This window comes from Runella zeae DSM 19591 (assembly GCF_000423565.1).
Taxonomy (GTDB): Bacteria; Bacteroidota; Bacteroidia; order Cytophagales; family Spirosomataceae; genus Runella; species Runella zeae.
Window position 1 is genome coordinate 115,343 of the sequence record NZ_AUIF01000017.1, and the last position, 56,393, is coordinate 171,735.

At 41.3% G+C, this 56,393-nt stretch carries 60 protein-coding genes (1 of these 60 cut by a window edge); 18 read left to right on the forward strand and 42 right to left on the reverse strand.

The window, feature by feature from the left end; all coding sequences use genetic code 11:
* The 3 genes in view from G563_RS0105510 to G563_RS0105520 are tightly spaced (at most 1 nt apart) and all read right to left on the reverse strand, a layout consistent with a single transcriptional unit that may run on beyond the window.
* Positions 1–455, reverse strand: the 5' portion of a protein-coding gene (locus tag G563_RS0105510; RefSeq protein ID WP_028664429.1) for a hypothetical protein. The gene continues 70 nt to the left of window position 1, outside the view; the window shows 455 of its 525 coding nt (coding positions 1–455); the start codon lies at positions 453–455; the stop codon falls past the left edge of the window.
* Positions 436–732: a hypothetical protein gene (locus G563_RS0105515; protein WP_028664430.1), complete on the reverse strand. Its 297-nt coding sequence runs from the start codon at positions 730–732 to the stop codon at positions 436–438. The genes G563_RS0105510 and G563_RS0105515 overlap by 20 nt, the downstream gene beginning before the upstream one ends.
* Before the next feature lies 1 nt (position 733).
* Positions 734–964, reverse strand: coding sequence for a hypothetical protein (locus G563_RS0105520; protein ID WP_028664431.1), 231 nt, complete (start codon positions 962–964; stop codon positions 734–736).
* 115 nt (positions 965–1,079) lie between these two features.
* Between G563_RS0105520 and G563_RS0105525 the strand changes: the two genes are divergently transcribed.
* Positions 1,080–1,430 carry a hypothetical protein gene (locus G563_RS0105525; protein ID WP_028664432.1) on the forward strand — a complete coding sequence of 117 codons (351 nt, stop codon included), beginning with the start codon at positions 1,080–1,082 and terminating at the stop codon, positions 1,428–1,430.
* On the opposite strand, the gene G563_RS0105530 is transcribed toward G563_RS0105525, so the two are convergent.
* The 19 genes from G563_RS0105530 to G563_RS0105630 all read right to left on the reverse strand — a co-directional run bounded on the left by G563_RS0105530 (position 1,425) and on the right by G563_RS0105630 (position 11,930).
* The gene (locus tag G563_RS0105530; RefSeq protein WP_028664433.1) at positions 1,425–1,802 is read right to left on the reverse strand and encodes a hypothetical protein; all 378 of its coding nucleotides are present in this window, start codon (positions 1,800–1,802) and stop codon (positions 1,425–1,427) included. The two genes, G563_RS0105525 and G563_RS0105530, sit on opposite strands and share 6 nt — an antisense overlap.
* 31 nt (positions 1,803–1,833) lie before the next feature.
* Positions 1,834–2,295, reverse strand: coding sequence for a hypothetical protein (locus G563_RS0105535; protein WP_169579720.1), 462 nt, complete (start codon positions 2,293–2,295; stop codon positions 1,834–1,836).
* Between the two features lie 20 nt (positions 2,296–2,315).
* A complete protein-coding gene (locus G563_RS0105540) occupies positions 2,316–2,732 on the reverse strand; it encodes a hypothetical protein (protein WP_157585100.1) in 417 nt (138 codons plus the stop codon).
* Positions 2,729–3,241, reverse strand: coding sequence for a hypothetical protein (locus G563_RS0105545; RefSeq protein WP_028664436.1), 513 nt, complete (start codon positions 3,239–3,241; stop codon positions 2,729–2,731). Before G563_RS0105545 ends, G563_RS0105540 begins: the two co-directional genes overlap by 4 nt.
* A complete protein-coding gene (locus G563_RS0105550; RefSeq protein ID WP_028664437.1) occupies positions 3,238–3,528 on the reverse strand; it encodes a hypothetical protein in 291 nt (96 codons plus the stop codon). The genes G563_RS0105545 and G563_RS0105550 overlap by 4 nt, the downstream gene beginning before the upstream one ends.
* A gap of 56 nt (positions 3,529–3,584) precedes the next feature.
* A complete protein-coding gene (locus G563_RS0105555; protein ID WP_028664438.1) occupies positions 3,585–4,004 on the reverse strand; it encodes a hypothetical protein in 420 nt (139 codons plus the stop codon).
* Between the two features lies 1 nt (position 4,005).
* Positions 4,006–4,449: a hypothetical protein gene (locus tag G563_RS0105560; protein WP_028664439.1), complete on the reverse strand. Its 444-nt coding sequence runs from the start codon at positions 4,447–4,449 to the stop codon at positions 4,006–4,008.
* Positions 4,450–4,646: 197 nt separating this feature from the next.
* Complete coding sequence (locus tag G563_RS0105570; RefSeq protein WP_028664440.1) at positions 4,647–5,393, reverse strand: hypothetical protein; 747 nt, start codon at positions 5,391–5,393, stop codon at positions 4,647–4,649.
* Entirely contained in the window at positions 5,383–6,600 is a 1,218-nt protein-coding gene (locus G563_RS0105575) for a hypothetical protein (protein ID WP_028664441.1), read from the reverse strand. Before G563_RS0105575 ends, G563_RS0105570 begins: the two co-directional genes overlap by 11 nt.
* Positions 6,601–6,791: 191 nt before the next feature.
* Positions 6,792–7,253 carry a hypothetical protein gene (locus tag G563_RS0105580; protein WP_028664442.1) on the reverse strand — a complete coding sequence of 154 codons (462 nt, stop codon included), beginning with the start codon at positions 7,251–7,253 and terminating at the stop codon, positions 6,792–6,794.
* A 90-nt stretch (positions 7,254–7,343) separates the two neighbouring features.
* The gene (locus G563_RS0105585) at positions 7,344–7,607 is read right to left on the reverse strand and encodes a hypothetical protein (protein ID WP_028664443.1); all 264 of its coding nucleotides are present in this window, start codon (positions 7,605–7,607) and stop codon (positions 7,344–7,346) included.
* On the reverse strand, positions 7,604–7,747 hold the full coding sequence (locus G563_RS37910) for a hypothetical protein (RefSeq protein WP_157585102.1): 144 nt from the start codon (positions 7,745–7,747) through the stop codon (positions 7,604–7,606). The genes G563_RS0105585 and G563_RS37910 overlap by 4 nt, the downstream gene beginning before the upstream one ends.
* Positions 7,744–7,995 (reverse strand): hypothetical protein, encoded by a 252-nt coding sequence (locus G563_RS0105595; RefSeq protein ID WP_157585104.1) that lies wholly within the window; start codon positions 7,993–7,995, stop codon positions 7,744–7,746. The genes G563_RS37910 and G563_RS0105595 overlap by 4 nt, the downstream gene beginning before the upstream one ends.
* 56 nt (positions 7,996–8,051) lie before the next feature.
* On the reverse strand, positions 8,052–8,870 hold the full coding sequence (locus G563_RS0105600) for a recombination directionality factor (protein ID WP_028664445.1): 819 nt from the start codon (positions 8,868–8,870) through the stop codon (positions 8,052–8,054).
* A gap of 2 nt (positions 8,871–8,872) precedes the next feature.
* The gene (locus G563_RS0105605; protein WP_028664446.1) at positions 8,873–9,169 is read right to left on the reverse strand and encodes a hypothetical protein; all 297 of its coding nucleotides are present in this window, start codon (positions 9,167–9,169) and stop codon (positions 8,873–8,875) included.
* Positions 9,159–9,980: a DNA methyltransferase family protein gene (locus G563_RS0105610; protein WP_028664447.1), complete on the reverse strand. Its 822-nt coding sequence runs from the start codon at positions 9,978–9,980 to the stop codon at positions 9,159–9,161. Before G563_RS0105610 ends, G563_RS0105605 begins: the two co-directional genes overlap by 11 nt.
* 138 nt (positions 9,981–10,118) lie before the next feature.
* Positions 10,119–11,033, reverse strand: coding sequence for a PD-(D/E)XK nuclease family protein (locus G563_RS0105615; RefSeq protein WP_028664448.1), 915 nt, complete (start codon positions 11,031–11,033; stop codon positions 10,119–10,121).
* 292 nt (positions 11,034–11,325) lie between these two features.
* Positions 11,326–11,685 carry a hypothetical protein gene (locus G563_RS0105625; RefSeq protein WP_157585106.1) on the reverse strand — a complete coding sequence of 120 codons (360 nt, stop codon included), beginning with the start codon at positions 11,683–11,685 and terminating at the stop codon, positions 11,326–11,328.
* Positions 11,661–11,930, reverse strand: coding sequence for a hypothetical protein (locus G563_RS0105630; RefSeq protein ID WP_028664451.1), 270 nt, complete (start codon positions 11,928–11,930; stop codon positions 11,661–11,663). Before G563_RS0105630 ends, G563_RS0105625 begins: the two co-directional genes overlap by 25 nt.
* Before the next feature lie 103 nt (positions 11,931–12,033).
* On the opposite strand from G563_RS0105630, the gene G563_RS0105635 reads away from it, so the two are divergent.
* The 5 genes from G563_RS0105635 to G563_RS0105655 all read left to right on the forward strand — a co-directional run bounded on the left by G563_RS0105635 (position 12,034) and on the right by G563_RS0105655 (position 16,916).
* Positions 12,034–12,987, forward strand: a complete 954-nt coding sequence (locus G563_RS0105635; protein WP_028664452.1) for a helix-turn-helix domain-containing protein — start codon at positions 12,034–12,036, stop codon at positions 12,985–12,987.
* A 6-nt stretch (positions 12,988–12,993) separates the two neighbouring features.
* Positions 12,994–14,331, forward strand: a complete 1,338-nt coding sequence (locus G563_RS0105640; protein WP_028664453.1) for a tyrosine-type recombinase/integrase — start codon at positions 12,994–12,996, stop codon at positions 14,329–14,331.
* A 192-nt stretch (positions 14,332–14,523) separates the two neighbouring features.
* A complete protein-coding gene (gene thiL / locus G563_RS0105645) occupies positions 14,524–15,555 on the forward strand; it encodes a thiamine-phosphate kinase (protein ID WP_028664454.1) in 1,032 nt (343 codons plus the stop codon).
* 43 nt (positions 15,556–15,598) lie between these two features.
* A complete protein-coding gene (locus G563_RS0105650; protein ID WP_028664455.1) occupies positions 15,599–16,012 on the forward strand; it encodes a hypothetical protein in 414 nt (137 codons plus the stop codon).
* A gap of 163 nt (positions 16,013–16,175) precedes the next feature.
* Positions 16,176–16,916 carry an outer membrane beta-barrel protein gene (locus tag G563_RS0105655; protein WP_028664456.1) on the forward strand — a complete coding sequence of 247 codons (741 nt, stop codon included), beginning with the start codon at positions 16,176–16,178 and terminating at the stop codon, positions 16,914–16,916.
* Between the two features lie 13 nt (positions 16,917–16,929).
* On the opposite strand, the gene G563_RS0105660 is transcribed toward G563_RS0105655, so the two are convergent.
* From G563_RS0105660 to G563_RS0105690, 7 genes are all read right to left on the reverse strand, one after another.
* Positions 16,930–17,520, reverse strand: coding sequence for a class I SAM-dependent methyltransferase (locus G563_RS0105660; protein ID WP_229598446.1), 591 nt, complete (start codon positions 17,518–17,520; stop codon positions 16,930–16,932).
* 5 nt (positions 17,521–17,525) lie between these two features.
* Positions 17,526–18,113: an imidazole glycerol phosphate synthase subunit HisH gene (hisH, locus tag G563_RS0105665; protein WP_028664458.1), complete on the reverse strand. Its 588-nt coding sequence runs from the start codon at positions 18,111–18,113 to the stop codon at positions 17,526–17,528.
* Between the two features lie 5 nt (positions 18,114–18,118).
* Complete coding sequence (ribH, locus tag G563_RS0105670) at positions 18,119–18,598, reverse strand: 6,7-dimethyl-8-ribityllumazine synthase (RefSeq protein WP_028664459.1); 480 nt, start codon at positions 18,596–18,598, stop codon at positions 18,119–18,121.
* Between the two features lie 140 nt (positions 18,599–18,738).
* A complete protein-coding gene (locus G563_RS0105675; RefSeq protein WP_063828384.1) occupies positions 18,739–19,803 on the reverse strand; it encodes a DUF3500 domain-containing protein in 1,065 nt (354 codons plus the stop codon).
* A gap of 123 nt (positions 19,804–19,926) precedes the next feature.
* The gene (locus G563_RS0105680; protein ID WP_028664461.1) at positions 19,927–20,514 is read right to left on the reverse strand and encodes a hypothetical protein; all 588 of its coding nucleotides are present in this window, start codon (positions 20,512–20,514) and stop codon (positions 19,927–19,929) included.
* Positions 20,515–20,559: 45 nt separating this feature from the next.
* Positions 20,560–22,314: a beta-helix domain-containing protein gene (locus tag G563_RS0105685; protein ID WP_229598447.1), complete on the reverse strand. Its 1,755-nt coding sequence runs from the start codon at positions 22,312–22,314 to the stop codon at positions 20,560–20,562.
* Between the two features lie 66 nt (positions 22,315–22,380).
* Positions 22,381–25,176, reverse strand: a complete 2,796-nt coding sequence (locus tag G563_RS0105690) for a TonB-dependent receptor (RefSeq protein ID WP_028664463.1) — start codon at positions 25,174–25,176, stop codon at positions 22,381–22,383.
* 289 nt (positions 25,177–25,465) lie between these two features.
* Between G563_RS0105690 and G563_RS0105695 the strand changes: the two genes are divergently transcribed.
* From G563_RS0105695 to kynU, 5 genes are all read left to right on the forward strand, one after another.
* A complete protein-coding gene (locus G563_RS0105695; RefSeq protein WP_028664464.1) occupies positions 25,466–28,432 on the forward strand; it encodes a serine hydrolase domain-containing protein in 2,967 nt (988 codons plus the stop codon).
* Positions 28,433–28,515: 83 nt separating this feature from the next.
* Complete coding sequence (locus tag G563_RS0105700) at positions 28,516–33,375, forward strand: beta strand repeat-containing protein (protein WP_028664465.1); 4,860 nt, start codon at positions 28,516–28,518, stop codon at positions 33,373–33,375.
* 60 nt (positions 33,376–33,435) lie between these two features.
* Entirely contained in the window at positions 33,436–35,172 is a 1,737-nt protein-coding gene (locus tag G563_RS33795; protein WP_051210780.1) for a LamG domain-containing protein, read from the forward strand.
* Between the two features lie 84 nt (positions 35,173–35,256).
* Entirely contained in the window at positions 35,257–35,709 is a 453-nt protein-coding gene (locus G563_RS0105710) for a thioredoxin family protein (protein ID WP_028664466.1), read from the forward strand.
* Positions 35,710–35,799: 90 nt separating this feature from the next.
* Entirely contained in the window at positions 35,800–37,101 is a 1,302-nt protein-coding gene (gene kynU / locus G563_RS0105715; RefSeq protein WP_028664467.1) for a kynureninase, read from the forward strand.
* Here the strand turns inward: kynU and G563_RS0105720 are convergent.
* From G563_RS0105720 to G563_RS0105730, 3 genes are all read right to left on the reverse strand, one after another.
* A complete protein-coding gene (locus G563_RS0105720; protein ID WP_028664468.1) occupies positions 37,094–37,708 on the reverse strand; it encodes a hypothetical protein in 615 nt (204 codons plus the stop codon). The two genes, kynU and G563_RS0105720, sit on opposite strands and share 8 nt — an antisense overlap.
* 108 nt (positions 37,709–37,816) lie before the next feature.
* Positions 37,817–38,680, reverse strand: a complete 864-nt coding sequence (gene lgt / locus G563_RS0105725; RefSeq protein WP_028664469.1) for a prolipoprotein diacylglyceryl transferase — start codon at positions 38,678–38,680, stop codon at positions 37,817–37,819.
* A 117-nt stretch (positions 38,681–38,797) separates the two neighbouring features.
* Positions 38,798–39,775, reverse strand: a complete 978-nt coding sequence (locus G563_RS0105730) for a bile acid:sodium symporter family protein (protein ID WP_028664470.1) — start codon at positions 39,773–39,775, stop codon at positions 38,798–38,800.
* 178 nt (positions 39,776–39,953) lie between these two features.
* Between G563_RS0105730 and G563_RS0105735 the strand changes: the two genes are divergently transcribed.
* Both G563_RS0105735 and G563_RS0105740 read left to right on the forward strand, forming a co-directional pair.
* Positions 39,954–41,333, forward strand: coding sequence for a glutamine synthetase family protein (locus tag G563_RS0105735; RefSeq protein WP_028664471.1), 1,380 nt, complete (start codon positions 39,954–39,956; stop codon positions 41,331–41,333).
* A gap of 250 nt (positions 41,334–41,583) precedes the next feature.
* A complete protein-coding gene (locus G563_RS0105740) occupies positions 41,584–42,261 on the forward strand; it encodes a superoxide dismutase (protein WP_028664472.1) in 678 nt (225 codons plus the stop codon).
* A 65-nt stretch (positions 42,262–42,326) separates the two neighbouring features.
* Here the strand turns inward: G563_RS0105740 and G563_RS0105745 are convergent, their stop codons facing one another.
* The 3 genes from G563_RS0105745 to cysS form a co-directional block, all read right to left on the reverse strand.
* Positions 42,327–44,702, reverse strand: coding sequence for a T9SS type B sorting domain-containing protein (locus G563_RS0105745; RefSeq protein WP_084650769.1), 2,376 nt, complete (start codon positions 44,700–44,702; stop codon positions 42,327–42,329).
* 68 nt (positions 44,703–44,770) lie between these two features.
* Positions 44,771–45,316, reverse strand: a complete 546-nt coding sequence (locus tag G563_RS0105750; RefSeq protein ID WP_028664474.1) for a DUF192 domain-containing protein — start codon at positions 45,314–45,316, stop codon at positions 44,771–44,773.
* Between the two features lie 27 nt (positions 45,317–45,343).
* On the reverse strand, positions 45,344–46,873 hold the full coding sequence (gene cysS, locus G563_RS0105755) for a cysteine--tRNA ligase (RefSeq protein ID WP_028664475.1): 1,530 nt from the start codon (positions 46,871–46,873) through the stop codon (positions 45,344–45,346).
* Positions 46,874–47,077: 204 nt separating this feature from the next.
* Between cysS and udk the strand changes: the two genes are divergently transcribed.
* A complete protein-coding gene (gene udk, locus G563_RS0105760; RefSeq protein WP_028664476.1) occupies positions 47,078–47,707 on the forward strand; it encodes a uridine kinase in 630 nt (209 codons plus the stop codon).
* 6 nt (positions 47,708–47,713) lie between these two features.
* Here the strand turns inward: udk and G563_RS0105765 are convergent, their stop codons facing one another.
* Positions 47,714–47,935: a PspC domain-containing protein gene (locus G563_RS0105765; protein ID WP_028664477.1), complete on the reverse strand. Its 222-nt coding sequence runs from the start codon at positions 47,933–47,935 to the stop codon at positions 47,714–47,716.
* A 296-nt stretch (positions 47,936–48,231) separates the two neighbouring features.
* On the opposite strand from G563_RS0105765, the gene G563_RS0105770 reads away from it, so the two are divergent.
* Positions 48,232–48,426 carry a cold-shock protein gene (locus tag G563_RS0105770; protein ID WP_028664478.1) on the forward strand — a complete coding sequence of 65 codons (195 nt, stop codon included), beginning with the start codon at positions 48,232–48,234 and terminating at the stop codon, positions 48,424–48,426.
* Between the two features lie 104 nt (positions 48,427–48,530).
* Here the strand turns inward: G563_RS0105770 and G563_RS0105775 are convergent, their stop codons facing one another.
* Positions 48,531–49,724: a Gfo/Idh/MocA family protein gene (locus tag G563_RS0105775; RefSeq protein ID WP_028664479.1), complete on the reverse strand. Its 1,194-nt coding sequence runs from the start codon at positions 49,722–49,724 to the stop codon at positions 48,531–48,533.
* A 110-nt stretch (positions 49,725–49,834) separates the two neighbouring features.
* Here G563_RS0105775 and G563_RS0105780 point away from each other — a divergent pair, with 110 nt between their 5' ends.
* A complete protein-coding gene (locus G563_RS0105780) occupies positions 49,835–50,380 on the forward strand; it encodes a heavy-metal-associated domain-containing protein (RefSeq protein WP_028664480.1) in 546 nt (181 codons plus the stop codon).
* Positions 50,381–50,399: 19 nt separating this feature from the next.
* Positions 50,400–50,891, forward strand: a complete 492-nt coding sequence (locus G563_RS0105785) for a hypothetical protein (protein ID WP_028664481.1) — start codon at positions 50,400–50,402, stop codon at positions 50,889–50,891.
* Between the two features lie 85 nt (positions 50,892–50,976).
* Here the strand turns inward: G563_RS0105785 and G563_RS0105790 are convergent, their stop codons facing one another.
* From G563_RS0105790 to G563_RS0105810, 5 genes are all read right to left on the reverse strand, one after another.
* Positions 50,977–51,948, reverse strand: coding sequence for an AAA family ATPase (locus tag G563_RS0105790; RefSeq protein ID WP_028664482.1), 972 nt, complete (start codon positions 51,946–51,948; stop codon positions 50,977–50,979).
* Positions 51,949–51,982: 34 nt separating this feature from the next.
* Positions 51,983–53,173 carry a DUF4350 domain-containing protein gene (locus G563_RS0105795; protein ID WP_028664483.1) on the reverse strand — a complete coding sequence of 397 codons (1,191 nt, stop codon included), beginning with the start codon at positions 53,171–53,173 and terminating at the stop codon, positions 51,983–51,985.
* 39 nt (positions 53,174–53,212) lie between these two features.
* Entirely contained in the window at positions 53,213–53,929 is a 717-nt protein-coding gene (locus G563_RS0105800; RefSeq protein WP_051210781.1) for a DUF4129 domain-containing protein, read from the reverse strand.
* A gap of 116 nt (positions 53,930–54,045) precedes the next feature.
* The gene (locus tag G563_RS0105805; protein WP_028664485.1) at positions 54,046–54,390 is read right to left on the reverse strand and encodes a c-type cytochrome; all 345 of its coding nucleotides are present in this window, start codon (positions 54,388–54,390) and stop codon (positions 54,046–54,048) included.
* 101 nt (positions 54,391–54,491) lie between these two features.
* Entirely contained in the window at positions 54,492–55,799 is a 1,308-nt protein-coding gene (locus G563_RS0105810) for an MFS transporter (protein WP_028664486.1), read from the reverse strand.
* A gap of 100 nt (positions 55,800–55,899) precedes the next feature.
* Here G563_RS0105810 and G563_RS0105815 point away from each other — a divergent pair, with 100 nt between their 5' ends.
* On the forward strand, positions 55,900–56,358 hold the full coding sequence (locus tag G563_RS0105815) for a regulatory protein RecX (RefSeq protein WP_028664487.1): 459 nt from the start codon (positions 55,900–55,902) through the stop codon (positions 56,356–56,358).
* Positions 56,359–56,393 lie beyond the last annotated feature (35 nt).

The window sequence follows — 56,393 nt, forward strand, 5'->3', positions numbered from 1 at the left end:
CCGTCGTTTTTCACAAGCTCCAGTGTTTGCGAGCCGCTTAAGGTTCCTGTGTCAGCAGTAATGATTCTTACGGCAAATTTATCAACCACAATAGGTGTTGTTTTTTCAACAGTTAATTCAGGGGCAAAAACTATCTGAAGAGAGTTGTATGGGCGTCCCGACCAGACGTATGGAGCAAACTTCATACCTTTACGATAACCGTCTCCCTCACGAATTGTATGGATTTTAGGGGTTTTGTTATTCACAAATTCACATAACTTCTCTTCTGACAAATCTCTTTCTTCTGATGTAAGGGTTTTCCAGTATGGTATAAGCCAGTGATAGACATTTTCCTTTAGGTCTGTATGTCCACGATTAAGTATGAGGTGCGCCCAGATTTTTTCTGGAAAAAATGTAAGCTCTCCTTTGCGTCGATGTGTAGCTGGAAAGCGTGCGCTAAATGGTCTTCTTATCATTGTTATTCGGGGGTTCTGTTGTCAAAAAAATTGTGCCTTTTGGATAAATGACAACAAACTCACTGGTATCATCCTCCGATTTGTCTGATTTTTCGTAAAGACCATATTCTCCATTGTCATCATCACTGTGCCCAAGGTCTTGGTTTAGTCTGTAAACAAAGAGAGGTTTAATTTCTCTTTCTGGGTCACAGAGTCTAACGGGTTGCTCTAAATCCTCATCAGACATCAATTCCCTCATCAATACGAATAGTTCTTTGTATGTTAGTATTATGTCCATTTTAAAAATTCAATGTTGATTGTTCGCCTTTTAAATTCCTCGTTCTTTTGTAATCCTCTAAAATCGCTTTCATGACAGCGAGACGTTTTGAGAGAGTCTCTGGCTTTTTCTTTGGAGCGAGGCCAGAACCCCACTCAGGAAAAACCTTTTCTCTCATTTTAACTTCATACTCTAACTCTTCGATTTTATCGTCGAGAGTTACCTTTTTATTGTAATCGGAAAGCTTTGCCATAGTGAGACATCAATAGGTCGAAAAAACTGTATTTTTTCATTAGATTTCAATTTGATTTTAACCCTGTATTACCTTTGAATTATTAATATTTATTAACCAAAAATTTACTACACCTATGAAAGGTACATTTTTAAAGATGCTTAGAAAAAGCCATGTAGCGGGCTCCGACATCCTTACATTTCACTTTAAAACAGAGGGCGCGAAAGATGTCTTATATCTTGATATTGTAATACCTTCAGACACCATTCCGGACGCCGAACCTGAATATTTCGCTGGCCTCCTTTGTCGTTTGCGGGCTGAGTTCTTAAAGAAAATAGAAACCCCACAATCTCCAGATATTCGGATAGTGTACCCTATAAATGGGTATATAATTTTATGGGGAAACCATTATTTTGATTCCTCTAAACCAAACATAGATTTAGAGCATTATACTGAACTCTTTTACGGAAACAAGGAAACTTTATGATTTCAAGCCCAATTGAAGGCTAGTGAAAGGGATTTTTAAAAATCGCTTCTCTTTAACTTTGATATAAATGTGACCAAATCCATTTTCCGAATGTGGTGCTACATCAACGTATAGAAACGGAATCGTTTTGAATCTTTTGTCTGATAACTGAATCCCTTTTGGAGTTCGAGCTATTCTAATTGCCGAATACTTGCTTCCAATTAATTCACAAAAACCTTTTACATCTTTTGTAAACTCCTCTCCTTTGATGCTATCTAATAGCCCGTAAAGTCGTTGGTTACTAGCTTGGTTTTTGGCAATAATTGGCTTTAGTATATATTCTTTGTAGTAAGAACGAGCCTGTTTTTCTAGGTATCTTTCTAAGGTTTGCATAGGGCTGCGGTTTGTTTAATTTCTGGTATCTCTAATTTATTAGACGGTTTAGTTTTTGTAGCTCCTCGTCAACAAGTGCCTTATATCGAAAAACCTCTGCTTGGGCAGTATTAAGCTTTTCGATAGCTCTTTTGTATTCGTCAGTATCTTCCAGTTGCTTTACAAACAAGGTCGGCATAAAGGCTGCTTTAGCGGACTCGATAGCGTTTTTAATTTTGGTAACTTGCCCTTTGGCGCTACTAAGCTTTACAAATGCAGATTTGTAACTTAAATCAATTCCCGTTTTTTTATCATAAAAACAATAGTGCGTACATACACTTTTGGTTGGATTGAAATATTGAAAACGAGCCGCTATCCAGTTGATACGTCTGGCGGTTTGAGGATAATTGTATTGATTTCTAGGCATATCAAATGACCAAACAGAAACTAAGGATTCTCTTCTCCCGTATTTTTGGACTCCAATTGAAACCTTAACAAACGAAACTACTTCCATAAATAGGTTAATTTGAAGTGTTAGTAAATGTATTTTTGACCCTCCCAGTAGTATTCTATACCACATCCTTTTGTGGGAACTGGCTTAAATACCCTATTTTTGCGGTAATCTTGTTCATTGAAGCCCCATCTAGCAGGTTCGGAAAATGAGGTGTCGTAAATCTCCATCTTAAACCACTCGTCTCTAATCCATCGCATTTCTGGATGAGCAGGGAAATGAACTACCGCATAGGTATCATCCATTGACAGAATTAATCCATATTGACCTCCATTATAACATCGATACTGTTCAGATATAAGGTCTAATCCACGCTGAAAAGAGCAGCTTACCAAACCCCCAACACGCGGTCGCCAGTTAAACCAAATCTCAGGAGTTTTTCTCGTTAGTTCTTGAGAAAATAAACTCAACTGCATAGGATCAGTACTCTTTCTCCTCATGGCCATGTAGGGTATGTATTGCTATTGCGCAATAAACCAATATAGTCGCGTCTTTGTCTTGAGGCTTCGCGACGACTGTCCAAAAGAGCCTCTACCGTGCCAACGGTCAAAACAAGCCCTCTTTCGTCTGGATTTGTACATACATCGGCAACCCTTGTCCAAATCATGCGCCCTAGAAATTTAACCCTGTACTTCATAATGTACATGGTTTTGGTTTTTCTACCCCTTGCCTCTATACGCACATTGCGATGAATATACCATACACCACACGATATAAGTTCAGACTTGATAGTAGTAAAATAGCTAGGGGTTAATGGTTGATGAAAGGTGTATAGTGATACCCATAATTTGCCTGTTATAAGTAACCTAATGCGCTCTAGTATAGACAACTTCCAACAGCTAACTACCTCACCCTCTTGATTGTCTTTTGCAAATACGGGCAATGGGGTATACTCGGGCTGATTTTCAGCATACACCTTGTTTACTTCTTGAAATCTAATCGGCTTCATGATAATTGTTTTTGGAATTTTTGGAGTAAATTGATCAAAGGTTGTACACTTTGTGCGTCAGGGAAATACAAAGCCACTAGATGCAAAGCCTCTAGTTTTTCCACACAAAGTCCGGCAGGGGTGGCAGGGGGTGTACTATCGGTTTTTACCGAAAGCAAAAGAGTGTTTCCGATCCCCGAATCATCGTTGTCCTCTACAATAGAGCCAATCATAATATTGCTACTCCCAAACTTTAAGACTGGGATAGGGTTTTGTTTGTCGTTTACTTTGATAAGATCAAGATTCATGGTTTTAAATGTTTGTTAGTTTCTGAAACTATCATTTGTAATGTAAAAAAAGGGAGCTACCCCTTAAAATCTGAGCTTTGAATCATAGACAAGTACTTTACAAGAAGTGCCGGATCTGTCAAGTCCTCAATTTCGCTATTCAAGGTGCCATTTTGAGGCAAAGATCGTTTTTTGAGTAGGGGGTTTAAGAGATACGAATACTTAAATGTTTTATAACTCTCATGAGGCAATATGCCGGTATCTATACTAAAACTACCAAAAGTTTCTCCTGTTTTTGAAAAAGACTCATACTGTTCTTTTGATAACTTTTTTACCTCACAACGAAAAGAGGTTTCGGTATCTTCTTGTGTGTCATACAAGGAGAGGTACAAGACAAATGCTCCTATAGGACGCCTTTTGAAGCTAAACCAGAAACGAAATGTATCTTTGTCGATTTTTGATGTTTTTAAGTGCTGAAGCTCAAGCAGTGGTGACATATTAAAGCTGGGTTATGTATTTATCAATCAGGGCCAATTTAGCGATTTTCGTCTGGCGCTCAATATCAGAAAATTCTCTGCCAGAGGTAGAGCGCAGGGATGTACGTTGCCCATTCCTAATGTACTCAAAGCCTATGCCTACGATTTTCACACTTTGACTCTTGCTCGAAAATTCAATCTGAAAACTTAGAGTGTCAGCCGCTTGTGGTTCATAAGGAAATCCATAGTGCTTCGCCAAGTAAATGGCTACACGATCAGCTTCTTTATAGGGGAGTTTTCTAGTTCCGGTATTTACAATCGGTTGAATATTGGTAATATCGAGTTCTCGCCCTAAAGCAGACAGGTTTACGTGCTTCATTTTACTCCGCATAAACTCGACAATCTTGACGGCTAATGCTCTTTTTTCTTCGATTCGCTTTTTCAGTTCTACCCGGTAATATCCCATAGTTGAAAAGATTTATTAGTTTTGCATCAACTTCAAAACACTTGCTGTTTTGATGTTTGACTTATTGATTTTACACCGCTTTGCTTTATGTAGGGCGGTGTTTTTGTTTTTAAAGTTGGCTTCATGTGCAAATACTTGTTTTGTGTTGGAATAATGTGATGCAATATTAATACCTGATACTATCATTTGCAAAAAAATTAATCATTATTTTGACTCCAAAGGCTATTAGCATCTATCCCGGCAAGTATCTGCTCATGAATAAGCCGATTGAGCGCAAAATTCTTTGCTTTTGGAATCCAAGTTGGGCGAATACCTGTCTCAGACTCTAAACCCTCCAGCACCTTACTTGCCGCCTTAAAAAAGATTGTATGCCTAACTTCGTTGATTTTTCTGTTTGCCTCCAGAATCTCTTCCTGTCTTGCTTGAGCAATGAATTCATGTTTTTCTTCAACAGAGAAATGGATAAGCTTTTTGGCATCCAAAGCGTCGTATAAAACATTTCCCCAGTCATTGTACATTTCCCCTGCCTCTATCGTAGAAAATGCCTTACGAAGCAAATCAATAAGATTTTTGTTGTGTTGTTCGGGCGTGGGTACTGGAACCTCTGGCAAAGAGAGTAATTTCTGCTCTCTATAAGCCTTTGCCATGTTTACGTGTCGATACTTAAGATAGGCGCCGATTATCTGAGAAACTTGTAGGGGATTTAACAATGGAAAAGCTTTGATAAAAGCGGACTCGCCATTGGAGGGGTAGCTTGGGTTTGGTAATTCGCCTTTGACGGCCATTTCGTAGGCTTGTTCAATTTCTTCTACAGTAACCCTAGGAAATGCTTTTTGCAAAAAAGATGTTAATGAAATTAGATTGTCTGAATGCAGTTCCCTAGACTCCTCATCTCTATCTATATCCGCTCGCATACCAATTAAAAATACAATCTTATTCCACATCTTCGTAAGACGCGTCAACGACGCCTGTCTCACTGGTGTACCCTCGTTTTGCAGCTTTAGCAGCAATTGCTGCTTCAAGGTCAACGAATGCGTATTCTTTTCCTCTGGATTTAAAGGTACTAGGTTTTGATTTGTCACTTCCATGGGGATGGTTTTTTAGGTAAATATTTTTGTAGGAAAAGGCCAAGCGGCGGCCTATGTCAAATGTTTTTTCCGTCTCAAACCTCATAAGGGTTTTATCGGTGAGTTGCTGACCCTTGGCCTCGTTTATGAGCGGACATGACCAGTATTCAACAAATTCTTTGTAATGAAGTTCAGGGTATTCGCACGGATTGGCTTGCTGATACTGAGTGATCAGTAAATGAAACTGTTCTTTTCGTTGGTCAAGTGGCTTATTGGTGTTGGGTTTGTTTTTAGCTCTCAACTTTTTCCAAGAGCTTAAATAGGCTTTTAATGCTTCGCGGCTTGGAAAATCCTGACCGTTATGTTCAACCATAAAGAGCGATTTATCATCTTGCGACAATCGCATATTTAGAGAGTCGGCATTAATCCATTCGACTTTATTTACCGTAACACCCGGATCTTTTTCACGCGTGTGTACGTGCGCGTTTGAGAGAGTATTATTAATTAATATATTATTACTAGAATTAATATTATTCTCTCTCTCTTTATTTTGTTGCAAATCTTGATAAAGTTGCTCGCTTTGTAAGTTGTTGATTTTTATGGTGTTTTCATGTTTTTGCTGTTCAAATGCGCCCCCTTTGCTGTTCAAATGCGCCCCCCCTTGCTGTTCAAATGCGCCCCCTTTGCTGTTCAAATGCGCCCCCCCTTGCTGTTCAAATGCGCCCCCCTTGCTGTTCAAATGCGCCCCAGAAATGTAATCAGAGATGTCTTTGTCTTTTGTGAGGAAGGATAATATTTGTTGACACTCTAAGTATAGTATTATTTTATATTTTTCCGAAACGGTAATTGACCTGTTGTTTAATCTATCTATGTGCCTTTCCCAGTACCCTATTTCTACCATTTTTTTTATATGCTCTTGAATTGTTCGTCTGGACAGACGAAATCTATCCATAAGCTGTTCAGTTGTCTCTTTGAATTCGCCATCTTTTAGGGCTACGCCTGATATGTATGAGGTTAAAGAGGTCATAACCCCCTCTGCTCGCTGATGGTGTAAATTCATTATTTCGGTTGGAAGGATATTCATAGCAAAGACTGTAATTCTCTTAGGCTCTGTTCGCTTGACTGGTAGTATTGAGTTGCTTACGCCAATTATTCAATAAAATGTAATGTTATGTAGTTTGATTGAGAAGGCTTTGTTTGATAGTTTCTAAAACTATCAAATTAAATAAGAAAATAGGTTTGTTCAAAAGCTTATCTCTAATTGTTGTATTGAGTCTAAAGCTTTTCGTAGGCTATTTTAAATCCTTCCATTATCTTTTTTGCCGAATCTTGGGTGATTATTGCCCTATCGGTAGGGCCAAACTTTATAAGACACTCTCCTTTTTCATTAAAATAAATACTTGAATTGCCGTCTGAGAGAATAAATAATGATGTCCGTTTTCCATTTTTTGTTTTACCTGTTTTTGAGTCAATAACGGCCTGTATTCCACTAATCCACTCTTTTACCTTCTCTTTTGGGTAATAAACAAATATGCCTCTAATTTCAACAGCCAAGCTTTTCGCGCCCCCGTTTGTGGTACATACAAAAAGTTCACAATTGTAAAAGGGTTCATTTACCTTTTCATAGTCAAATACAAAAAGACCTGTTTCTTCTTCTTTGGCTTCGTTCTGGCCAAAAGTTTCCAAAATTGACAAGGTGAAACATGCCAGTGCTAGAAAGAGAGTTTTTGCAATCATCGTTATTATGGTTTAAGTATGGGGCTTAAAAATAACGATGATTGTTTGAGTTAAGAAATGAATCTTAGCAAATAGCAAAAGAAGTGGCGTTTACTTTCTTTCAAATACCTCTGTGAGGCTAATATTAAAATAATCGCATATGTATCGCATGTCTACTGCAATATAATCCTCTTTCAATGTAATTTCTTGATCGTAATCTTGTAGATAATTGCCAAGCAGTTTTGTAAAGTCTTGTAGTGCGAGAAAATCAACAAAGAGTACTACGTTGTCTTGTTGCTCTCCTTCTGGAGATACAATGTAGTTGTATTCAAGTTGGTGGTTTTGCACGAACTTGAAAAGTTGCAATTCTGTCATTTCTTTGTTGCGCGTTTTTTTTGTTTTTTTATTAATTTATCAAAAGCTCGTTTGCCCCAATTTCTGGTTTTTTCATCAAGAGTGTTTCCATCTGGCACCTTCTCTGTGACAATTTTCTGAATTGATTTTTGATTGCTCATTGTTGTTTTAAATTTTTAGGTTTTGAATTTATGATAGCCAACTGACTTTCGATGGCTTTTTGGATTTCTGTTGGAGAAACCTCATATAGATTGAGAGATAGCATAAGTATGTTTAGTTCTGGATCGTTTAGTTCGGTAGCTCTTTGTGCTACCCTGGACAGAAGATTCCTAAAAACATTCAAAGGGGTTTTTAGCACTCCTGCGGTAATCGGAAGTCCGCAGTCTGCAATCTCGTGTAACAATTTCATTGTGTCGATCCTGAACCCTATTGATATTAATGCATCATTGTTGTTAGCGTGCATGCTCATAGCAGTAGTTTGTTATTACCTTCGTTGTTGAGATTATTCAAATCAATCAGCGCCAATTTCGCCTGATTGAAGTTGCCAGACTCTTGAATGTGGGCTGCTATCTTCAGTCCAGTTTCGATGCTTAATGCCGGAACTAGGTCTATGATAGGGTATTGTCTGGAGTCGCCCGGCTTGTTGCTTTTCACCTTTGTTGCGGTTAGCAAGAAAGGAAACCAGCGCACCGTCCCAAACAGTTCTAAACATTGATCAAACCTGTCTCTAAGGTTGGGTATACTGGTTTTTAGCCCTTTGGTAGTTAACTCCCAGTAGCCAATAACTGGGATGTCCTTAATAATAAACCGAAGGGTTAGGGCTTGGACCCATTTTATATTTTTAGCCTGTTCATTAGTTGCGCTTTCGTGCAGATGAGCGCGAACTTCGTCCATAATATTAGGGCGCTTCTCGGTAGTGATTCGAATAAAATCTTTTGTCTTTTCTGAGTATATCCCGAAGGTTTCGCCATCTCCAAAGGCAAACAATCGCCCAGCTTTGTCTCTAATTTCAAGCCTCTCTGAACAACAATCGTTAAAATCGTCTGAGTAAAATAATATGGGCAACTCAGTAGGCTTGTCTCCATATTTTGCCCTAACAAAAGCATCAAACTTAAATTTGGAGCTCGCCACAAAATGATCGGTACTTACCGGGTATTCGTGGCCGTTTTGACTGATGGCTTTTGTTCCTGTTTTAATAGAGCCAGCTTTAGACAGGGCTTGTTTTTTTTGTGGCTCAATAATATCTTCCTTTTGGGGTTGGTTTATTTTTATTCGTCCGTTCATGTTTATACGTTATTTAAGTTGTATCCAGCTTTAGGAAAGTTTCTGATTATGATTTTGGGTTTATCGGCCGTTTTACTGAATTTTATTTTTGATTGAGGTAGATAAAAATCGTATACCATTTTTTTGGGGTCGTATGGCAATACAAATGGTATTCCGTCTGTATCAAACTCTCCTGTTGCTATTCCGGCGGTGTAGGCCGTGGTACCAGCTGAGATACAATCAGCTACGTAAATTCGAATTGTGGAGCCCTTTTTTATAATTTGGGTGAGAGGTGGAAGTTCGGTGCTTTTAGGATACATCAGTGTATTTAACTTTATCGATTACAATTAATTTGGTGGCAATTTTGGTATACTCGAAGCTGTCAGCCTCTATGTCATAGATATTGGCGTCGACATCAATAAGCCATTCGCGAAACGCTTCACACTTTTTTTCTTTGGCAAAAGTCCAGTGAGTAGAAGAGATAGAAACTAGACGACCGCCGAGAGATAAGAGGCTATACATCTTTTTTATGTGATCTATATCTTGATTATTGGCGAACGGGGGGTTGGCGACTATCCTATCGTATAGAGTATTGACAGGCTCCCATTCTAAAAAATCCAAACACCCAATGGTTTTGAGTTTATCTCCTAGTGTGCTTTGTAGGATATTGGCGTTTACGTCCCAAAGCTCAATGGCGTCAAATCGAATGCTTGGTATTTTTTTTAGTGCCGCCTTGATAATGGCACCTCTGCCAGCACTTGGCTCCAAAGCACGATGATAGGGTTTTAGCTCTGCAAGTTCTATCATTCTATCGGCAACACTGGAGGGGGTTTCAAAAAATTGATATTTTTTTCTTGGATTTTCTTCTTCGTTTTTGATGATGGACTTCAAGGCAGTAAGTAGCGCGTCGTGAGAGAGGTTACTTGTGGTGCACTTGCTTTTTCGATCCCATTTGCAACCTATTGTTTCAAGCGCCGTATTTACACTTACGTACAGTTTTCTACCAAGTGGCTTGAATATTATTGTACCGGTTTCACTTATTTCGGCAAACAAAATGGCCTCCTGAAACTCCGTTGGATTCGATGGAGGGGTATAGTTTTCTCTTTCAATTAGCGCATCTGAGATAGTCATTGGAAAGTGATATTGAGGGTTGTTCAACAATGATATGATTTTGTTTTAGGCGCTTACAAAGCCTTGTGGTCAAACCAAATCCAGAAGGTATTGAGAGGACTTTAGGAAATGGTTTTCGGTGTTTTAGGGTTGATTTTTTCATGATTGAAGAGTTTGAATTAGGTATTCGGTTACGGTAATTTGCTTTGTATTGTCTGTTAGTGTGGAGTTTGGTTTGACGGTTCCCTCAAAAACGTGAATCTTCTTTTCGGCAAAGTTTTCGGGGTATTCGGCTCTGTAGATTTTTAAGAAACACTCGATTATTTCGGGGGTGTATGGGTTTTTGGTTTGGTTTACAAATTCCCAAGTTGGCGCGGTTCTGTAATCTTTCGGGGACCAGTTGTACAACTCCTCTATTTCAAGATGGGGAAAGTTCTCTTCAAAAATTAGCTTGTTGACGCTTAGTTGCAGGGCGTGACTATTGTAGATATTTCCAGACTTGTAGTCTGTTTGACAGAGTGTTCTTCTTCCTTTGTGGTCTGTCATATAATGTACTAAATCAAGAGTGCCAGCAATACCAAGTTCGTCAGAGCATAGTTGCATTTCAATTGCCACTGGCTCCACCTTAAAATCACTACACCACTTGGCGTGACTAGCCACTGCTTTATTTAGTTTATGGTGCCATTCGCCAATTAAATCTTTTGGATGCCCCAAGGCTTCGACGTAGCTTTTGACCTTTTCGCGTGATGTTGCGTAATCAAATCCAGTTAGAAAGAAATCAGCAAAAGCAATGTGCATAAGTGTACCATAATCGGCTGCTTGTTGAGTTAGTACATCTGCGTACTCTCCGTGCTTCTTCCACCATGCCACCAAATAGGGTGAGGTAGGTAGTACCTTCTTCGTAAAGGTTGTGGTAGAAGGATAAAACTTCACCCCTGATTCGTCGATTGTGTAGTAGTATCTGTCCCCGCTACCTCCGTCGTACCGTCGTACTAGTTTTGGCTGTACTAATAGTACGGTCTGATCTGCAAAAACCCATTGCTCTAGGTCTTTGATAAGTTCTGATAGTTGCATTGTGACAGAGAGTTAGAAGAGGAGATTTTTTGAGTAAATTTTATAGATACATACCCAAATAAAGATTAGTATTGAAGCTGACAGGATTACAATCGTCCAGCTATCAATATCTTCTCTCTGTCTTTTTGTGAGAGGTTTTTGCTTAAAGAAGAGGTACAGTATTCCACCCAACAATAGGGTTGATATTGCTAGGGTTGTACACCCGGCGGTGTATGAGATCATAGCGATCCCAATAGATACTAAAGTTTTCATTTTGACTTGTTCTTGATGTTTGACTTGTACAAAGATAGTTTCAGACACTATCAGTGTCAAGCAAATTTGAAAAAATATTTTTCAATCTTGAGTTAACAACTTGAATTTCAGTGCTATTAGATAGTAAATAACCTTTAATGGAATCGGTTTTGTACATTACTTTTGATCCAATAGTTGTAGTGACTATTTTATTTTTCTTTGCCAGTTCCCATAATTTTGTTGAAGAGCAGTTTAAGAATTTCATTGCTTGCTGCCTATTGAGCCAAGATAATCCCGGTATTAGTTCGCTATGAACAGACACCTCACTTTTAAGTTGTTTAATCTCCTTCTTAAGCTCTTCAACCGTTTGTTGAAACAAATCAAAGGGTACCACCATCAGGGGTTTAGGGTTGTTTTCCATTGTTCTAACTCGTTGATTTTCTGATGATAAGATGCTATTTTTTTGTTTAAGATGCAGATACAAGCATCTGCAACAACTCGCCAAAATTGGCGTTTGGCTATCCCTGTTTGCACTTTTTTTGATAGTGTGCTGTAGTTGACCCCAACCTCAAGCGATACCTCTGAAAAACTTAATTCTTTGACGGTTTGGGCGCAATGAGGTGGTATTTGATAGTTTTTGAGACTATCTATGTTTTGATTATTCATTACCATTAACTAAGTTGAGTTAAGTTTTTTGTGAAAATTACTATGCAAACATAGTAATTTGTGCCAGTTTTCCAACATCGTAAGCTCAGAAACTATCAAAAAAATGAACACCCCAACTCAAGACCACACAAAAGTTAATTATGCCGAACGTTTAGAAAGTATTAGAGGGGAGCTTGGCGTCTCTCGTAATCAACTTGTAGATATTATCAAAATATCATTAAGTACTATTAATAGAATTGAAATTTACAACCATGAACCGTCTCCTTATTTTTTCTCTCAATTAAGAAAAAACCTACCTGAGGCTGTTTCTTATATGAGTGGCGAAAGCGATGTTTTGCCTGAACTACACACTCCGGTAAAGGCTGAAAAAAAATCTATCCATGAAGGGGAGCAGCTTAAAAACTATTTGCGCTCTCATAAGATATCGTACAGAGAGCTGGGGCGACTAATGGGAATTGCCCAAACTTCTGTAAGTTATTATGTGCAAACGGTAAACTTTCAGGCCGGTGTAAAAGAAAAGATCGCCAAGGCTCTCGGAGTAAGTGAAGAGGCTGTTTTTGGGGTTAAGACAATTTTAAAGCCCTCTAATCAGCCCGAAATGGATTTATTTAGTGTGCCTATCGTGCAAGTTTCGGATAGAAGAAAGTTGTCAAAAGAATATTTAGATAATCTGTTAAATAGTGTCGGTATAGAGGATATTTACTCAAAGAATTACTTCTATGTCCGGCGAAATAAACTATCCAATGAGGAGGTTAATAGGGCTTTGGTTTTAGAGATAGCTTCAAGCGATAATATGCAGCCTGTATTGTTGCCGGGTGCTTTGGTGTTGGGTCTTTTGGTACCTCCGTCTGAGTATGGAATGTTGGATAGATTTGTTGTGATTGGTACTATTGGCAGGGTATTGGTAAGGCGGGTTGTATCTAATCGTTTACGCACTGATGATATGCTTGAAGTTGTGAGTGTAGACAATAATTTCTCTGGCTCTCTGACGATAAAGCGTGAGGATATTGATTTTGTTATTGAGCTTATTTCTATCGTGGACCAACCCTTGAGATAGTCAGAAATGGCAATTACAAACGTAAAATTAAGATTTGTTATTAACAACAAATCAGGGGCGGATGGCTTGTTTTTGGTTATGCTTTATATCTTTAAATCGGGCACTAAGACTCCTTCTTACATTGGTACCGGTATTTATGTAAAAAAGCAAAGCTTTAATCTAGACGGGACCCGCGACGCTCAAAATTGGATACGTAGAACAGAGTTGGCATCCAGATATAATATAGCACTTTCGTCTATTTATGATCACGCACTGGATGTTGTTAAGTTCTTAAGGGATTCCGATAGGATAGACACTTTAACGAATGCTCAAATCAAAGAGTACATAGAAAAGGGAGACCCGGCCGACCTGATGGCTTACTTGAAGGATGTGCAGCCAAAACAAAAGTCTTTTTCTCGTCAAAACCAATATTCGGCACTCATAACTCATTTAAAGGATTTTTATGGTGATGGTAAAACTTTGCCTGTGGGGGCGCTAACGCACTCTTTTTTAAAGGAGTTTGAAAGGTTTTTATTTGAAAAAAAAGGATTAACTGGAAGTTCTATAAAAAATTATTTCTCAATCCTAAAAGCTGTTTATAACAGTTATCACAAAGATAATGAGATAATACCTAAACAAACCCCATTCTTCTTTTTTAAGCACACTGTTGATACTTCTACAAAAGAAAAAAATAGTTTGTATCCGTGGCATATACAGAAGTTGATTGAAATTGCAAAAGAAGAGGTTGAACTGGCAGAGTACCATGCTAGAAATGTATATTTGCTTTTGTATTTCTTTCAGGGTATCCGGGTGGGTGATATGCTCAAAATGAAGCGGGAAAATATTATAACAACCTTTGATTTGAAGACGGGAGAGAAGATTTATAGAGTTGAATACTCGATGGGGAAAAATAATAAGTTCCGTCCGCTACCTATTCCCGTCGTAGCAAATCCAATCATAGAGTATTATTTAGAAGGGTGTGTTTTAGATTCTGAGCAATATACACCACAAGGGTATTTTTTGCCATTTATTTACGACATACCAGACGAAAATGCTGTAACAAAATCACGCGAACCAAGAAGCGAAAGGGCCGTAAATACAAGGCTGGCTTATGTAGATAATTATTTAAATGTGAATTTTAGGAAGCTTTGCGAAAAATTAGGCTTTAGTGGTGGTTTGACTATGCACACATCTAGGCATTCTTTAGCAACACATCTTTATGAAAAGACCAAAGACTTGAGGGCTGTACAGCAAGCAATGGCTCATGCTTCTGTTGTAACCACTCAAAAGTATATCCATGACCACGTTGAAACAGATCAAGCTAAAAGTGTCTATGAGGACTACAAACAAAAGAAAGCTACTTAAAATTTACTTGAAAAATAAATGAAACTTGACAAAAGTATTGTTTCTTTTTTGTTGCTTTGGATTTTAAAAGGGTAGTTAAAATGCAGTATTTCAGAAAACTTGTTTTCGTGTTATTTAGTTAAGATAACTTGTAATGCAAATTTTCAACTATTACTTTACAACAAATGTCAGGTATCTGACATCTTTCTTAAAATGACTCGAACAGAACTATCTACTATAGGTGAATTTGGGCTGATTAGCCGTATAAATCAGCAATTTACCCCTCAACTTTCGCAGACTATCAAGGGCATTGGTGACGACGCCGCCGTCATTGATACTGGCACAGACGAATACTTGCTAGTATCTACCGATATGTTGGTAGAAGGGGTGCATTTTGACCTTAGCTATGCCCCACTCAAGCATTTAGGCTATAAAGCCATCGCGGTCAATGTATCCGACATTGCGGCCATGAATGGTATCCCTCGGCAAGTGACAGTGAGCGTAGGACTCAGCAATCGGTTTTCGGTCGAGGCAATCGATGAGCTATATGCGGGTATCCAAGCAGCTTGCGAAGCCTATAAGGTGGATTTGGTAGGAGGCGATACTACTGCTTCTCGCTCAGGATTAGTGATTTCGGTAACAGCTCTTGGCGTTGTTGAAAAATCAAAAATAGCTTATCGTAATGGCGCTAAACCCAACGACATTATTTGTGTCACGGGAGATTTGGGCGCCGCTTATGTAGGTTTGCAATTACTCGAACGTGAAAAAAGGGAGTTTTTGGAAAACCCTAACATGCAGCCTCAGCTTGAAGATAAATCGTATGTAGTAGGTCGGCAACTCAAACCAGAAGCCCGCACCGACATTGTATATGAGCTGCAAGATGCGGGCGTGATACCTACTTCTATGATTGATATTTCAGATGGGCTTGCCTCAGAGATACTTCATTTGTGTACTCAATCGGGCGTAGGAGCGCAAGTTTTTGAAGAAAATCTTCCGATTGCGGATGAGACTTATCTTGCCAACGACGAGTTTAAACTTAGCCCACTCACGGGTGCTCTCAACGGCGGTGAAGATTATGAACTGTTGTTTACGATTCAACAAAGCGATTATGAAAAAATCAAAAACTCCCCTCATATAAGCTTTGTAGGGTTCATGACCAACCAACCCGACCAAGTAGAATTGATAACAAAAGGAGGGGGACGCTTCCCTATTCAGGCACAGGGATGGCAACATTTAAGCAAATAACACGCTAATCAAACTCATAAACACCCAAACAAAAGACGAATCTATGGAAATTCTTGTCCGTGCACACTCTGGCCTTCGATATGTGGTTTTAGGCCTTTTGATTGCGGCTATCTTCGTGGCTTTTAGCAAACGTGGAGAGCGCAATGCCCCTTACTCAAAAGTATATCTTTTTGCCATGATTGCCACTCATACACAGTTGTTGATAGGCCTTATACTATATGCGCTTGATTTTGGAGTAAAGGTACGTTTTGATATGATGAGCGATAAGTTTTATCGGTTTTATACTGTAGAGCATATGGTAGGAATGTTGGTAGCGATTGTTTTAATCACTATTGGGCATTCACAAGCCAAGAAACTCAACCACGGTAAGGTATTTGCGTACTATTCAATAGCATTGCTTCTTATTTTGATTTCTATCCCTTGGCCTTTCCGTAATTTAGGCGCTGGATGGTTCTAATATTATTATCTCGTTTGAAGAGAAAATAAGCTTTTAATCAATAATTTATCCCTTCAAACGAGATTTTTATACCGTTTGTTAAACAAGTCATCTTTTTTTGTCAAACGGATTTGATATTTTTGTACATTAGCTTCTGTTTCAGATTTCTAACCCTCCCTTTCCTATGAAACACTGCTACGTGATTGTTGGATTGTTATGTTTGATTGCACTGTCGGGATATGGTCAAGCGAGGCTTTTTCGCGGCAACTGGTATGTAGGAGCAGATGCTGGGGTATTTAGCAGTCATACGCGTATGATTGCGGGAGAGCTCAGTACATACAATGCCGGAGGGTCGGGGATTATGTCTATGTATGGAGTGAAAGTAGGTCGAGTATTGAATCCCTACTTATCTGTTGAAACCGGTGTCTACTCACTTCCCCTGAATCTTGTTTATCTTTATCAAAAAGACCGTATTATCGGTACTAGTTCGCTTCAATATGTAGCTTTGCCGGTTCGTGCTTTGTGGCGAGTAAGGGTTTTTCATGACCAATTAGACGCTCATCTTGGAGCAGGATTACAGTATGTTTCGGCCAGCAGTACATTAGGTGCGCAACCTTTTAGTGGAGTCATTACGACCAACAGACATACTTGGACTGATTCACTTGTGTATAATGGTACCGCTAATGTGGTACGGCAACATTCTATCAATGCGGAAGTATCAGCAAGTTTTAATTGGGCCATGTCGCGTCGTTGGACTCTCAGCGTATATGCTCGTCAGATGATGGGTCTTGTCAATATTGCTCAAGTAAAAGTCGCCATCAGAAACAATCAAGAACCAACTCAAAATGCCGAATTTGTATCAAAAGGTTCGGGCTTTACGGCTGGCGTAGGAATCCGCTACAACATTCCTGTTAAAGTGAAATAATATTTACCAAGCTCTATTCAATCAAAGAAGCATAAGTAGCCCTAAAAAACACTTCAGTACCACGTCTTGCGGGAATGGAAGAGGGATGAAGGTCAAAAATTACTTCAAATCCTGCTTCGGTAAAGAGTTTCTGGTATTCTTCTTTTGTTCCACCAAAAGGGGGGCCACCTTCAAAAGTACGATTAAAAAGCAAACCTGCTAATACTCCTTTTGTCTTTAACAAAGTCCGCATTTTTTGACAATATGCCGAACGAAGCTGTGGCTCTAAAGCACAAAAGAAGGTTTGTTCTACAATCAAATCATATTGGCCTTCATGCTGAAAAAAGTCCTGACAAACTACGTTTAGTCCTTGGGCTGCGTATTTTGTGGTAAGTGTTTGGCATACTACTTCCGAAATATCGACCACCTTTACGCTTGTAAAACCCAATTCCAGTAGATATTGAGCTTCGTAGCTATTACCTCCTCCTGGAATTAGGATAGAAATGTGTTTGTCTGTAAGGGTATCAAAATATTGCTTCAGTGGAGTAGACACATAGCCTATATCCCAGCCTGTTTGCTGATTGAGATAGCGGTTGTCCCAATATTGTTTGTCTAAAATTTCCACCTTTATTATAGTTGAAGAAAATTCTCAAAAATACGTTGTCCTACATTTCCGCTGATTTCGGAGTGGAATTGAGCCGCAAAAAAATTATCTTTTTGAAGCATGGCCGAATATTCCAAAATATAATTTGTTTTGGCTACAGTCTGCTCACATAGAGGGGCATAATATCCATGATTGTAATATACGTAGTCGTGTTCGTTAAGATTTTGACAAAGTGGATTTGTTAAATCGTAAATATCGTTCCAACCAGTTTGGGGGACTTTAAAGCCTTTTACCGCCGGAAAACGCAACACATCTACATCGAAAATTCCCATGCAAGTAGTGTCATTTTCTTCCGAATAGCGGCACATAAGTTGCATTCCTACACAAGTCCCCAATACGGGTTGGCGAAGCGAAGGGATGAGCTTATCAAGCTCTCGCTCTCGTAAGTAAGCCATCGCAGTGCTAGCTTCTCCTACTCCCGGAAAAATCACTTTATCGGCCGACCGAATGGTGTCAGGGTCATCGGTCCATTCGTACTGAGCACCGATGCGGTCGAGGGCATACATGACCGACTGCACGTTGCCCGCATTGTATTTGATAATAACTGTTTTCATTGCTTTTATTGAAGGCCCAACATTTTGATAGCAGTCATAGCGGCTTCGTCGCCTTTGTTGCCATGAATCCCCCCTGCACGGTCGAGTGCTTGCTGAAGGGTATTGGGAGTAAGTACGCCAAAAATCACGGGCTTGTTGTATTTCAATGCTACATCGGTGAGGCCATGCGCTACGGCATGATTAATGTAATCGTTGTGTTTGGTTTCTCCTTGTATCACACACCCAATCGCAATCACGGCATCCACTTCGGTTTTTTGGGCATAGACTTGAGAGCCAAAACTCAACTCAAAGCTACCCGGAACGCTTACCTTTTTGATATTGTCGGGATGAGCACCGTAAGCAAGCAGGGTTTTATGCGCTCCTTCATAAAGCGCTTCGGTGACTTCGGCGTTCCATTCGGCTACTACAATCACAAATCGCTTGCCGCTAATATCGGGCAAACCGTCGGTGGAAAAGACACTTAAATTTTTGTGGGCTGATGACATTTCGATGAGTATTTTAGAAAATAATTGACAACAAGAGACAATGTCTCGCACAAAATTAGGGTATTGCGTCGAAGTTTCTATTTTTTCATCATTTCATCAGTTTTAAAATCATCAAATTGGAGTTTGTACTTCGATAGATTTTACTTTTTGTGGGCGGCTTCGTAGTGTGCTTTCAATAAATCCTCTCCCCAGTCGTCGGTTAAATCACGAATGACCGAATGTACGTGGTTGGCGTTGTTTTGGGTATTGTCGTATTCTATCAAAAATGTAGGACCGTGGATACGATAATAATACCCCTTTCCTTGTCCTCGTTCGGGACGTTGGTCTCCCATCCATGCAAAATATACTTCGTTGAGATTGGCTTGGCTGATGCGGTGGAGGGCTTGATTTTTGAGTGTAACATGAAAACGGCTAAAATAAACATTCAACAATTCTTTAAAAATGGCTTGTTGAGATGAGGTCATTTTTTCAAAAGACAAACCTTCTCTTGTTTGAAGATTTACTTTTCGGGAATTGCTTGTGATGATTTCGTAAGGCGCTTTATCTGATATAATAACCTGAGCGAGCTGTTGCTCGTCAAATGATGCTAATAAACGAAAAGCGCTTTCGGTTTCTTCTTTCAATATTTGTTTTCCTTCTTGTACATAGCCCGGCAACACCACGGCGGGATTGCTTCCAAAGAAGCTGGGTAAGAACTGAATTTTCCCGTTTATGATAGTAAAATGTAAAGAAAGATGGTGCCCTTCTACGCGCCAGCCCCAAGGCAATTTGGAGTCGGGAGTTCCAAATACAAGGAAAGCATAGTTTTCGGGGTCTCGATAGGTGTCATTTTCGGGGCGTTTTTCTACTTGGCGTAATACCTGTTCTAATCCTATAATGGCTTCTACTTTGGCTAATCCTTTATCACTGAGGGTCGTTTTTAGGATTTGCATAGCTGCTTGGCGCTGGGAGGCGTCCATCTGTTTGAGGGGAAGCCCTTTACGCTGCCGAGGCGTAAAATGCCAATCAAAACGCCATTCAGAATCGAAAGGCAGATTGGCTACATTTCTCTGCTCTACCGAAAGCCCTTGTAAAAACACTTCAGTAGCTTTTTGAATATCAGTGCTGATATTTTTTTGAGCTAAGGCGTTTGAAATACTTAAGCTGCTGATGGCAAAGAAAAGAGACCATAAAGAAACAAAACGGTAGGCCGAATAGATTTTCATGACAGAAGCGATGATTAAGGAATAACAATCTGAAAATGAATTTATTCCAGAAATCTACTCCAATAAAAAAACCAAGGACAGCTGCCCTCGGCTTTTTTGACAATCTGACACCAATATGAAATCTTAAGGTTGGGGCAACATTGGTTTGGTTGCGACCCATTCTTTTATTTTTTTATCATAGACAAGAGTTGAATCGGGCCATTCGACATAATGCTTCATGGTCAGGTACTTGTCTATATTTCCTTCTTTAATCATTGCTTTAAACAAAAACCCTCCTCGTTCCAGCACCAAACTGTCACTTTTAAAATGCGGCGTACACCATAGTTCTTCATACTGCACGGGCATTAAATTCTTCCCCATTTTAAACTTCCCGCCCACTCCCCGTCGGTACAAGCCTCCGCTGCCTACTGGGCGATTGATGAAAAAGTAATGTGTCGAGTCAGGTGTTACAAAATAGTTGACAAACCGATAATTTGGCAAACGGCTTACGTACTCTTTCCGAAATTTTGGGTCAAATCGGGTTGCATTGGTGGCTCCCCGGGCGTATTGACTCGTATACGTTATGATGTTGGTCAGAAGCGTATCTTTTTCATTTTCAGAAAAATACGTGCTTACGTCATATGGGTCGCCGTCTTTGCAGCTAACAAAGCCAACAGTTACCCCAAAAGCAATAAATAAAAGAAAGAACGTGGTTGAAAATTGTGTTTTCATAGTTTCGGAGAGTCAGACTTTAAATGACTCTCCGAAAGATAATAATTATTGGGCTTTAGAGTAGTCGGTAGTACCGGGGTTGAAGTTGGCCCAATTAGCAGTCCAATCACTGTCTTTAAAAGCACCGATGAAATCAGTTGCTGTAAAGAATGAACCCGCAGGTGCTTTACCACCTTTGGTTAAGGTTTCAGTAGCAGAAGTACCTACTGTAAATGTAGGACGACCCGCTGCAAACAAAGTGTTGCTGATTCCTGTAAGCGTCCAGTCATCAATGATTTTGTTACCGGGTTGAGCCGCAAACCATTCGGATGGTTTTTGAGTACCTATGTTGGCCAAAGCTACTGGAGTAGAGGCTGTATTTACATCACGCACTGCAAAACCGTTAGGGTTACCTGCACCTGCTCCAAAGCTGTTAGAACCCCAGCTTTTTACACCCGATACAATTGTTTGATTTAATACCAATTTGCCATCGGCTGCATTTTGTAAAGTAGAAACGGCTCCACTTGGGTCAATAAAGATTCCGTTGGGATAACCTGTTACAAATGTGTTGTAAATTTTGACTTGTGCATTGCGGCGTAAGTGCATACCGTTCTGAAATTGAACGCTGATGGCACTTGTATTATCTTGTTTAGGGCCAATCAAAGAGAAGTTTGACAAAGTAGCCGATGTTACCGGTGTATTGGCAGTACCGCTGCCATCATTGTCAATTTCAAAACCATTGGAACCTGACTGGTCAGCAATTGAAGCACCGCGTACGCCAATTCCGTATTGCAGGTTTCCACTAAAGCCATTATCTATGTCAAAGTCATCATCGATACCGCGATAAGCGATTAAATATTTACCATTTACGGCTCCACCAAACCACTCAAAAGAGTCGTCGCCGCCGTAAGAAGCTTGTAGGTATTCCATTGTAGTACCACTTCCTACCGAACCGAAAGTGAACGAGTTTACTTCTTGATTTGGGTTAATAGGAATACCTGCGTATTCAACCCGTACATATTTCAAAGAGCCAGAGTTGTCGGCATTGTCAGTACCCCCGTGGAATGCGCCATATTGGCCTTCCAATTCAGCTACTCCTTTTACACCACCCGTAGTAAGGTTGTTGATTCCTCTACCGCAGATTACCAAACCACCCCAGTCACCCGCTTCGCGCTCACCTACTGCACGCTCAGAAGTAAATACGATTGGAGCATCTGCGGTACCGTTAGCAATGATTTTGCTACCGCGCTGAACAATCAACGTAGCTTTTGAAGCACGCTCACCGATAATAACCGTTCCTGCTTCAATGGTCAATGTACCGGTTTTGGTAGGAGTTCCGTCGATTTTAGCATCCTCGCCTACTCGCACAAAACCTTTTAACCGATAGATATTGCCTTTGGTCCAAGAAATATTACCTTCAAGTGTGCCACTTACATCCACAATAGGCTTGCTCGGAACAGCAGATACTGTGATGATTTGCGTAGCAATAGTAGAAGCCTGGTCTTTGTTATCAGTTGCCTGAAATGTGAACACAACCGTTGCTCCTACTGGCAAACTTTCGACCGTGTAATCTTTTGTATAAGAAGTAATTGTTTCGCCGGTAAAAGCCTTACTTTCAAATGTCTGGCCATTCTTCAAAACGGTCAACGTCTTTAAACCCCCGGGTGCATTGATGGAGGCCGTAATTTTTACGACATCACCTGCTTTACCGTTTGCGGCAGTACCGGCCGTGATGGTAGGTGCAGGAAAAACCTCTTCCTCCTCTTTACAGGCATTGAAAATCATTGCCGTTGACAGCAAAAGCGCTATCGTTCGTAACATTTTGATGGATTTAAACATATTCATAGTTTTGGATAATTGACTTATTTAGTGGTTAAAGCGTAAAACTTATAGAATACGGAAAGAGAAGCCCAATTGCAACATCCGTCCCGGACGGAAGGTCTGAATCAATTGGTCATTCTTACGGTCAAATTTTTTGTCACCGTTTCCATCCTGCAACAGTACATTGGTTTGGTTCAGAATATCGGTTACTCCGCCCTTTACCGTCCAACGCGTTCCGATTGCTTTGGAGAATGTAACGTCCAGTACGTTACGCGGCATTTCATAAATATCCGGGTATCCTTCAAAACCTGCGGCGAAGATTCTGCGCCCAATGACGTTGTACAAAACGTTTACCTGAAAATCAGACTTGGGATTGTTGTAATTCAAACCCACATTGACGATGTACGGCGATTGTCCCTGAAGCGGGCGGTCATCAGATTGACCTAAGCCCAACGTACCCAATTTGATACGGCTGAAAATCAAGGCTGCATTAAACAACAGGCTCATGTTTTCCAAGATTGGAGAAGGAGCCAATGAGCCAAGTCCTTTACGCACTTCGAGTTCCAAACCTGAGCTTACCGAGCTTTTGGCGTTGGCAAACGTAAACGTTTTTGCCCCTCCCGAACCGGCACCCGGTACCACGATCACTTCGATGGGATTGGTAAAATACTTGTAAAAACCTGCAATGCTCACCACTTCGTTGGGCGTTGGGTACCACTCGTAGCGCAGGTCAAAATTGTCAACATTGGCCGTTTGAACGTCAGGGTTTCCTTTATACACAATGTTGTAATCAAAATCATAGAAAGCAAACGGCGCTAATTCGCGGAATTCGGGACGATTGAGCGTACGGCCGTAAGCGGCGCGTATCAGTGTTTTCTCGGAGAAATTATACGTTAAATTCATCGAAGGCAACAGCTTATTGACGGGAAAACTCACATTGACCGGGTCGCCGTTGATAGTAGCTGATTGCAATTGCTGCGTGTTGGCTTCGTAACGTACACCGGCAATCATGTTGAATTTTTTCGACAAAGGAATATTTGCCGAACCATAAAAGGCTACTAAGTTGTTGTCGGCATCGTAAGAGTCGCTGTTGTTGGTTTGTTCGTCAATCCGAATCCCGTCGGTGTTGTTAATGTTCTGAGGTTGAAACAGTTGTGTGATCGAACCGCTCAAAATATCGGGATTGGTGCGGCTGGTGCGCACATAGCCTAAGTTTCGGGCTTTAAATTCGCGGCTTTTATCTTCGTAATAACCGCCAACTTTCAACTCAATGTCTGAACCACTTTTGGTAGCGAGTTTGTGCGTCAGGTTAATACCGCCCGTCACCGCATTCTCGTTCATTGTTGAAGAAAAACGACCTAAGAAAAAGGCAGCCGCTGTACCAACGGGCACATAAAGTGTGCGTTGGCCATTGGATTCATCCAAGTCAGAACGGTAGCGGCGGTAGTCAGGTTGGTCACGATAAGCATTGTTATAGCCCACGACCCAGTCAATCATCGTTTTGTCATTATTGAATTCATGCTTCCCAGTGAGCTGACCCGTATAGATTCCTCGATATACCTGGTCGAAAGAATAGCTGTCGGGTGAGAAGTTGGATTCAAGATTACGGCCCGTACGGTTTACGGTACTTGAATTACTTAATTGATTATACAGGTTCTTGAAATCAATAGAATGGTTTTCATTAAACCGTACCGACCAGTTGTGCAGAACTCCTACGCGAATATTACGGTTGGATTGGGCGTCGTTGTAATTATAAATCACCGACTGAACATTGTTGTTGCTCTCATTGAAGTCTTTACGGTTGATTTCAAAAGCAGTCCGGCTGTCGCTGTAGGTAAGCGCGGTTACGTTTCCGATTCTGACATTGCCCGCCTGCAATTTAAAATTACCCGTTATTGAGTAGCGTTGGTCAGGAATCGCGGATGTTCTCTGAGCAGTCCAGTTATTACGTAAGGCACGGCCGGCCAATTCCAGTTCTGCCGGAGTGGCAAAATTGAGGTTCTTATTGGGAAAATTGCCCGGAATATCCTGATAGCCATTGTTAAAACCCGTCCAGTAGTTTTTGCCCTGCTCAGGTTGATAAAAATCTCCGAAGGTAGTTCCCTGACGGAAACTTGTGTTATAATCAAACGTGATGCTCGTTTGGTCAGGAATATTTTTGGTAAATATCTTTACTACCCCTCCCGCAAACTCACCGGGCAAATCAGCTGCCGGGCTTTTGAATACTAACAAACGGTCGATCTGTGAACTCGGGATGATATCGAATGAAAACGACTTTACATCAGTTTCCATAGAAGGCGTGAAGGCATTGTGCAGCATTACGTTGTTGTAACGCTGATTCAAGCCACGAATATTAATGAATCGGTCGCCTACGATTGTAATACCAGGTACACGCTTCACGACTTGGGCAGCGTCGCGGTCGAGCGTACGGGCGATTTGTTGGGACGAAATCCCACTCACAATGTTTTGAGAAGCTTTGATTTCGCTAATGACCGACACCTCTGTATTGGTCTGACGGGTAGCTACTACTCGTACTTCATCAAGGGTAGAAGCAGCTTCTAAAAGTGCGGAATTTATCTCTGTAACTTTGTCGGCCTCTATCGCAACATTCGCGATGTTTTCCGTTTTATAAGAGACATACGTAATTTCAACGGTGTATTTGCCAGCTGGTATCTTGGCAATAGAAAAGAAACCGTTGATATCAGTAGCAGCACCTAGTTGAGTACCTACCAATTTTACGGTAGCGCCAATCAAAGTTTCTTTGTTTTTGGCATCAGTGATAGTGCCGCGCAGGGTTCCAGTTTGGGCAAAACTAAAAGCGGAAAAGAAAGAAAGGACAACAAACAGTAATAATCTGCTCATGGGTTTGTCTTGTTTAAAATTTACTTTCATATCGGTGTTTAAAATTCGATACAAAAGTAGAAGTACAATATTATGCCAATGTTAAGCCAATATTATGAGTAGATTATTATTGGTTTTGAGGTAGTAAGTGTCTAAAAATCAGCGAAAAGAAGAGTAAGCCTGCTTTGTAAATTAAAGTTGACTAATAATAAACATAGGTTTATAAATAGAGAAGAAAATTGGTTTTGTACAATTTTTTTAAGGTTTTACAAAGGGGTTTTTTCTTATTTTTGTGTGTTTCCCAGTACCTATGAAAAATTTATTGATTCAGTCGTCTATCTTAAGCATACTATTAATTGGTAGTATGAGCTTGGTATTTCATAAACCTACTAAGCTCGATACCCCTACAAATACCTTTGTTTTTGCTGAAAACAAATGGGTAGATAGTGTCTTCAATTCATTGTCATTAGAGCAGAAAATTGGCCAGTTTTTTATGGTTGCCACCCATTCTGACCGCAATGAATCTTACTACAGGCACCTAGATTTGTTGATTAAAAATCAGCAAGTAGGTGGGTTGATATTTTTTAAAGGAGGGCCGTCGCGGCAAGCCAAGTTGACAAACCGCTATCAAGCATTGTCAAAGGTTCCTCTCATGATAGGTATTGATGGAGAATGGGGCCTGGGGATGCGTTTGGATAGCATAGATGATTTTCCTAAACAAATGACATTGGGGGCTATTCAAGACAATAGATATATCTATAAAATGGGTTTTGAAATAGGACGCCAATGCCAAAGACTGGGTATTAATATCAATTTTGCCCCTGTAGCAGATATAAACAGCAATCCTCGAAATCCAGTAATCGGAATGCGTTCTTTTGGGGAAGAACGCGAAAATGTTACTGACAAAGCGGGGGCTTACATGAAAGGACTTCAGCATCAGAAAATAATCGCTACTGCCAAGCATTTTCCGGGGCATGGTGATACTGGCTCTGATTCACACTATACTTTGCCTGTGTTGACCCATTCCACTGACCGCCTTGCCGAAACAGACCTTTACCCTTTCCGAAAACTGATCGGAGATAGTTTAACAGGCATCCTTACGGGGCACTTATACGTACCTGTTTTAGATAATACGCCCTATTTAGCATCTTCGCTTTCTTCCAAAATCGTAACCGACCTTTTGAAAAAGCAGATGGGTTTTCAGGGCTTAGTCTTTACGGATGCTATGAATATGCAAGGCGTAAAACGTGGGCGCACCGCAGTGGAGGCTAATATCAAGGCTTTGATAGCTGGCAACGATGTATTACTTTATCCCGAAAACGTGGCAGAAACCATCAAAAAAATCAAAGAGGGGATAGATAAAGGTCGCATATCGCAAGAAATAATCGATGAAAAAGTACGTAAAATACTCAAAGCAAAATATTGGATGGGGCTTAGCAAACGTACTAATATTGACTCTAAAACTATTAATAATGACCTGAGTTCGGCTAACTTTCGGGCACTTACGCGCGATTTGGCGGAGCAAGCTGTAACACTGCTAAAAAATGATAATCAGCTAATGCCTATTACAGCATTAGATACTAATACATTTGCTTCTATTTCTATCGGTGGTGGTGGAATCAATCTTTTTCAGCAAACCCTGAGCAAATATGCTTCCTTCAATCATGTAGTATATGCCGAAAAACCTACCACTAATGCCGAAGTAGAAAGTTTATTAGCCCAAGTAGGCGATGCAAAAATTGTCATTGTGAGCTTGCATGATACGCGTCGCAACTTCAATCGTCCTTTTACAATCACTCCTGCTACTATAGAGCTACTGAATCGTATTCAGCAAAAAGCCAAGGTAATTGTGAGTTTGTTTGCTTCTCCTTATGCCTTATTGCAGCTTCCTACTACTTCTGGGGTAATTTGTGCCTACGAAAATCTTCCTGACTTGGAAGCAGTTGCAGCCCAACAAATATTTGGAGCATTGCCTTTCAAAGGGAAATTGCCGATTTCCATCGAGGGTATGTATAAACTCGGAACAGGCATCGAAACAAAAGCCCTCAATCGGTTGATTTTAGGGCTACCCGAACAAGCAGGGCTTAGTTTTAAGACCCTTTCCAAAATAGATACACTTGTTCAGAAGTCGATTCAAGTAAGGATATTTCCGGGTTGCCAAATAGTAGTGGCGAGACGCGGCAGAATTGTTTTTCAGAAGAATTATGGCACCCTCTCCTACGATAATCTCAATGAAAAAGTGACCTCCGAAACCATGTACGACGTAGCCTCTGTCACAAAGGTAGCGGCTACATTGCAGGCGGTCATGTACTTACAGGAGCAAGGTGCAATTGATATAAAGCAAAAAGCGGCACATTTTTTGCCTGAGCTTATAGGTACCAACAAAACCCACATAACCCTCGAAGACCTGCTTTTGCATCGTTCGGGGTTGGTGGCTTTTTATCCAAAACTTTGGGAAAATACAAAAACGGGAGGAGGGGGATTGATGAGTGAATATTATAGTTCGGTACGAGATAGCATATATACCATGCAAATAGCGCCAAAGCTGTTTGCAAAATCGGCATTGAAAGACTCAGTATGGCGGTGGATAGTGCAATCGCCACTCAAAAAGCCAGTAAATGGACATTATCCTTTTGTATATAGTGATTTAGGAATTTTGATGTTACAAAAGGTAATAGAACGTGTCACAAATCAGCCCTTAGACGAATTTCTAGGTCAGAATTTTTATGAGCCATTAGGAATGATGAATACCCGTTTTAAACCATTAGAAAAGTTTGGTGATACACAAATTGCTCCTACCGAAAACGACTTTACATACCGTAATCAATTGCTTCGAGGAACCGTTCATGACCAGATGGCAGCCGTCTATGGTGGCGTGGCTGGCCATGCAGGGCTCTTTAGTACCGCTTATGATTTATCGATTTTGATGCAAATGAATTTACAAAAAGGACTTTACGGAGATCGACGTTATTTCCAAGAAGAGACTTTGCCCACCTTTGCTCGTATGTATGATGGTGCTCATCATCGGGGCTTGGGCTGGGACAAAGCCCCTCAAAAGGGAGAAAGTGTTTTTGTAGCAGCTTCGGCTTCGCCTTCGTCATTTGGACATTCGGGTTTTACGGGTACCATGGTATGGGTAGATCCTACAAGCGAGCTAGTATTTGTAATGCTGTCTAATAGAGTATATCCCAATGCCGAAAACACCCAAATCAACAGCCAACGAATAAGACGAAAAATCCATGAAATAGTATATCAAGCTATTGCAGAACACGAATAATAAGTGAAGCTGGTGAGAATGTGAATGTTTTTCAATAAAGAAGTAATTTTGAGCGTTTTTAGAAAAATCAATTTGAATCGATTATGTTAAAAAAACTACTTATCCTAGGCTGTGCAGTTATATTAATGTGCGGAGGAGCCTATCGGAGTTTTGCGCAAAGTATAAACACCGTAATAGTAACAACTACGGCGGGGGCTGTTCCGACGGGTGGTTTTTGTTTAGGAAACCAAGCGAGAGTATCGTTTGCGGCAACTGGTTTTACACCTGCACCTTCTTCGTTTACGGTAGAGCTATCAGATGCAAGCGGAGTATTTGGCTCACCAACTAACTTAGGAACTGGTGCAGCAAGCCCTATTACGGTGACTTTACCTAGTAATGTTGCTGGAAGTTCTACTTACAAAATCAGAGTAAGGGTAAATGCGGTCAGTGGACAAAGTCCTAATTTTACCATTAATCCAAGGGCTACCGTAAACAATATCACTAGTGTAGAGGCTTGTGATAATGCCTCAGCGGGGCCTATTAACTTTAGTAGCACTTCGACAGGAGCAACATTTAGTTGGACAAGCACAGCTAATGTAGGTTTTGGTACTTCTGGTAATGGGAATATTGGAAGTTTCACAGCTAATAATAATGGTTCAAGTAACGTCACGGCGACGGTCACAGTTACTCCTTCGGTAAACGGCTGTGTGGGTACGTCTAACAATTTTACAGTAACTGTCAAACCTTCCCCCAATGTCAATTCTATCTCCAATATCAGTGGGGTATGTAATGGTAGCGGGGTAGGTGCTATCAATTTTTCAAGTTCAACTTCTGGTACTACTTTCGCTTGGACAAGTACAACCAATGTCGGATTTGGAACTTCTGGCAATGGAAATATTGCGGGTTTTACAGCTACCAATGCCACCTCTAATCCTGTAACAGCTACTGTCACGGTTACGCCAACAGCCAACGGATGTACTGGCACTCCAACTTCATTTACGGTAACTGTCAATCCCACTAATGCCACTGTCAATGCAATATCGAATGCTAATTATTGTAATAATGCTTCAGGAGCAGCTATTAACTTTTCAAGCCCTAGTGGGAGCGCCACTTTCGACTGGACAAGTAACATAAATGTTGGCTTTGGGACTTCTGGCAGTGGGAATATCGCCGCTTATACAGCTAGTAATGGGGGAACTTCTGATGTAGTTGCCACGGTGACGGTTACGCCAAAAATAGGAGGATGTGCTGGCACTCAAAGAAGTTTTTCGGTAACCGTTAAACCTACTCCTACTGTCAATACGATTTCGGATGTATCATTTTGTAATGGTGTAGGAGGTTCGGCCATTAATTTTGGCAGTCCAACCGCTGGTACAACATTTACTTGGGCAAGTAGCACCAATGTTGGTTTTGGTACTTCTGGCAGTGGAAATATTCCAGCTTTTACGGCTACGAATGGTACAGCAAATCCTTTAGTAGCGACTGTCTCTGTAACTCCTACGGCTAATTCATGTACTGGCCCCGCCCGTAATTTCAACGTCACAGTAAACCCTACCGCAAGTGTAAACGCAATAAGCGATGCGAGCTTTTGTGGAGGTGTACCAGTAAGTGGTGTTAGTTTTTCAAGCCCCACTAGTGGTGCTTCATTTAGCTGGGCGAGTAGCGCTAATGTAGGTTTTGGCACTTCTGGTTCGGGCAATATAGGTGGCTACACTACCATAAGTGATAATACTACAGCAGTAGTTTCTACTATCACTGTTACGCCCTCAATCAATGGATGCCCAGGTTCTCCTCGAACTTTTACAATAACCATTAACCCACGCCCTACAGTTAATACAGTGTCTAATGCTACTTATTGTAATGGGGCTGCGGGAAGTGCTATTAATTTTTCTGGCCCTGTAAGCGGTACTACATTTAATTGGACAAGCTCAATCAATTCAGGCTTTGGTACTTCAGGCTCAGGCAATATTGCAGCATTTACTGCTACCAATGGGGGGACTAATTCTGTCGCAAATACAGTATCTGTGACTCCTACTACTGGAACCTGTACAGGGCCAGCTACCACTTTTACAGTTACTGTCAATCCTACCCCTGTTGTCAATTCTATCTCCAACGCTACCTTTTGTGGCAATGCCGCTGCTCCTTCTATTGCATTTGGTAGCGCTACTCCTGGTACTAGCTATGCTTGGACAAGTAGCACAAACGTAGGCTTTGGTACTTCAGGCTCAGGGAATATCCCTAATTATACAGCTATCGATGGAAGTCCCACCGCAGTAGTAAGTACTGTTTCGGTAACTCCCACCGCTAATACTTGTGTGGGAAGTGCGAAAACATTCACTGTGACTGTCAATCCTTCTCCAAGAATCAATGATATTACCAATGCTGTATTTTGCAATAACGCTTCTGCTCCCGCCATTGGTTTTTCAAGTCCCACCTCTGGTGCCACTTTCAATTGGGTATCTAATGCTAATGTTGGTTTTGGGGCTAGTGGTACTGGTAATATTGCAGCTTATACCGCCGTCAATATAGGCGCTACTCCCGTGGTAGCTACGGTTAATATCACCGCTCAAACAGCTACTTGTACCGGCCCCGCTCGCTCGTTTAATGTCACAGTCAATCCTACTCCTACCGTCAATACTATCAACAACCTTACCCTATGTGGCGGTACAGGTGGTGCTCCTATCAATTTCGGAAGCCCTACTCCTGGTACTACCTTCGCGTGGACAAGTACCGCAGATGTGGGTTTTGGGGGGAGCGGCTCAGGTAATGTGGGAGGGTATACAGTGACAAGTCCCGTGACAAGTGCCGTCACAACCACCGTTACCATAAATCCTACAGCAAATGGTTGCGCAGGAAAAGAAGGTAAGTTTACCATCACTGTCAATCCTACGCCTAGAGCTAGTCTGCCAAATCCCAATCAGATTTGTGCCAATAGCACAGGGGTGGCGCTTAATTTTTCTAGTGAAACTCCCAATACAAACTTCAATTGGTCGTCATCAAATGATATTGGTTTTGGAACAAGCGGCTCAGGAAATATCAATGGAGGATACAGGGTTATTAATAATTCTCAAGATGTGCTTACCGCTACCATTAGCGTAGTAGCCTCTACTGCAAACTGTACCGCTAGTGCCCAGCAGTTTACGTATAGAGTCAACCCTACCCCTGGCAACCCCAGTGCTCCTTCGCCTATTTTTTATTGTAATACTGCCGTGGCACAACCTCTAACAGCGAATGGACAAAATCTAAAATGGTATAGCGAGCCTACTGGAGGAACATGGTCTGGCTTGGCTATCACACCTTCTACTAACACAGTAGGTACTACTAGTTATTATGTGTCGCAGACCAATCAATATGAGTGCGAGAGCCCTAGGTCAGAAATAAAAGTAACTACCAAACCATTGCCTCCTTTTCCAGCGGTATCAAAACAAGAATATTTATTGTGTCAGTTTGATCCTCAGGTAGAATTGGATGCAAAACTCGCAGGAACGGGGCAAAGTCTGGTATGGATACTACCAAATAACATAGGGGAAACCAATGTGGCACCTGTTATAAAAACGGATGTAGGCTTTGAAGGTACTTATAGTGTACTTCAAGTGCTAGATGGATGTCGTGGCGGGCGTACCGATATCAAAGTAAACGTGCGTACTACTCCGCTTCCTACGGTGACAAGTGCGCCAGTAGTAAGCTGTCAAAACTCAGCACCTCAACCCCTCAGTGCCACTGGAGATAATCTGAAATGGTATAATACCAACAAAACTGGCGGAACCCCTCAAAACACTCCTAATATTCCTCCCACTCAAACGCCAGGCACTTACCAATTTTATGTAACACAGACGGGGTCAAATGGTTGTGAAAGCCCAAGAGCTGAAATCACGGTGGTCATTAAACCTTTGCCAAGTGCAACTCTGAGCGGAGGCTCCAATATCACACAAGGTCAATCGGCTCCTCTTTCGATTGTGTTTACGGGAGATGCTCCTTGGACTTATACACTTTCTAACGGAGTTACGCTTTCAACCTCCCAAAACCCAACGACTATTTCTGTAAGCCCTTTAGATACTACTACCTATATTATCACTAAAGTAACAAACAATTGCGGTGAGGGAACTCCTGCTGGTAGTGCGGTAATTAATGTAAAAGTAGCTATTATAGATGTAGGAAACCCGAGCGTTACTAATTTGTGCGCTGGTACTTCATTTACAATGCCTTATTTTTCATCCGATTTTTTCCCTTCTAATACACAGTTTAAGGTTCAGATTTCGAAAACCACAGAAGATGCTGGTTTCCAAACAATCACTACAGAAGGAAATAGCAGCCCATTGAGGGGTATCTTGCCCAATACCACTACTGCGGGGAATTACTACGTACGTGTTGTAGGAATTGCGTCAAACTTTACAGTAAAAGGCAAAATTAGCCCCGTACAAATTACTGCTCGCGAATTACCCACAGCTACCATTTCAGGCCCGCCAAGCGTTTACGAAAATGAAAGCGCTAAAATAGCGATTGCGTTTACCGGAGAAGTACCTTGGACGATTACCTACAATGATAGTTTGTCTAGAAAAGATACTTCTTTTACTACTTCCGTTACACCGTATGAGTTTTCTGTAAAACCTGGACAAACCAATGCCTACAAAGTAGTATCTATCACAAATGGTTGCGGTAATGGGCCTGCTAATTCTCGTTTTGTGCTCATTGTTAATCCTGTGCTTGGTGTTAATCCTGGCTCTGGCGCTGAATGGCTCAAAGTATACCCTGTACCAGTGCAGGCTCGTTGTACCGTAGAAATAGAAGGACCCACTGGAGTCACGCTTACGGTGGTGGATGGATTTGGAAGGGTAATATTGCGGCAGCAGACCACCTCTAGTCGCGATGAGCTAGACTTTACCAATATACACCCTGGAGAGTATTTTCTAAATGCGGAAAGAAATGGGGAGGTTGCGCGACGAAAAATTTTAAAAATACAGTAGAAAACCAACCCTTACTATTTTCACTAGTAGTCAATCAAACAGTTGAAGTTCATTCTAAATATGAAAATACTTGTTGCGTTTCAAACCGGCTGCCTTCTCTTGGCAGCCGGTTTGGTTTTTTCTTTGAAGGCCCAAAATGTAGGCATGACCCAACTTGCTACCGATGGCAAGGGTGCTTTCCAGCTGACCGGTAGCTGGAAAGTGGCACAATCGGTGATGATGCATCCCGAAAAAAGTACTTTCCTTAAAACTACTTCCCCTTCCGATTCTAAAACAAGCATGATCGTAGGGAGTACAGGTGCTAAAGCAAGTGCAAATCTAGGATTAGGAGATATTATTTTGAATCTTGATTTTATGCTTGCTCCTGGTAGCGCCGCCATTCTAAATCTCCCCGGAGGATATGGTATTAGACTCAGTGATAGCTGGAAAAGCACCAAACTAGACAGGAATGCTTGTGGCAGTGTGGGGAGCCTAGTCCCTATTCAAAATGCTTCCAAAGCCCCTGGACTGTGGCAAAAACTGGCGGTACAATATAAAAGAGCTACCAAAGGAAGTGTAGCTCAAGTCGAAAAACTTATATTGAATGGGGTGGTGATTCAAGAGAATGCTTTCTTAAGCACCCCGCCAACTCCAGATATGGCTTTGTCTATTGAAATAGAAAATGGCACCGCTGCTTTCAGAAACATATTTTATCAACTTTTAAGCGATGCTAGACCTGTGAAGCTTCGAGATTTGTCTTATACGCTTTACAAAGCTACCAATGATAGACCGAAAGAGTTGTTGGCTGAAAATATCTTGAAAAAAGATACAACCTCTATCTTGACCCGCGAGTGGGGACTTGGCAACAATAGCTTTTATCTTGTATATGAGGGGAAATTTGATGTAGAACAAGAAGCCGACTACTTGATTCAGCTAGCTTACATGTCTAATGCTTCTTTAGAAATAGACGGGAAAACCGTATTGCCGTATCAATGGAATGATTTTCTTCAAAACTACGTACCAGCAACTTATCATTTTACCAAAGGGTTACATGCTTTTCGTCTCCAATATCACAAACTCACTTGGCGAGGACATGGCCTAGGAATGTTTATTTCGACTCAAGGTGTCAGACCTTATGCTTTGCATGTGACTTCTTCGCTGCCCGAACCAAAGCCTATCCCGACGATCGAAGCCACGGCTTCTACCAAAGCTGAATTGGTAAGGTCGTTTATTCAGCGTGAAGGCGAAAAAAACAAACGTACCCATTGCCTTTCGGTGGGGTCGCCCGTGGGGACGCATTATAGTTTAGATTTGAATAGAGGAGCCCTTTTACAATTTTGGAAAGGTGGTTTTGCGGATGTGACCCAAATGTGGTACGAAAGGGGAGAGCCTCAAATATTACAACCAATGGGGGCGGCTATTTTGACCAAAGGTCAAGCCGATGTAGCCGTATTGTCGGATGCCAATGCTAGTTGGCCTGATTCAATGGCCAATTTTGTTTACAAAGGCTTTAGACTCAATCCTGACGGCTTTCCGATGTTGACTTATTTTATCAATGACGCGTCGGTGAGCGACGAAATCATCCCCGAAAATGGCGGCTTGACTCGCACTATTACCACTACTCTTCCCAATGGCTACGTAAGACTTGTAAGTAGCGGTAGTATCGCACAAGTAGAAAAAGGCCTGTATGAAGTAGATGGACAAAGCTACTATGTACGTGTTGACCCCAAAAGTAAACCTATAGTGCGGACTGCTAACGGACAGCAGGAATTGTTGCTTCCGGCAAGTGGAACCATTAAGTATTCGTTGATATGGTAAGTTTTAAAAAAGGAGCAAACCAATTAGGAGCATTTTTGCGTTGTAAAGCAAAATAGAATCTAAAACCTAAAAAAACTTAACTCAATGCAACGCTTTCTTTTTGCTTTAGTATTGACAGTTGCCGTGCTATCGGGCATTGCTGCTACTACCGCAGAGGTATCCAAAGCTCCCTCTAAGTCTGCTGCTGAAGGTATACAGTTTGTAGAACTGCCGTGGGCAAAAGTATTGGCAAAAGCAAAAAAAGAGAAAAAACTCATCTTTTTTGATGCTTATACCAGTTGGTGTGGTCCTTGCAAGCTCCTCCAAAAAAATGTTTTTACTCGTAAAGACGTAGGAGATTTTTTTAATGCCAATTTTATCAATGTGAAAAAAGACATGGAGATAGGAGAAGGTCCACAGTTGGCAAACGTATATCCCATTGAAGGTTATCCCTCTTTGTTTTTTATCAATGGAAATGGTAAAGTAGTGACTAGTCATCTGGGAGGTCTGGATGGCCCTGAGCTCATCAAGTTTGCTCAAATGGTGATGAAAAAATAAGAAATGATTAACAAGAATCCCTCTTCAAACAAAATGAAGGGGGATTCTTGTTTTTATGATAATCCTAAAACTATAGATAAAAAAGCTATCATGAATTTGGATTCGCTTCTGTCAGTCTCTTCTCAGCAATTAAAAGAATGGGCACTTGCTCAGGACCAAAAAGACAGGTTACGCGGCTTTCGCGAACAGTTTTATATCCCCCAGCAAAATGACAAGTCAGTGATTTATTTGTGCGGAAACTCCCTGGGGCTTCAACCCAAAAATGCCAGACTTGCCATAAACAAAGAATTAGAAACATGGCAAAACCACGGAGTAGAAGGTTGGTTTGAAGGCGAGAGTCCGTGGCTATCTTACCACCAATATTGCCAAAAAGAGCTCGCAGAGCTATTGGGTACTTTGCCCGAAGAAGTCTGCCCTATGCACCAGTTGACGGTCAATCTACATTTGATGCTTACTTCTTTTTATCGACCTACTTCTGAGAAGTGTAAGATATTGACTATAGCGGGCGATTTTCCCTCTGACCAATATGCCCTCGAAACTCACGTGGCGTTGCGTGGGTATGTTCCTAGTGAGGTGATTATTGAAATAGTTCCACCGGTGGGTGAGTGGTTAATTCGTACAGAAGACATCGTGGCAGCTATCAAATCGCACGCCCATGAGCTTGCATTGGTTTGTATGAGTGGTTTGCATTATTATACGGGGCAGCTATTTGATATGCGTGAGATTGTGGCAGAGGCGAAGAGACACGGGATTTTGGTAGGTTTTGATTTAGCCCACGCCATTGGGAATGTTCCTCTCCAATTACATCAATGGGACGTAGATTTTGCGGTATGGTGTTCTTACAAGTACCTCAATTCTGGCCCTGGAGGAGTATCAGGGGTATTTGTACATCAAAAACATCACAGTGATACCGTGCCTCGTTTAGCAGGTTGGTGGGGATACGAAGAGTCAAGGCGATTTGAGATGACCAAGGGATTTGTACCCATGAAAGGTGCTGCGGGCTGGCAACTCAGTACACCAAATATCATGGCTCTAGCTATACATCGAGCATCATTGGGTATTTTTGAAAAGGCTGGTATTGAGAATCTACGAAGTAAGTCGATGGTACTCACTCAATTTTTGGAATTGGTAATCAAGCGAATCAATCAAAAAATTGGATTTCAAAAAATCAAAATCATCACACCATCAGAGCCTTCCCAAAGAGGAAGTCAGCTTTCTTTGCTAGTGGAAGAGGGAGGAAAAGAGCTATTTGATTTCTTAGTGAGAGAGGGGATTGTAGGAGATTGGCGTGAGCCCAATTGCATTCGACTCACGCCAGTTCCTCTCTACAATACTTTTGAGGAAATTTGGCAGTTGGAGAATGTGTTATTATCCAAACTAAACGCTATTTAGTATCAGCAAGTTTATCTAAGTCAATATCATCCAAAACGGACTTAATTTTGTCTATTCCTACGCTCCTTCCTGATACTTGTACAATATAGCGATTGGCCACAATGACCGATATTTCGCCATTTTTGCTCTCCGTGTTGTATTTTTCAAAAGCTTTATGGCCTTTATATTCGGTAGTTTTTTCGTAGCCTGTTTCGGTTTCTTTGTCGATTGTGGCCATTGACCAAGCGGCCATTCCCATGAGCGCTACTCCCATACCGGCCACGTCGGAGATATTGACGTCAATGTCTTGGCCAGTGTCGTCTCGGTAAGATGCTTTGGCTGTAGATATGCCAAATCCCATAGCGGCGCTTTTTTCGCTAGAAGCTTCTTTTCGTTTGAGGCCATCGGCGTCTTCTGGCAAAAGTGCTTTAAGAAGTTTGGGGTCTACGGTCTCTTTAGGCCCTTCTTTTGACATTTTCTCAGCTTCTTCTCCTATTTTTTGTAATGCCTCAATCGCATTTTTAGGTTCTTCTTTGGCCTTTTCGGCTTCTTTTTCTTCTTTACTTGTACAGTTCCAGCTTAGTAAGGCAAGGGATAGAAATAAGGCAAGGAGTTTAATCGTTTTCATCTTTTAACTTTTTGGTTTAAAAAAAATAGAAAAGGAACCTTTCGGTTCCTCTAAATTACAGTTTTTCTAAACGTAGGCGCCTTTTTATAGGCAATATTTACTAAGCGGTTAGGAATGAGTCACACTAGATTGAATCCGATTGGCTTCTTCGGTAGGATTGTCTGTAAAAACAACCTGTTTTTTGTCTCGATTTTTCCAAGCTATTCCCAAAAACAAAAAGCCTAACAATACCGCCGGAATGCTTAGGATTTGACCCATGTTGTAAGTCAAATCATTTTCGAAAGCTACTTGATTCTCTTTAAAAAACTCAATAACAAATCGTAGCCCAAATACCCATAGAAGAAAGATACCGAGCAAAAGTCCTTGGGGCGTCTGTGATTTTTTCTTAGTCCAAAGCCAAAAAAGTAAAAAGCACAATACAATACAAGCGATGGCTTCGTACAACTGAGCTGGGTGGCGTGGGTACTGGGTAAATTCAAAATTGCGAGTAAAAACAAATGCCCAAGGGACATCCGTGACTTTACCAACAATTTCGGAATTCATGAGGTTGCCCAAACGAATAAAACAGCCACCTAACGCTACCGTAATCACAATGCGGTCAACAACCCACAGGAAGCTCATTTTTTTTGTACGAGCATAAAAATATAATCCTAATAATATACCAATAGTTGCACCATGACTTGCCAAGCCTGCAAAAGGAGGAGTGATGATTTGCAATGGATTTTTAAAAAAAACTTCTGGTTCATAAAATAGAAAGTGACCTAGGCGAGCACCTACCACCGTCGAAATCACCATGGTGAGTAAAAGCGAATCTAAAAACGATTCTTTGACACCTTCTTTTTGAAATATATAGGCCATGATACGTTGACCAATCAAAAAACCTGATGCGAACAGCAATCCATACCAGCGAATTGAGAAACTACCAATACTGAAAATTTCAGGGTTTACATCCCAGATAATGTAGGCAAACATAAGTGACCAAGTTTGGAAATAAGTTTCAACAAAAACAAAACCTCCACAAAAATCAAGAAAGATTGTTAGAAAAGGAAATTATCACTCAATGGAAATCATAAATAACTCTCGCCGGGGCTAATGCTTGGAGCCCCATTGCTGGGCTATAATGCTGCCCGCTAGTAGCTGCAAAGCATGGTACATCATCAATGGAAGCAGCACTACTCCTAAGGCCACTGGGTTGGGGAAAAGTACTTTTCCCATGACCGCACCTTGTACTAACGATTTTTTGGAACCACAAAATAGGACAGTAACTCGGTCCTCATAAGAAAACCCTAACCAAGAACTTAGCAGATATAAGAGACCGAAAACTAAAAAGAAGAAGGCGAGCATTTCGGCACCCAAAATACTCAGGTCACGCATCGATTGCCCTTCAAACATACCTCCTGCAAAGGACTCACAAAATGAAGTATAAACAATGAGAAGGATGATTGTTTGGTCAAACAAACGCAATAAATGATTGTATCGCTCTGCCCATTTACCAAGTTGTGAATGCAAAACATAACCCACTATCACGGGTAAAAGTACTTCAAAGCAAAGGCGTAAAATAACTGGAAATAGGTCAAAATTAGCATCTTGCTGCTCAAGAAGGCCACTCATCCAAAGAGGCGTAATGAAAATCCCTATAATGCTAGAAATACTGGCGTTGAAAATAGCCGCAGGTAAGTTGCCTTTGGCGATAGCCACCATTACGACTGATGACGAAACGGTAGAGGGCAACACTGCCAAATAAAATATACCTATCCAAAACAAAGAAGTTTTGTCAACCCCAAGAAGGTTTTGAAGGCTAAGAATAAGCAACGGGAATAGCCCAAAAGTGGCAGTTTGAATCAGAATATGTAATTTCCAATTGGTAAGGCCGCTTTTTAGTTTTTGGGGGCTTAGCTTGAGCCCATAAAAAAAGAAAATGATAGAGACGCCATATTCGGCGATTTGGGGTAAATGCCACGGGCTTTCATGAAGACCAATGGTGGGAAAATAATAGGCAAGAAAAATGACACCAATCAAACAAAAGAAAAATCCATTTAGGCCTACTTTGGCTAAAAGTCGTAGCATAAGACGGGGTTTTGTGAGGATAGAGGCAAAGATAAGACTATTCATAAAAATAGTCCATTATCACACAAAAGCTGTATTTTGTATGAAATTTCAGCAAAAAACGTGTAATTGGCACGGGAAGAAACTCAAACTATCTGACACTTTTATTTTTTGGTATTTTTAAAGAAAAATATAGACTATGCCTAAAACCCAAGGACTTCTTACAATCGAGCAGCTTAAAGAAGCTGTAGAACAACAAACTATTGATACGATTATTGTTGCTTTCACAGATCATTACGGACGCCTCGTCGGAAAGCGTTTTGATGCAGATTATTTTGTGGAAGACATTTACAAAAATGGCACTCATGGATGTAATTATCTCCTTACGACCGATATGGAAATGGAACCTGTGCCAGGTTTTAGCTTTGCCAATTGGGAGCTGGGCTACGGTGATTTTCATTTAGTACCTGATTTGTCTACCTTGAGAGTAGCAGCTTGGCTTGAGCGTACAGCCATGATTTTGTGCGATGTACAAAATGAGAAAACGCATCAGTACGTTGATATTGCGCCAAGGTCCGTATTAAGAAAACAATTACAACGGGCTCAGCAGCATGAGTTTGAGGTGTTGGCGGCTTCGGAGTTAGAATATTATTTGTTTGAAACTAGTTTTAGAGATGCCCACGAAAAAGGCTTTGATGCAGTCAAACCAGTGGGATGGTATATCGAAGATTATCATATTTTACAAGGAACCCGCACCGAGCCTTTCAATGCTGCGGCACGTCGCTATTTGAAACAATCGGGCGTACCAGTCGAAAATTCCAAAGGAGAGTGGGGGCTAGGTCAGCATGAACTTAATGTGAGATATTCAGAAATTCTAGACATGGCCGACCGTCACGTAGTATACAAGCAATGCCTTAAAGAAGTGGCCGATGCGATGGGATGGAGTATCACTTTTATGGCCAAATTTGCCACTGACCGGGCAGGTTCTAGCTGCCATATTCATATTAGTCTGTGGAAAGACGGAGAAAGCGCTTTTGCTGGTGACGAAGCTTTTGGACCAGTAAAATGTACCAATGTGTTTAAATGGTTTTTAGGAGGATGTATTGCCCATGCGCCTGATGTAATGGTTTTTTATGCTCCTACTATCAATTCATACAAGCGCTATGTAGATGGCTCTTGGGCTCCTACTCGTTTGGCATGGAGCTACGACAACCGCACCGCCGGATTTAGAGTAGTAGGCCACGGTAAAAGCCTTCGTATCGAATGTCGAATTCCTGGCGCTGACTGCAATCCTTACTTAGCATTTGCTGCTTTGTTGGCTTGTGGTCTAGAAGGAATTGAAAAACAAATCGAGCCACCTACAATTTTTGAAGGGGATATTTATGCAGCGGCTCATTTGCCACGCGTACCGTATACATTGGCTGAGTCAATTGCCATTTTTTCTAATAGTGATTTTGCCAAGCGAGCTTTTGGAGAAGAGGTAGTAGCGCATTACACTCACTTTTATCGTACAGAGCAAGCTGCTTACAACGCCTCCGTGACGGATTGGGAAAGAAAACGATATTTTGAAAGAATTTAGATATGCTTTTTTAAATAATTGCATAAGGGGTATTTTTAAACTTTTTCTTGGAATAGTTCAGTTGTGGAAATATTGTTTTATATTTGCTCGTTCTATTCCTAAACCCTTAGACTGATTTAATCTTTGAAACCTTCTGCCAAAACCAGAAGGTTTTTTATTTTTGCCTAATAAATACCTCCAATACCTACGCTTGCGTTGTATTGCTGTGTATTATTGCACATCATTAATGTATCATAACCGTTTTATCACAATGACAACCCATTTTTTTCGAAACATCCTAGGAATAGCCTTGACTGTAGGCTCGCTACAAGCTATGGCACAGTTTACTCAAGCGCCTCTTCCCTACGCGACTAATGCTTTAGAGCCATATATTGACCAAAACACCATGGAAATTCACTATGGCCGTCACCACAAAGCGTATGTAGATAACCTCAATAAAGCACTTGCTGGTAAGCCAGAAGAAAGAATTACAATTGACGCTTTGATGAAAACCATTACCAAAGAAACATTGGGAGGGGTTCGCAATAATGGTGGTGGTCACTGGAACCACACTTTTTTCTGGAGCATTATGGGAGCCAACAAAGGCGGAACTCCTACCGGTGCTTTGGCTGCCGCTATCACCAAAGATTTCGGCTCCTTTGATGCTTTCAAAGCCAAATTTAAAGATGCGGGTGCCACTCGTTTTGGTTCTGGATGGGCCTGGCTAATTGTAAAAGACAAAAAACTAGTGGTCACTTCTACCCCCAACCAAGACAATCCTCTTATGCCAGTGGCAGATGTTCAGGGAACTCCTATCTTGGGTGTAGATGTATGGGAGCATGCGTATTATCTTAAGTATCAAAACAAACGTGCAGACTATTTGGACGCTTTCTGGAACGTAGTTAACTGGGACAAAGTATCCGAATTGTACGCTGCCGCTATCAAATAAAAAACATAGAAATTGTATATGAGTAAAGGAGCTGACGAATAGTTGGCTCCTTTTTCTTTGTTCGATTAGCGAATAATGTTGAGCGTACCAGTGAGTTTGAAGTCCACTTCTCTTAAATAAATTTGGTAGTAGTAAGCACCTACCGGTACAGGTTGGCCATTCCAAGTGCCATCCCAAGGGGTTTCGTAGCCTTTACTGCTAAAGACAAGGTTGCCCCAGCGGTTAAAAACCTCAACTACGCAATTGGGATACTCAAAAATACCGCTTATCTCCCACGTTTCGTTGGCACTGTCATGGTTGGGTGTAAAGCCATTCGGAATATCAAGATTAATGACCACGACCGTTACTTCTCCTTCAGCGACGCACCCTTGAGCACTAATGAGCGTGGCATAATAGGTAGTGGTACGTTCGGGACTTGCGGTAGGTTGAGGAGCCTGGTCATTGTTAAGTCCTGTACTAGGAAACCAACTAATAGAAGCATTGAGAGGAAGACTTGTATTAATCTTTACGCTGTCTCCTTTTAAAACCACGAGTTTGGATGGTATAGAAAAACGGGGAGGAGGAGCAATAAACGCTACTTTGGTGGCTTTGCCAGTGCAGCCTTCGGGGCTAGTGTAGGTGTAGGTAACGGGATAGCTCCCCGAGGAGAGATTGGCACTTACAAACCGATTGCCTACGACTCCCGTACCGCTATAAATACCCCCTTCTGGAAACCCATTTAATGTAATGGCCTGTAGACTTGCCGTACATACCGAGGGAATTGAGTCAAGGGTGACTTGGGGAGTAGGTTGGATCACAACATTGATAGTTGAGGAGTGAGTTAGGCATTTTGAGGCTGTATCTTCTACCGATACTGAATATTGACCTGACTCGCGGGGCCTAAATTCATTACCTAGCGCTTGAACTAGCGGAAAATTATCCTTGAACCACACAAAATTGTAGGCATTGTTGGGAGCAATAAAAAGCTTGACTGAGTCATTGGAGCAAAAAGTAGCAGCCCCGCTTATCATCAGTTGTGCCAAAGGAGATGTGATAGATTTAACCAAAAGGCTATCGGTGGCAGTGCAGCGCGAAATATTGTCAGTGATTTTTACTTTATAAAGTCCTCCTTGTTTGACATGGGCCAAAACGTTGTCTATATTAGGTAAAACTGTTCCATTGAATCGCCATTCAACCAAGGTATTAGGAGTAACCGTAACAGATAGATTGGTGCTGTCGGAAGAACAAATAGGTAACGGTCTACTACTCGTAATGGCGGCATTAGGGCTTAGTTTGAAGTTGACTTTTGTGGTATTGGTGGTGGAGTCTTCTGCTCCGCAGCTTTCTTTAAAACGCTTCACCATACTATATACTCCTTCTTCTTTTATAGCCAAAGAGATAGTCGGGGTGGTGGAAATAAGTTGACCATTTTTGAGCCATTGGTAGCTCCAGCGCGGATTTTCGTCGTCGGCTTTTAGTACTACCGAGTCGCCCTTACAGAGGCCTACCGTTTGTACGTGGCCGTTGGGTTGTAAATCAAAAGTAATGGAAGGTGAACCATCTTTAAGATTTATATAAGCGGGTGTCACTTGGGTTGAAATACAATCTACCACATTAATAAAAAACTCCCGTCTTACTTCTCCTATTTTAGAGCCATTTCGCCATTCTTCACATTTGACAGCAAAGACATAAGTACCCATTTGAGAAGGATTAAGTGCGAGCTGTCCTGTACGAGAGTCAATTTTTAGCGGCACAGTTCCTGTAATAGCTCTCGTACTATCATAGCCTGCATTCCAAGTCGCTTTCCGATAAGGGCCAGCATTTGGTATCGAAGGAAAGGTTCCACCTTGGTCGGTATTGCCCGCTAGGGGAGTCACCAGCGAATACCTCAGTTCGTCGCCATCTAGGTCAGTAGCAGCAAAGCTAGCTTCAAAATTTTTTCCAATACACGCAAATTTGACTTGAGGCGTAACAAATTGCGGAGAGCTGTTGGGAGTAGTAAGGGGGGGGATTTCGCAGTAGAAAACCAATCCCGCCCCTGCATTTGCTTGAATATTAAGAACGTTGTTGTTGCGACAGCATTCTTCCCATGCCAGATAGTATCCGCTAGGATGATTGTAATTGCTAGGAAGAAGAGTGACGTTGGCTTCGTATTTTATGTAAGAAATTTTGGTGCTAGGAGTTCCATTGATACAACTTGCATTTTGGTAAGGTAATGCTTGCTCCACAACGCGAGTGAGCGTAAAATTATCCATTCGCGTATGGTCATTTTTACGAAAAATCGAAACAAAGGCTTTATCTTCAGGAGACTGAACTTGGTCATAAACCAACGTGAGCGTTATGGTAAAAGTATTAGGTGAAGTACCTCTTTTGGTGATAGATATATCTCCTCCCATCAGATGGTTTGCCCAAGTTTTTGACCATATCAGTAAAACTAATCCGCACGTAATCAGACACTTCATGAACCTCAGTTTGGGATGTTGGATATGCTAAGATATATGCTACCTTATGGGCAAAAATTGTTCCAAACTCAAAACGCTATGCTATCTCCTATTCCGATGCCATATTTATCGCAGTAGCCTCCATTGACTTCTACCACATATTGGGCGTTGCCATAAGAAGGTAGGTTTTCTTCCGAATATGGTTTTGCGTTTTTTTGGATAGAAATAATCTTTTTGTTTTGGTCAACATAAATGATATCGAGTGAAATCATCGTGTTTTTCATCCAAAAAGACTGTGGAGTAGCGTTATCAAACACAAAAAGCATCCCGACCGAATCGGCCAGATAAGGTCTAAACATGAGCCCTTTTTGGCGTTCTGCGTCATTTTCGGCGACTTCTACGTCGATGGTTTTGAATTCTTTACCATTTTTCAAAAACGTTACTTCTCCCTCCTTAGTGATACCATTGGACGAAATAGTAGCAGGAGTAGATGAGGGTGCTGCCGCTGACGTGGTGGTTTCGGAACTTGTGGGTCTATTTTCCGAAACGAGCAGAGGGCGTAGTAAATACAACGCCCCCGCTAGTACAAAAACGGCTAAAAGTACATAACTAAAATAAGATCTACGATTGCGCATCTTTGAAAATGTTAGTTGAGAAAACCATTATTCTTCATAAGCCCAGTCGATTCGGTGCTTCATGTCCCGAATTACGAGGTTTTGTGCTTTAAAGTAAGTTCTAATTTGGTCTACTTTATCGTAGCGCTGACTTGCTTTGTATTCTCGATATAGGTCTAACATTCCACCCAAAATGGCGTCACTTTCGCTTTTCTCTTCTTTTAACCCCAAAATCTCTTCCGTGAAAGTGGTAAACTTCTCTTTTAACATTGCAAACCCGGCCTCGCCCAATGCAGCAGGAGAAAGCTGATTGAGGTAAAGTATATTGACATATTTTAAGAGGTTAAATAACTGCGCTATCGCAACGGCGGTGTTGAGGTCGTCGTTCATAGCATCATAAAACCCTTGTACTGATTTCTCAATGTCGGCGACTTTTTTGCTATCAATCGCTACGCCAGGGGTAGATACCTTTAAGCCGGCCGTTTGAGTGTCAGCTTCGGAAGGTATATACTCCATTGCTTTGATAGCCCGGAGTCCATTCATAAGCCTTTTGAAGGCTTTTTGGGCACCTTTTAAAGCATCATTTGAAAAATCAAGCGTACTGCGATACTGACTTTGCAGCATAAAAAACCGCGTGGTCATAGGGCTGTATGCTTGCTCTAGCAATGGGTGATTTCCCGTAAACAATTCAGCAGGCAAGAATGAATTGCCTAGTGATTTAGACATTTTTTGGCCATTCACGGTCAGCATGTTGGAGTGCATCCAATACCGCACGGGGGCTGCCCCGTTGAGTCCTGTTGCCTGGGCTATTTCGCATTCATGGTGAGGGAATTTGAGATCCATACCTCCGCCGTGAATATCAAATTGAGTGCCTAAGTATTTGGTACTCATGCAGGTACATTCAAGGTGCCAGCCCGGAAAGCCTTTGCCCCAAGGAGACTCCCACTGCATGATGTGCTCGGGGGCAGCTTTTTTCCAAATGGCAAAGTCCAAAGGATTTCTTTTTTCGGAAGTACCTTCCAATTCGCGGGTTTCGGTCAGCAACTCCTCCAAAACCCTTCCCGAAAGTTTGCCGTAGTTATTTCCTTGAGCGTTGTATTTATTGATGTCAAAATAAACAGAGCCATTTGATTCGTAGGCTAAGCCTTTATTTATCAAATCTTTGACGGCTTCTATTTGCTCTATCAAATGCCCCGTAGCGGTAGGTTCGATGCTGGGGGTATGGAAATTGAGTCGTTCTAGTACTTGATGAAAATCGTTGGTGTAGCGTTGGACAATCTCCATCGGTTCCAACTTTTCGAGTTTGGCCATTCGACCAATTTTATCTTCTCCTTCATCTCCATCTCCTACAAGGTGACCTACGTCGGTGATATTTCGTACATAGCGTACTTTATAACCAATGTGGGTAAGATAGCGAAACAAGATATCGAAAGTAAGAAAGGTTCGAACATTGCCTAAGTGTACGTAATTGTATACAGTAGGGCCACATACATAAAGCCCCACATGAGGAGGGCTGAGGGGTTCGAAAAGTTCTTTTTGGCGGGAAAGTGAATTATAGATTTTGAGCGGTTGTGCCATGGTGATATTGCGAAATACTGATTTTAAAAAAACATACTAAACTATCGAGTATTGGCAACATCGGAACATGTGAGAAGGGAATTTTGGCGAAAGCATAACTAGAAAACGAATATTTGTCCACAAAACTAACAATTTGTTGTGGGTTCTTTCACAAAATCAATGCCAGAAGTTCGGTATTTAATTACGGCAAATTAACTTTACCGCATGAAAAAGCCTTTTATTGTCGGAATCACGGGCGGGAGTGCTTCGGGAAAGACTTACTTTTTGAACAGTTTGATGGGAGCATTTCCAGAAAATGAAATTTGCCTGATTTCGCAAGACCACTATTACCGACCTCGGCATGAGGTGGCGGTAGATGAAAATGGAGTACACAACTTTGATTTGCCTTCGGCTATCAATCATCGAAAATACGCCGAGCATATCATTGAGTTGCGTGAAGGGCGTACTGTGCAGCAGCTAGAATATACCTTCAACAATCCCAATATCATCCCTAAAATGCTGACCTTTAGCCCTAGGCCCATCATAGTGGTAGAAGGTATTTTTGTGTTTTATTTCAAAGAGATAGCCGAGCTGCTGGATCTCAAAATTTTTATTGATGCCAAAGAGCACATTAAACTAAAACGCCGCATTATTAGGGATCAAATAGAGCGAGGTTATGACCTCACTGATGTATTGTATCGTTGGGAAAATCACGTCTTTCCTACTTATGAGCAGTATATTAAGCCTTCCAAAGCAGATGCAGACTTGATTGTGCCTAACAATCGTCATTTCCACCGAGGACTAGAGGTGGTGAAAGCGTTTTTGAAAAGTAAGGTGGATAGCAAAGAAGAATAGACTTTGCTATAACTCCCAAATCGTGGGATTTTTGTGACGACGGAGGTGCTTGCCCATTTCCATCCAAAAAGCCATCACCAAGTAAATGATGATAGGGGACCCGAAGGTCAAAAAAGTAGCATAGATAAAATACAGACGAATGCTACTGGCCGAAATATTTAGGATTTCTCCCAAGCGCGTACAAACGCCAAAAATATGGTTTTCTACAAAATAGCGGAAACGATTCATAGCGTTGTTTTGAAAAATTTGAAACGAAGATAATAAAACCAAAATTAAATGTCAAGCACCTGAATAACAGCCCTTATGACTTGACTTCTAACAAATAATTTATAATTTTGTTTTAGCTTTGCCTAAAACTTCATTATCACAGCAAGACAAAGTTTAGCCTCGGCAAGTTCATAATTTTGAGAGTTCAAGCCTTTGCTCAAATATTAGTTCCTGTCAGCGTCTTTGTAAGGTTCAGAAAATGAGGCTGATAGCAGTTTTTTAATTATTTTTTTCATTTTTTTAATTTTTGTAGTACAATGCAAACAGGAACAGTAAAGTTTTTCAATGAAGCTAGAGGGTATGGTTTCATTGTGGACGATGAATCTCAAAAAGAAATTTTCGTACATGTAACGGGCTTAGGCGGCGTTGTTATTCGCGAAAAAGACCGTGTTGAGTACGAAGTCGTTGACGGAAAAAAAGGCTTGAACGCAACTAAAGTAAAGAAAATTTAATTTTATTTACTTCAGCAACGGCACGAGGCACTTCCTAGGAAGTGCCTCGTTTTTTGTTTTTTGGGAACATTAAGAATGGTATTAAACTTCCAAAATTCAAGTGTTTATTTTAAGTCTCGCTCGATGATTTCGTTGGTTTTTTTGTCTTTCAAAATCACTTTGTGGCGCCCGTCATGGGTTACTTCTTCTTTAATTAAGTAATAGTCGGCATCGTAATCTACCAGAGTAGAAACGGGCTTCAACCCTTCTTGCCCACGCCATACGGGCAATATTACTGGTTCCCAAAGTTTAGATTGGGCCGATTTATAAGCAGCGTCGATGATGGCATTCACTACATAGCCATCATACAAAGTTTCGGCGGGTTCTTGACCTTCTTCTACCGACCGAAACATATCCGTAAACATGTGATTATAGCCCAATTCATTGACTTCATCGCCCACCGGAAAAAGCCAACCTGAGTTGCTTTCGGCCTTTTCGGCTACATAGTCGCCGCCTTTGCCCGTGGTGAATACTTCAAAACCTGTGCGTAAAAAATTGTTCATCCAGATAGTGCCTTCGGTACCCATTACTTCGTCGCGTAAGTCCATACCTCCTCTAAAAGTCCAACTTACTTCAAATTGTCCGATTGCCCCATTTTCATACTTCACCAACGCAATCGCGTGGTCTTCGGCTTCAATGGGTTTTACTTGGGTAGCCGCCCAGCACATCACCTCTACGGGCTTGATGTCTTTGCCAATAAAATTACGAGCTATTTCGATACAATGGCAACCCAAGTCTAGGATACAGCCTCCGCCCGCCATTTCTTTGTCCCAAAACCAATTGCTGTGCGGGCCGGGGTGAGTTTCGCGAGATTTGGCCCACAAAATCCGTCCCAATGCTCCGTTGTCGACCATTTGTTTGGCTTTCAGAAACTTGGGAGTGTAACATAAATCTTCCAAATATCCACCAAATATTCCTGCTTCTTCTACTGCCTGCATCATGCGAAGGGCTTCGGCACTATTTCTGCCGAGTGGCTTTGTCGAAACCAAGGCCTTTTTGTGTTTTACGCAGAGCATTACAGCGGTTTCGTGTAAGTTGTTGGGAAGAGCTATACATACCATCGTCACATCTGAGTGGGCAATTACCTCTTCCATATCAGTAGCCCAAAAGGAACAACCATAATCGTCAGCAAATTTTTTAGCACTTTCTTCGCGTCGGGCGTATATCGCCACTACACGATCACGCCCTCGCTGTCCGTGAATAGATTCTGCATAAAAACGTCCGATAAAGCCAGAACCAAGCATTGCAATTTTCTGCATAAAAGAGAAGAGTTTGAGGGTGAAAAATAATTTCTAACAAAAAGCAATCTCCATAAACTTTTTAATGATGAGTTTTTGTTAGTACTTTTGCAATATAGTTGCAATTAGTCATGTCAAAAATTATTTCGATTACTTTAAACGTAGGATTAACAGGGCTTGTTCATCTATTGTGCTGCTGGTTGCCGTTGATTGTGGTTGTATTCAACGGAGTATCAATAGGATGGCTTGCCCAGTATCAAACTCAGTTGATAGCGTTGCAGATAGGAGTTTTGATTTGGTCATTTTATGATTTATACCTACGGGCTTCGCATCGCTCATCGGCTTTTGAGAAAAAGGTTTTTTGGACTGCTGTAGGATTAACTATTGTTTTGAATTTGATTCCTCATCGTTACTTCCAAGCTGAAGAAAGTAAGCTAGCGCAGGCTCAGTTTGAGCGTATTCGGGCTACGCGTGTAGCACAATTTGAACTCCAAAAACCGCCCAAATCGGTAGAAAAGTTAAGCAATACGCTTCAATCTGTAGAAGGAGTTGTACCTTCGCAAATCAAACTTACTGACGAAGGAGTATCAGTGAGATACTATCAAGACAAAACCTCAGAGCAAGCTATATTGGCCATGCTTCGGAAAGAAGGGTACCAAGTTTCAACAATTGATTAACCACTAATCTACATTTATCATGAGAAAATCTGCTTATCGTACCGCAATTTATGGTTCTTTGCTAATAGCTTCGGGCGTTTTATTGGGGGCTTGTGGCGACAAAAAAGACCCTAAAATGGAAGAAGCTGGAAAAGTACACTTGGAAGCTATGGCCATAGAAGAGTCTCTACATGAGCAGATTGAAGCCATAGATTCGATAAAAATTGTTTTGAATGATAAGAAAAAAACACTCACCGATGCAGCCCAGATTGCCAAAGCTGACTCGGTATTGGCGGCCCTAGATGGCGTAGCCAAATCCTTCGAAACTTGGGAAGAAAACGTGATAGAAGTACCGGGCTTAGCTCACGAGCATCATCATGGCGAGGGCGAGCACCACCATCATGATCATAAGCCAGCTCCAGATTTGACGGCTGATCAAATGCTTGATGTTCAGAAAGAATCAAAAGCGAATATTGAGAAAATCAAATCAGATTTACTCAAAGTAGAAGAGATGCTGAAGCAAGTCCTCTAATTTTCTGTAGATATAGATCAAAAAGGGCGTCTCCGTTATCGTGAGACGCCCTTTTTGATTATGGAGCGCAATGATTAATCATCCATTAGCGAGGTACTTCGATTTTTTGAAGCAGTTGAGCTACTACATCATCAGGAGTAGCGCCTTCCATTTCTCTTTCGGGGGTGAGCAAAATCCGATGCCGCAACACACTCGGTGCTAAAAATTGGATGTCTTCGGGAGTTACAAAATCACGTCCTTTGATAGAGGCAAAAGCCTTCGAACTATTCAGCAAAGCCACTGACGCGCGCGGCGATGCTCCCAGAAATAAAGATTTGTTGCTGCGAGTTTCGAGCACTATTTGAGCAATGTAGCTCAGCAACTTATCTTCCACGTGTACCTGATGGGTCTTCTGTCGTAATTCGGCTAACTCAAGGGGCTGAAGAACCGGCTCAATATCCGCAATCGCCTCCGCCATATTTTTTCTTAGATGGTGCCCTCTCAAAACCTCCACTTCTTGGTCAGGAGTAGGATAGTTTACTATGATTTTAAACAAAAATCGGTCAAGTTGAGCTTCGGGAAGTCGGTAAGTACCTTCGTGTTCGATAGGATTTTGGGTGGCAATCACGATAAAAGGAGAGCTCATCGGATAAGTCGTTTTATCGATAGTAGCTTGTCGTTCTTCCATTACTTCAAATAGCGCCGATTGCGTCTTTGCAGGAGCGCGGTTGATTTCATCTACCAACACGATGTTGGAGAAAATGGGACCTTTAATAAATTCAAAGTTAGTGAGTTTTGGATTGAACACTGATGTTCCTAATACATCAGAAGGCATCAAATCGGGGGTAAATTGGATGCGACTAAAATCCGTATTGATGGTTTTGGCGAGTAGCTTTGCCGTAAGGGTTTTGGCTACGCCAGGCACTCCCTCCAGAAGTACATGGCCATCAGCCAACAAAGCCGTAAGGAGCAACTCTATGGTTTGGTGCTGCCCTACAATGATTTTACCAATTTGTGATTTTATGGCTTCAATGGCATTGCTAAGGTCTTCTAACTCAATCCTAGATTTAAAGTTCATTTTATAAAATAGTTTCCTGAGGTGATAAAAGGGCTTATTTTGATTTTTGATAAAAGTCTTCGATGCGCCGATTGAGACTCAAAAGCGCATATTCAGATAGAATGGGCGTACGCTCGGCATGGGCTATTTCGCCAAACAGCAAATCGATGTCTAAGCGAGAAAGCCCTGTTTTGTGAGCTAACGTGGTTTTAAATTCTTCATCAATGTTTTGAGTACGTAACCCAAAACGCTCGCGAATATAAATCATCAAATGTTGTATCTTCTTTTGGGCAATGTTAGTGTGGTTGCCTTTTTGAAAATACATCTTTCCGATGGTTTTGACAAACTCCAAAGAGGTATTTTGAGGAGGAGTCATGATTGGGATGATGCGTTGGGTTCGTTTTCCGGCAAAAATGGCAAAGAATAATAAACCCCAAAGGATAAGATAATAACTCCACTTGAGGGCAGGCTGTGTCATGATATACCTAAAGATAGACTGCTCATCCTCCCCAAATCTTCCTTGCTTGAGGTATTCGTCCCAATACACAGGTCGTACTGATAAATACGAAAGAGACTTAAAAGCAAAATCGGTAGTAGCGGGATCTAAGGTATAATAGTTGGTCAAAGCCAAGGGGAGATTATGTAAATAAAAATACCCTTTTCCGAATTTTACCTTCAGAAATATAGGTTCGCCACGGGCGTTATTGGCCAGAATTGAGACGTTTTGGGGTTGTTTTACCGAAAAATAATTACGACCATCATCTTGCGCAAATACATAGCCTTTTGGACTTTTAAAGGAAGGGGCAACAAAGTTCATTACCAATGCCGTATCGCGAAGAGTAGGGGCTTTTAGCTCGGCTTTTACGCCCAAGGCTTTCATCAAAGTATCAGGAAAGTCGTAGGCTGATATGAAAACATCGTTTCCTTTGGATACGTATTTAAATAACTGTTCACGGTCGTTTTGGTCAACACTAAATTCTTGACAGACAAAGATGTAATTGCTTAAAAAACGATCTGTGTTATTACTTAAATGATTATAAATGGGCGTCCGTAGAGAAGTTGTTTTTTGGTTCATAAAAACGTCGGGCAACAACTCATACAATGCCTTAGTGCCAAAGGGAATGTGGTCTTTGTTGGAATAGGTAGGCGTCCAATCCAATGGCTTAGGACGATAGTATTCAAACAAACCAAAACCTAGGAGAGTCAATATCAAAAACCAAAAGTATTTGCTACGTAATGTTTGCAAGGCTTATTGTTTTGGGGATAGGGTACAAGGATAAAAGCTTCAAATTTTTAATGAAAAGTGCTGAAATTCTTCTTTGATGATTCCAAATTCTACCTCCGAAATCCTAAATTCTCCATACCATACATATTCAAACTGGGAAGTGAGTTTTTCAAAATCACTCTGTAAGGTCTTGGTATTTAGCTCGTTCACATAGCTGCGGTTGGTTTTGGTAGGCTGCCAATGAATCAAGCCTTTGTCGGTAAGTTGCTTGAGCGTTTTTAGATAATACAAACGCACCGCCAATCTATAATTATTTTTGGCAATGGCCTCTTCTATAAGTGAGTTGAAATCAAGTTCGTGGATATTTTCAGTGATTTTGTTGTAGGCCAGCGGGTCTTCTTTGGCTTTTGTACCAAACAACCCACCCAAAAACTCAGACTTGTACAAAAGCCATACCACCAGCGCACCAATAGTGACTAGAAACACATATTGCCAGAAGTTTTCGTAGGAGCTACTCCTAAAAAACTCAAAGAATTTTCGGGTAAGCCAGTACCAAAACCTGGAGAGGGGGTTTTCGGGAGGAGGAGCCGCTTGCTGATAATTGTAGTCGCGGTCGCTCCGAAAGCTCTCTAGGGCGTCGTCGGAGGGTTTTCGGAGTTTGACAGGAGTCTGGTCAAAAGCGGCTTGGGAGATAGTCGTATCTGCTTTTTCCGGTATTTGGGAAAAAACACTGAGGCTAACGCACCATAAGAACCAAATAAAACTAAACCTTTTCAAGAGAGGATGTACTTGATTGTTGATTGAGACTAAAATTGCGAAAAAGAACCTAAATCTACAAAAAAGCCGACGTTTTGGCGTCGGCTTTATAAACAGGAAAAACAAAACAGGAAAGATTATTTCTTTTTGGCTGGAGCCAAAGTCACAATCCATTTCGCAATTTTCAACGCTTCGTCCTTAGGAACATTAGGAAGCGCTGCCATTGGAGGGTAGCCAGGCCAGTGGCTAGGCTCAGGCTTATAAATCAATTCTACAATTTGCTCAGGCGTATATTTTTTCTTTGCCATTACTTCTTTGTAGCCAGGACCAACCAGTTTTTGGTCAGCGCGGTGACACGCAAAGCAGGTATTTTTCTGTAACAATGCTTCAATATCAGCAGGAATCTTCACTTGTGCATTGGCTACGGTAGAACCTACGCAAAAAATACCAGCCGCTACTAACATTTTTGTAATTCGTTTCATGCTCAGGCAGGATGTTTTGTAATTTGAAAAAATGGAACTAATTAAATGCAAAGCTATAACGTTTTGAGAAAGAATTTGTGTTAAAATACCAAAAGATTATTTTACATTTCTACTGGCTTCATTTTAGGAATCAACACATTGATAATCAAAAGAGCCACTAAATAAGTAAAACTAGCGATGAGAAAAAGGGGCATATAACCAAATTTGACCCGAATAGGGCCCGCAAATGCAGCCAACAAAGCGCCACCTACTGCCCCCGAAAAGCCCCCTATGCCTGTTACCATCGCCACGGCACTCTTGGGAAACATATCTGATGCAAAGGTATAAACATTGGCCGACCATCCCAAATGGGCAGCTGCTGCAATGGCAATCAGTACCGTTGCAAGGTAAATATTTTGAGTTTGGGCTGCCAAAAAGATAGGTACTACACACAAGGCACAAATCAACATGGTGGTTTTGCGAGCCCGATTTAAGTCCCACCCTCCTTTCATGAATTGAGAAGAAAGCCACCCAAAAAAGACACTCCCTCCATCTGAAATCAAGTAAATGACCATGAAAGGAAGACCTATGTTTTGTAAATCGAGTCGTTGGGTGAGAGATTCACTAGAATTAAAAAAATCGGGGAGCCATGTCAAATAAAACCACCAAATAGGATCAGCCATAAATTTGCCCACAATGAGTGCCCAAGTTTGTCGATATCGAAGTAGACGCCACCAAGTAAGCCGCCCAGAGATTTCTTCTTGTTGTCGGTCTTGTTGGATGTACAAAAGCTCTTCCTCCGATACTTTTGGGTGTTGCTCAGGCCGTTGGTAGTTTATCCACCAGATTAGAAGTACTACAAAACCAAGTACCCCAGTAGTCATAAACGACATTCGCCAGCCATAGTGTAGTGTCATCCAAGGAACGAGCGCGGCTGTAAGTATAATGCCGACATTGGTGCCGGCATTGAAGAGACCCGTGGCAAAAGCCCGTTCTTTTTTAGGAAACCATTCGGCGATAGATTTGATGCTTGAGGGGAAATTGCCTGCTTCGCCTATCCCTAGTGCAAAGCGAGTAGCCCATAAGCCTTGAAAAGAGCTTACGAAGGCATTGGCTACCCCCGCAAAACTCCAAAGTCCAATCGCAAAAGCCAATCCTCTTTTGGTACCTAGCCGGTCAATAAGCCAGCCTATCATAATGAACCCTAGGGCATAGGCGGTTTTGAAAGCAGTATCTATCCAGCCGTATTCGATTTTGAAAGTATCAAGGTCTGTTTGTGTGAGTGTATAAGTAAGCGGAACCCCGAGCATTTCTTTTCGAAAAGTATCATCAAGCATTGCAAATGAAAGGACGTTTCGGTCGATGTAGTTGATGGTCGTTACCAAAAACAGTAACAATACAATACGCCAACGAAAGTTGCCGATATACATTTGAGTGAGAGGTTAAAAGGGTGGTTAGGAAATGAGGATGCAATATACGGGGTTATCGGATAAAAGTTCTATTCTTACCTTTGTTAAAAACTGAATGCTAATGAATGAACTACAAAAACAAGTATTGACAAAAGCTGCTTCTTTTTGTGCATACCAAGAAAGAACCCTCAAGGAAGTACGTCAAAGGTTGAGGGAGTGGGACTTGCCGGATGAAGAGGCCGAGCCCATTATACAAGAATTAATTGCCCAAAACTATCTCAATGAAGAGCGTTTTGCAAGGGCTTTCGCAGGGGGAAAGTTTAGGGTCAAAAAATGGGGGCGTCTCAAGATTAGACAAGAAATGAAACTGAAAGGGCTTGCAAATGACTTGATTCAAAAAAGCCTTTTAGAAATAGACGGAGATGCCTACGAAGAGACCTTGAAGGAGCTTCTTTCCAAAAAGGTACAAAGCCTCAAAGGTGAACCTTCCCAAATAAAACAAAAGCTACTACGTTTTGCATTAAGTCGAGGTTTTGAAAGCGATATAGTGTGGGAGGTGTTGAAGGAAATTAATATTTAGCCCCCCTTAATGAAGCTCAGCTTTACCGATTAAGG

Excerpts from the sequence above, each read along its gene's own strand:
- G563_RS0105515 (WP_028664430.1), bottom strand. The coding sequence starts at position 732 with ATGGACATAATACTAACATACAAAGAACTATTCGTATTGATGAGGGAA.
- G563_RS0105520 (WP_028664431.1), bottom strand. The coding sequence starts at position 964 with ATGGCAAAGCTTTCCGATTACAATAAAAAGGTAACTCTCGACGATAAA.
- G563_RS0105525 (WP_028664432.1), top strand. The coding sequence starts at position 1,080 with ATGAAAGGTACATTTTTAAAGATGCTTAGAAAAAGCCATGTAGCGGGC.
- G563_RS0105530 (WP_028664433.1), bottom strand. The coding sequence starts at position 1,802 with ATGCAAACCTTAGAAAGATACCTAGAAAAACAGGCTCGTTCTTACTAC.
- G563_RS0105535 (WP_169579720.1), bottom strand. The coding sequence starts at position 2,295 with ATGGAAGTAGTTTCGTTTGTTAAGGTTTCAATTGGAGTCCAAAAATAC.
- G563_RS0105540 (WP_157585100.1), bottom strand. The coding sequence starts at position 2,732 with ATGAGGAGAAAGAGTACTGATCCTATGCAGTTGAGTTTATTTTCTCAA.
- G563_RS0105545 (WP_028664436.1), bottom strand. The coding sequence starts at position 3,241 with ATGAAGCCGATTAGATTTCAAGAAGTAAACAAGGTGTATGCTGAAAAT.
- G563_RS0105550 (WP_028664437.1), bottom strand. The coding sequence starts at position 3,528 with ATGAATCTTGATCTTATCAAAGTAAACGACAAACAAAACCCTATCCCA.
- G563_RS0105555 (WP_028664438.1), bottom strand. The coding sequence starts at position 4,004 with ATGTCACCACTGCTTGAGCTTCAGCACTTAAAAACATCAAAAATCGAC.
- G563_RS0105560 (WP_028664439.1), bottom strand. The coding sequence starts at position 4,449 with ATGGGATATTACCGGGTAGAACTGAAAAAGCGAATCGAAGAAAAAAGA.
- G563_RS0105570 (WP_028664440.1), bottom strand. The coding sequence starts at position 5,393 with ATGTGGAATAAGATTGTATTTTTAATTGGTATGCGAGCGGATATAGAT.
- G563_RS0105575 (WP_028664441.1), bottom strand. The coding sequence starts at position 6,600 with ATGAATATCCTTCCAACCGAAATAATGAATTTACACCATCAGCGAGCA.
- G563_RS0105580 (WP_028664442.1), bottom strand. The coding sequence starts at position 7,253 with ATGATTGCAAAAACTCTCTTTCTAGCACTGGCATGTTTCACCTTGTCA.
- G563_RS0105585 (WP_028664443.1), bottom strand. The coding sequence starts at position 7,607 with ATGACAGAATTGCAACTTTTCAAGTTCGTGCAAAACCACCAACTTGAA.
- G563_RS37910 (WP_157585102.1), bottom strand. The coding sequence starts at position 7,747 with ATGAGCAATCAAAAATCAATTCAGAAAATTGTCACAGAGAAGGTGCCA.
- G563_RS0105595 (WP_157585104.1), bottom strand. The coding sequence starts at position 7,995 with ATGAAATTGTTACACGAGATTGCAGACTGCGGACTTCCGATTACCGCA.
- G563_RS0105600 (WP_028664445.1), bottom strand. The coding sequence starts at position 8,870 with ATGAACGGACGAATAAAAATAAACCAACCCCAAAAGGAAGATATTATT.
- G563_RS0105605 (WP_028664446.1), bottom strand. The coding sequence starts at position 9,169 with ATGTATCCTAAAAGCACCGAACTTCCACCTCTCACCCAAATTATAAAA.
- G563_RS0105610 (WP_028664447.1), bottom strand. The coding sequence starts at position 9,980 with ATGACTATCTCAGATGCGCTAATTGAAAGAGAAAACTATACCCCTCCA.
- G563_RS0105615 (WP_028664448.1), bottom strand. The coding sequence starts at position 11,033 with ATGCAACTATCAGAACTTATCAAAGACCTAGAGCAATGGGTTTTTGCA.
- G563_RS0105625 (WP_157585106.1), bottom strand. The coding sequence starts at position 11,685 with ATGGAAAACAACCCTAAACCCCTGATGGTGGTACCCTTTGATTTGTTT.
- G563_RS0105630 (WP_028664451.1), bottom strand. The coding sequence starts at position 11,930 with ATGAATAATCAAAACATAGATAGTCTCAAAAACTATCAAATACCACCT.
- G563_RS0105635 (WP_028664452.1), top strand. The coding sequence starts at position 12,034 with ATGAACACCCCAACTCAAGACCACACAAAAGTTAATTATGCCGAACGT.
- G563_RS0105640 (WP_028664453.1), top strand. The coding sequence starts at position 12,994 with ATGGCAATTACAAACGTAAAATTAAGATTTGTTATTAACAACAAATCA.
- thiL (WP_028664454.1), top strand. The coding sequence starts at position 14,524 with ATGACTCGAACAGAACTATCTACTATAGGTGAATTTGGGCTGATTAGC.
- G563_RS0105650 (WP_028664455.1), top strand. The coding sequence starts at position 15,599 with ATGGAAATTCTTGTCCGTGCACACTCTGGCCTTCGATATGTGGTTTTA.
- G563_RS0105655 (WP_028664456.1), top strand. The coding sequence starts at position 16,176 with ATGAAACACTGCTACGTGATTGTTGGATTGTTATGTTTGATTGCACTG.
- hisH (WP_028664458.1), bottom strand. The coding sequence starts at position 18,113 with ATGAAAACAGTTATTATCAAATACAATGCGGGCAACGTGCAGTCGGTC.
- ribH (WP_028664459.1), bottom strand. The coding sequence starts at position 18,598 with ATGTCATCAGCCCACAAAAATTTAAGTGTCTTTTCCACCGACGGTTTG.
- G563_RS0105675 (WP_063828384.1), bottom strand. The coding sequence starts at position 19,803 with ATGAAAATCTATTCGGCCTACCGTTTTGTTTCTTTATGGTCTCTTTTC.
- G563_RS0105680 (WP_028664461.1), bottom strand. The coding sequence starts at position 20,514 with ATGAAAACACAATTTTCAACCACGTTCTTTCTTTTATTTATTGCTTTT.
- G563_RS0105685 (WP_229598447.1), bottom strand. The coding sequence starts at position 22,314 with ATGTTACGAACGATAGCGCTTTTGCTGTCAACGGCAATGATTTTCAAT.
- G563_RS0105690 (WP_028664463.1), bottom strand. The coding sequence starts at position 25,176 with ATGAGCAGATTATTACTGTTTGTTGTCCTTTCTTTCTTTTCCGCTTTT.
- G563_RS0105695 (WP_028664464.1), top strand. The coding sequence starts at position 25,466 with ATGAAAAATTTATTGATTCAGTCGTCTATCTTAAGCATACTATTAATT.
- G563_RS0105700 (WP_028664465.1), top strand. The coding sequence starts at position 28,516 with ATGTTAAAAAAACTACTTATCCTAGGCTGTGCAGTTATATTAATGTGC.
- G563_RS33795 (WP_051210780.1), top strand. The coding sequence starts at position 33,436 with ATGAAAATACTTGTTGCGTTTCAAACCGGCTGCCTTCTCTTGGCAGCC.
- G563_RS0105710 (WP_028664466.1), top strand. The coding sequence starts at position 35,257 with ATGCAACGCTTTCTTTTTGCTTTAGTATTGACAGTTGCCGTGCTATCG.
- kynU (WP_028664467.1), top strand. The coding sequence starts at position 35,800 with ATGAATTTGGATTCGCTTCTGTCAGTCTCTTCTCAGCAATTAAAAGAA.
- G563_RS0105720 (WP_028664468.1), bottom strand. The coding sequence starts at position 37,708 with ATGAAAACGATTAAACTCCTTGCCTTATTTCTATCCCTTGCCTTACTA.
- lgt (WP_028664469.1), bottom strand. The coding sequence starts at position 38,680 with ATGTTTGCCTACATTATCTGGGATGTAAACCCTGAAATTTTCAGTATT.
- G563_RS0105730 (WP_028664470.1), bottom strand. The coding sequence starts at position 39,775 with ATGCTACGACTTTTAGCCAAAGTAGGCCTAAATGGATTTTTCTTTTGT.
- G563_RS0105735 (WP_028664471.1), top strand. The coding sequence starts at position 39,954 with ATGCCTAAAACCCAAGGACTTCTTACAATCGAGCAGCTTAAAGAAGCT.
- G563_RS0105740 (WP_028664472.1), top strand. The coding sequence starts at position 41,584 with ATGACAACCCATTTTTTTCGAAACATCCTAGGAATAGCCTTGACTGTA.
- G563_RS0105745 (WP_084650769.1), bottom strand. The coding sequence starts at position 44,702 with ATGAAGTGTCTGATTACGTGCGGATTAGTTTTACTGATATGGTCAAAA.
- G563_RS0105750 (WP_028664474.1), bottom strand. The coding sequence starts at position 45,316 with ATGCGCAATCGTAGATCTTATTTTAGTTATGTACTTTTAGCCGTTTTT.
- cysS (WP_028664475.1), bottom strand. The coding sequence starts at position 46,873 with ATGGCACAACCGCTCAAAATCTATAATTCACTTTCCCGCCAAAAAGAA.
- udk (WP_028664476.1), top strand. The coding sequence starts at position 47,078 with ATGAAAAAGCCTTTTATTGTCGGAATCACGGGCGGGAGTGCTTCGGGA.
- G563_RS0105765 (WP_028664477.1), bottom strand. The coding sequence starts at position 47,935 with ATGAATCGTTTCCGCTATTTTGTAGAAAACCATATTTTTGGCGTTTGT.
- G563_RS0105770 (WP_028664478.1), top strand. The coding sequence starts at position 48,232 with ATGCAAACAGGAACAGTAAAGTTTTTCAATGAAGCTAGAGGGTATGGT.
- G563_RS0105775 (WP_028664479.1), bottom strand. The coding sequence starts at position 49,724 with ATGCAGAAAATTGCAATGCTTGGTTCTGGCTTTATCGGACGTTTTTAT.
- G563_RS0105780 (WP_028664480.1), top strand. The coding sequence starts at position 49,835 with ATGTCAAAAATTATTTCGATTACTTTAAACGTAGGATTAACAGGGCTT.
- G563_RS0105785 (WP_028664481.1), top strand. The coding sequence starts at position 50,400 with ATGAGAAAATCTGCTTATCGTACCGCAATTTATGGTTCTTTGCTAATA.
- G563_RS0105790 (WP_028664482.1), bottom strand. The coding sequence starts at position 51,948 with ATGAACTTTAAATCTAGGATTGAGTTAGAAGACCTTAGCAATGCCATT.
- G563_RS0105805 (WP_028664485.1), bottom strand. The coding sequence starts at position 54,390 with ATGAAACGAATTACAAAAATGTTAGTAGCGGCTGGTATTTTTTGCGTA.
- G563_RS0105810 (WP_028664486.1), bottom strand. The coding sequence starts at position 55,799 with ATGTATATCGGCAACTTTCGTTGGCGTATTGTATTGTTACTGTTTTTG.
- G563_RS0105815 (WP_028664487.1), top strand. The coding sequence starts at position 55,900 with ATGAATGAACTACAAAAACAAGTATTGACAAAAGCTGCTTCTTTTTGT.